This is a genomic window from Limnohabitans sp. INBF002 (assembly GCF_027924905.1).
Lineage (GTDB): Bacteria > Pseudomonadota > Gammaproteobacteria > Burkholderiales > Burkholderiaceae_C > Limnohabitans.
Genome location: NZ_AP027055.1, coordinates 395,494 through 450,989, shown reverse-complemented (window position 1 = coordinate 450,989; position 55,496 = coordinate 395,494). Strand labels below are relative to the sequence as shown.

The following is a 55,496-nucleotide window of genomic DNA, read 5'->3' as shown; positions in this document are numbered from 1 at the left end:
ACAGCAGAAGCATCACCCACCTTAAGCGAGAGCGTCATCGCTTTACCACCATTCAACAGCGCAGAGGCAGAGGCCAAACCGCCGCTTACCGTACGTTGCGCCTTAGCAAGACGCAACACTTCAACCTCATGATTGCCTGTAACAGCGGCCTCGCTAGTGGTTACCCCAAATGCGCTTGAATTGGAGTTTGAAGTAGCCAATGCATTGAAATTGTTTCGGTCTTTCAGGGCTGTGAAAGATGTCTTCAACTCCGTCATCATGAACATCACGGCAGAGTAGCCCGAAACACGGGCATCATTTTTCGAGATCTTTGTATTGAGCTCTGTTTCTTTGGGCAACTTCTCAGCATTCACCAAACTTTGCGCCAGCGAGGTGACATCGACACCTGACCCTGCCCCTAAAGATGTCATGATCTTTTGAGCATTCGCTTTGTTCGTTGCCGCAGTAGTTGCAGCTGTTGTACTGGTCGAACTTACTGCAGTGGTTGCCATTAGAAATTTTCCTTACCGAATCTACTCAATCGGTTGTTCCTCAAAAAACTTGAGTCATTAATTCAAAAATTTAAACAAACTCATTTGCGAAATTTTCGAAAAGCTACTTTGAGCAGCCTCCAAAGCCAGTTGGTCTTTGTTCATCCGCGTGATGGCCTCGGTGTAATCCAAGTCTTCAATGTCTGAACGTGTGGTTTGCAAGCGCAACACCACTTGGTCCAGCACATTGGTTTGCATGTCAGCAACTGACAAATCTGCACCAATTTGACCTAAGCCTTCGCTGATGCCATTTTGTAAAGTGTCAACTTCAGAAATGCCACGTTGAATACTGGTGCGATCTGCGCTCTTGACTGCTTGCGTGAGGTCATCCAAAGCTTGAAAGAAGTCAACGCCCACCTTGTTGCCTTTGCCGTCGTCGCGCACCACGCGCGTGAAGACATCAGAACCCGGCAGGTTCAAGTTCATGCGGCGGTTGTCGCCCACGTTCACCTTCATGCGCGAATGGTCGCCTTGGTACACCACACGACCATCGCTGTTTTGGCTGAATGCGGGCTCGCCTGCACGGCTACCCGAGAACAAATAGTTGCCATTGCTGTCTTGGCTGTTGGCCATGCTCAAAATTTGATCGCGCAGCGTGCCAAGTTCCAGTGCGATGCTTTGACGGTCTTGCGCACCCAAGGTGTCGTTGGCGGCTTGCACCGCCAACTCTTTGACGCGGTACATCACGTCACTGGTGTTTTTGAGGGCGGTTTCTTCAGCACTCAAGCGCACGTTGACAGATTTCAGCGTGTCTTGGTAACCCGATTGGCGTGCCAGTTCAGACTCAAGGCGTGTCACTAACGAGGCTTTGTCGGGTGCATCGCTGGGTTTGACAATTTGCAAACCCGTGGACAACTGCTCTTGCACTTTGGTGAGCTTGGCTTGCACGTTGCCCAGTTGTTGCGTGGAGCGATCGAAGTAAAGGCTAGTAGAAATTTTCATAATGATTTACCTTGATCAACGGATTTGAACGATGGAGTCAAACAACTCACCCGACACTTGCAGGGCTTTGGCGCACGCCTGATACGCCTGCTGGTAACGAATGAGCGCTGCGGCTTCATCGTCTAAGTTAACGCCCGACACTTTGTCGCGTGAAGCAACGGCCTGTTCATTAACCACCGTCAACGCTTCTTGCGTGATGATGGCTTGCTGAGCCAGGTTACCCACGCTATTGATTTGGTCGATGTAGGTGTTGGCAATAGTTTTGCCATTGGCGGTGGGCTTTTTGTTCAAGTCCACCATGTCCAGCATGTTGACGTTGTTGCCCAGGCCATCAAAGTTGCCATCAATCTTGTAGCTGTCGCCCACAGCAGGTGCGTGGCTGAGCTTGATTTGCAAACCTTGAAACTCAACCACAGGCTCGAGCACAGAGGGGTCGTAATGGCGATCCGCCAATTCGGTCCCTGTGGCTGCGTCCACGATGGTGTAACGGTCTGCGGCTGTGAACTTGATGGTGAGTGATTGGGCACGCAAGCTGTCGCGCACGTTGTCGGGTTGACCTTCAAATCCAACCGCCACGTTGGCGGAGCCCTTGCCTGTCAAGAACAACAGCAAATCATCCGGGCAACCGGCTTCAAGGTAAGCGCCCGTGCGCAAACCCATCTTGGAGAGGTCGGCTGGGTCACCAAACTCCGCAGGGTCACCGTAGCTGCCGAATGACACACGAATGTCTGTATTGAAGTCTGGGTCTAACAATTTACGCTTCAGACGCTCTGTGACATCAAAGTCCATCGGGTCAAGACCCAAAGCGTTTGGCGTTTGGTTGCCTGCCGCATCTTTGCCTGGGCCCACAGAAATGCTGCGCGTGCCTTTTTCATCTGTGGTGCTGAGTTTCAAATCACCGTACAAGTCAATTTCAGCAACAACGCCGGTACTGGCGCTCTTAGAGTTGATGCGATCGACAAATGCGCTGAGTGTTTTGATTTCCGTTTGGGGCGACAAAAATTCGCTGTCTGACTTAACTGAAAACGTGTTGTCTAAATCAGCATCGCTGACCTCGCCTTTTTGAGGCGTGATGACCAAACGCTGACCTGTGACCTTGGCTTGGTACGAGGCAGCAAAAGCGGTGTTGGCATTGAGCGCTGTTTCTAAAGCTGCAGGAGTTGCTGCCGATACAGATTGCAGCGGAGAGCCGAACTTGATTTCGTAGTCAGTCAAATGAGTGACTGGCAGGTCGTAGGCCACTTCGCCAATGTTCACACCGTTGAGCTGCAGCGGCTTTTTAAAGTCAACGTCAGTTGCCGCAATGCGCATATCGCGCACGACTTGCACCATGCGCACTTGTGCGTTGTAAGTCGTGGGCTGGATGTTCAGTGCATTGCCATCTGCTGTGGCGTTGATACGAATCGGGCTGCCCAAGGGGTCAGACAAAACAAATTCACCGTTGGTTTCAATCGAAGCGGTGACACCAGCACTGGATGCGTTGATCTTGTCCACCAACTCATTGACGGTCTTGTAATCTGTGATGGCTTGACCATTGATGGTCAACGGCTTCTTCAAATTCAATTGCCCCACAGGCACACGCACCTCTGAGAACACCTCAGCTCGCACGTTGGTTTGGGAGACATTGCTGTTGGCAATTTCAACTTGACCACCCGAAGCGAGCGATGCTGGATCTGCCGGGGTAAGCGCAAAGTTTTTAAATGAACGCCCTTGACTATCCGTGATCTTCAAGTGTGTGCCATCCACCACAACGCTGATGTCTGTGCTTTTGTCTTTGTCTCTGAACTGTTGCTGCAGTGCCGCAGCAAGGCTATTGAGGTCGGTGGCCGTCGTCGGTGTCAATTCAAACGACACACCGCCCAATGTGGCTTGGAATTTGGAGAATCCAGGGTTGTTACCCGCCCCAAACATCGGGTTGAGCACCGTGGCCTGAGAGCTGCCATTGATCCAATTGGCCACCTGAACGGCCGCCGAATAGACCTGCACATGACCAGCGGAGGCACCTGCAGTGGTGGATGTCGGTTTCAATGAAACGCCACTGATGTCACGCCCCCGGCCATCCGTGATGCGGATGTCAGAGTTGTTGTTGATCACCGTGGCAAAGAGTCCTTGCGATTGCAAGTTGGTATTCAATGCAGCGGCCAACTGGCTCAGGCTAGCTGTATTGGCAGATGAGACGGTGGTCGAAATGAGTTCACCACCCACCACTGCTTGAAAGCTGAAAGGCGTTGCGGTCGTCCCGACCTTGGCGCCAGAAATGATGATTTCCGAATCTGTGTTGGCATTGAAGGCTGACAGCGCCAAGCCATTCACGGTGATCGCACCAGCGGCAATCTTGGCATCGCTCGACGAGATGCGTGATGTTTCCATCGACGCAGCCAAAGGCAAGGCTGTGCCCGCGGCACCGTATTGGTCAAAGTTCTGACCATAAAGAACTTCAGCTTTCGCGCCATAGAACATGTCTAAGCCACGGTAAGCCTCTGCCCCTGTTTTGTTGAGGTACGCATCGCTGTAGTTGGCGTTTGCGGAAAATCCATTTTCAGGCGTGAAGAGTTGAAACTTTTCAGTTTCAGTCAAAGCCTGTCCTAGCAGCTGACGGCCATCGCGCGTCATGACCTGTAGCTGTTGACCTGGTTCGGCTTCATCCAAATAGAACGCAGCTTTGACACCGGCAGACAAGGATGTGACGGGCGTGTACACACGTGCGCCGTCAACCTTAAAGGTCACACCGGCAGACGCGTTGGGGTTGTTGACCAACTGTGCATTGCTCAGCTGCGTTGCAGGTGTTGTGCCGGTGAACTTGACCGTGGCACGTGTGGTGGTGATGTTGGTACTGCCCTCACCCACACGGAACTGCGCAGCAGTGGCAACACGCATGCCGTCATTCACAGCCAAACGAATGGCTGCAGCAGGCATGCTCACATCAGGAGCAAACGCAAACAAGTCCGCACCCATTTGGCCGTAGCCATCGATGCCGTTGCGTTGAATGGTGTTAGTTTCGGCCACAAAAGTTTGCGCCAAAGCCGACAAGTTTTTCTGTGCGGGCTCCAGCACTTGGCTGATGAAGCTTTGGTAGCCGCCGAGCTGGCCGCCGCTTGCGCTGGCCAATGATTCGGTGTTGCCATAGGGGTCGAGCACCAGTTCAATTTTTCCCTGAACAGAGCTATCGATACCAATGGGACGGGCTTTGTTGCCGTTAACCACCAAGCCTTGTGTCATGGTGGTGCCCAAACTGACATTCACCGTACCGTTGGCTGTGAAGGTCGTTTTAATGCGCACCAAATCTGACAGCTGACGCAAAGTCAAATCACGACGGTCTAACAGCTCAGCAGGCTGACCTTCTACCGTGGGTGATTTCGCCAAGCTTTGGTTGACCAATGCCAACTGACTGGTCAGTGTGTTGATCTGCGCGGCCACACTTTCAACACCTTGACGGGTTTCAGTGGCAATCAAATCGAGCTGCGTATTCAGTTCACCAAAGCGGGAAGCCACACCGTCGGCGCTGCGCAAGAAACTGGTGCGCTGCACTGTTGATGCGGGATCGGCCGACAGCGCACCGGCAGCGGCAAAGAAATCATCGAAGGCAGAACTCAAACCAATGCTCTTGTCACCCATGATGTCCATCACGCGTTTGGCGTAATCGACCATGGGTTTTTGGCTAGCCAAGTCGCTGGTGCTGTTGCGCAAATTCGATTCAGCAAACGCGTCGTATTGGCGCTTGATGTTTTGCAACATGACGCCCGTACCCACATACATGCTGGCCAATTTCTTGGGCGCAGAGTCTTTGAGCACCACGTCTTGGCGTGAATAGCCTTCGGTGTTGACGTTCGAGATGTTGTTGGCAACCGTGCTCAGGGCACGTTGGTACGCACCAATCGCATTGCTGCTGATGCCGAGCATGTCACTCATTTACGGCCTCCAGAGAAAGGGGCCTTGAACTCTTGCAAGCTCTTGAGAGGCAATGCTTTTTCCAAAGCAAAGCCTTTGCTCAACTCTGCTGCAGTGGGCAGCGGAATTGGCTGTTGTTTGGGGTTCAGCGCCATGCCCTTGCTGCGTGATTTCAGCAGCGCATCGGTGCTGGGGGCTGGTGCTTGTTGTTGCTTGACGGCGCGTTCCATGAAGTCGGCCACGCCCAAGGCGCCGCGCTTAGACATTTGCAAAGAGACTTCTTTGTCAAACATGCCTTCAAAGGTTTCGAGGGCGTGAGATTTGTTTTCTTCGTCCTTCATGGGCTCGTTGGCCTCACGCATGGACTTCAACATCATTTGGATGAAAAGGCCTTCAAACTGCTGTGAAGATTCTTTCAGCGCGCTGTTTTGGTCTTGCTGCGCTTTGCCGCGCAACTCGCCCAGGCCTGTGAAGTCCGTGTAGGACCTAGGCGTTGAGGTGTCGACGGGGCTGCTCATGTCTGTGCTCGCTTTAGATGATGACCAGCTCGGCGCGCAGGCTGCCAGAGCTTTTCAAGGCTTCAAGAATGGCGATCAAAGCAGAGGGCGTCGCGCCCACTTGGTTGACCGCATCCACAATTTGACGCAGCTCCACACCGGGCTGGAACAAGAACATCGGCTTGTTCGGCTCAGCCACTTTGATGTCGGCGTTTTGCACTTCGGTGGTTTGACCACCGGCGAGCATGTTGGGTTGTGACACTTCGTTGGTCGCCGTGATGGCCACCGAGATGGTGCCGTGCGACACCGCTGCCGCCGTGACGCGCACCGAGCGGTTAATCACCACCGTGCCTGTGCGTGAGTTGATGACCACGCGTGCAGGCGGCTCACCGGGCGTGACCTCTAGGGCCTCGATCATGCTCATGAATGCGACACGTTGGTTCAAGTTTTGGGGGGCTCGTACCGATACCGACACACCATCAATGGCTTGTGCCACATCGCCACCAAATTTTTTATTGATCGCGTTGACGATGGCCGTCGTGGTGGAGAAATCGTTTTCACGGATGTTGTAGATCACGTTTTCAGCAGACTCGAACGGCGTGTCCACAATGCGCTCCACAATCGCGCCGCCAGGAATACGGGCTGAGGTAGGCACACCAATTTGCACCTTAGAGCCAGCGGCACTGACATCAATGCCTGTGGCCGTCAAAGCGCCTTGTGCCAAAGCGTAAATTTCGCCGTCCACACCGCGCATGGCCGTCATGATGAGGCTACCGCCACGCAAGCTAGAGGCTTTACCAATCGCAGACACGTTGATGTCAATGCGTTGACCAGGTTTGGAAAAACCAGGCAAGTCAGCCGTCACCAACACGGCGGCGGTGTTTTTGATGTCCACACGCGCGGCAGTGGCGGCTGTTTCAAAGTCGGTCAAAGGACCGTCAATGCGCACACCCATTTGCGAGAGCATCGCTTTCATGCTTTGCGTGGTGAACGGCACCGAGGCGTCATCGCCTGTGCCTTGCAAGCCGACCACCAAACCGTAACCAATCAATTGGTTGGGGCGTTGGGCAGCCAGCGTGGCCAAGTCTTTGACGCGGTCAGCTTGTGCAGCACCGGTGGCCAAGACGCACAGGCTGGTCACGCAAACGCGCAAGAAAGAGGAAAAGTTTTTCATACTTAGAAAGGCCAGTACTTGTGCATCAAGCTGGTACCCCAGCCTGCTTTGGTGGCATTGGCCAAGTCACCTGAACCGCGGTAGGCGATTTGTGCATTGGCCAAACGGCGTGATTGCACGGTGCTGTTGGGGCCCACGTCTTCAGGGCGAATCACGCCTGAGACTTGAATGACTTCGGTGCCTTCAGAGAGGCCTAGTTTTTTCTCGCCACGGACCATCAAGTTGCCGTTGGCCAAAATTTCAACCACGGTCACAGCCACTGAGCCGGACAACGAGGCTTGTTGGTCGGCTTTGCCTGCGCCTTTGCTGCTGTTGTTGTTGGCGTTGACGTCAATGCCGCTCAAGAAAGGCGACATGTTGCCAATCTTGGTGTTGAAGCCAGAGGGCAATGAGTTTTTAGACTCACGGCTCACGTCTGTGTTTTGTGTGCGTGCGGCTTGTGTGGATTCGTTCAACAACACGGTGATGATGTCGCCCACCTGGTAATTGCGGCCACGGCCGAACCAGGCATCACTTTGCCGGTTGCTGTAAATGCCGCCGGTGGCAACTTTTTGCCGGTCGCTGGCCAACGGGTACACCGGTTGGAATTCAGGCGAAGGTCGCAACACCATGTCGACGGGCTCGGTGGCGCAGCCTTGCAAGGCAACCACGAGACCGATGACGGATAAAGCACGCAATGTTGTCATGATGAACCTCAATCAGATGTTTTGGTTCAAGAACTTGAGCATGCCGTCCACGGCAGAGATGGACTTGGAGTTCATCTCGTAAGCGCGCTGGGTTTCGATCATGTTGACCATCTCTTCCACCACGTTCACGTTAGAGGCTTCGAGCGAGCCTTGCTTCAAAGCGCCCGCGCCATTGAGGCCAGGTGTGAGCACCTGGGCCACACCGCTGGCTTGTGAGGCTTCAAACAAGTTGTTGCCAATCGGCTTCAAGCCGCTTGGGTTCACAAAACGCGCAATTTGAATTTGGCCAATGTTCTGAGAGCCACCACCAGCCACGATTTCGGCGGACACGGTGCCGTCTTGACCAAAGGTCACGCTGGCTGCGTTCTCGGGGATGGTGATGTTGGGAATCAGCGGAAAGCCAGACGCTGTCACGATCTGGCCGGTGTTGCTGATCTTGAAGTTACCGTCACGGCTGTACGACGTGGTGCCGTCCGGCATTTGAATCTGGAACATGCCACCACCCATGATCGCCAAGTCCAAAGGCGATTGGGTGTTGATCAAGTTGCCCTGCAAGTGCAGTTTTTCAGTGGCATTGATCTTCACACCGGTACCGAGCATCAAGCCCGTGGGTGACAAGGTGTTGTTGGTGGTTTGACCACCGGGTTGCTTGACGTTTTGATAGAGCAAGTCTTCAAAAACGGCACGGTCGCGTTTAAAGCCAGTCGTGCTCACGTTGGCCAAGTTGTTCGAAATGACGTTCATGCGCGTCTGCTGCGCGTCAAGACCGGTTTTGGCTACCCACAATGATGCATCCATGGCTTTAAGCCCCCTTTAATCTGTCAAATTCAGGACACCTTCATCATGGAGGCGCCCGACTCATCGTTGGATTTGCTTTCTTTGATCAACCGAACCTGGTGCTCAAACGAGCGGCTCTGTTCAATCAGCTTCACCATCGATGCCATTGGATTGACACTGCTGCCTTCTAAAGCCTGCGGTGTCAAAGAAACTGGCTCAGGACCAGTTGCAAAGTCCGTGCCAAGTGGTTTTTCGTCAACCCGAAACAAACCGTCTTCGCGTTTGATCAAGTTCGTGGTGCTGGCATCGCGCAGCATCAGGCTGCCCACCAGCTGTTCCTGTGGAATGCCTTGCTGGGTGGGGTCTGAGGCGAAGATTTCGCCTGTTTTGGTGATGTTGATGCGTGAGCCCACGGGAATGGTGATGGGGCCGCCATCTTGGCTTTGCACCATGTGGCCCGAACCGGTTTCCAACACGCCGTTGGGGTTGACGCGCAGGTCACCGCGGCGAGTAAATGCCAGTTTTCCGTCATTGCCGGTCACGCCAAGGACGGTTTTGTTGTTCAAAGAGACATCCAGGTCACGGCCTGTGACCATCAAAGGACCGGCATCCAAGCGCACGCGGTCTGTGGTGTACAGACGGGGCTGCAAGCGTGAATCAAAGCCCTCACCCACCGCTTGGTGCGGTTGGATGGTGGCTTCGAAGGTTTGCTTGAAACCGACGGTGGTGACGTTGGCGATGTCGTTGGACAACTGCTGCCGGATCAAACGGTCTTCGTTGATCGCGGCCATCGCGTTGAAAGATAAACGGTCCATGTCAGTCTCTTAATCAGGCAGATTAGTTACGGATCTGAATGATGGTTTGCGTCATCGAGGTGCTGGTTTCCATGGCCTTGGCGTTGGCTTGGAAGTTACGCTGCTCGGTGATCAAGTCCACCAATTCTTGGGTCAAGTCCACGTTGGCACGTTCGGTCGCGCCTGAGCGCACCGTACCGAAACCAGCCGAACCGGCTTCACCGTATTTCGGTGTGCCTGAGTCAGACGTCTTGTAGTAGTTGGTGTCACCGATCTGACGCAAGCCAGACGGGTTAGAGAAGTTGACCAACACCACTTTGCCCAAAGACTTTTGTGCGCCGTTGGAGAAGCTGGCAGAAACCAAGCCGTCATCGGCAATCGCCAAACCGACCAAGTCACCTTCGGGTGCGCCGTCTTGCGACTGCGACAGCACCGAGAACGGTGACGCAAACTGCGTGGATTTGGAGTAGTCGATGTTGATGGTCAAAGCGCCCTTACCGTTTGGCAAGTACACCGTGTCCAACTGCGCGCCTTGCTTGGGTGACACCAAGTTACCCGCGGTGTCAAATGTCAGCTCGCCTTTGTCAAAGTAAACAGGAGACCAGGCTGGCAAGGTGTCAAAGCCAGTAGCGGTCGATGACTCGGCACCGAAGCCGTCGATGTAGACCGTGGCGCCTTTTTCGTCTTTGAACGCGGTGGGCTTGATCCACGTGGTGGTCGTGCCGAACTGAGCGTCCAAACCGTCCAAGCCCCAACGTGCATCGCCGGTGACTTTGATGTACGAGTCAGTGGAGGCCGTGCCGGTGGTGAACTCTAAAGAGCTAGAGGCGCTGTTGTAGCTGACCTTGACGCCGTTGACAGACTCAGCCGTCAGGCCGTTTTTAGACTGGCTCTGCAAGTTGTTGATACCGTTTTGCAGCGCTTCCATGAAGGTGCCCAAGGTGTAGGTATCTTTAGGCGGAACCACCACCGTGCCGGTGATGCCATTGACCGACACCACGAACTGGTTGTTGGTGCTGTCCACAGAGAAGTTGTTGTCCACGTTCACAGCCAAGGGGTTGCCTGTCAACACGGCTGGCTTGGAGGTGATACCGCGCAAAGCATCAATGGTCGAAGGTGCCACGGTGTAGTTGGCAGGGTCACCGGTCATGCCCAAGCCTTTGGAGGTTTGGGTTGCCAAACTACCAGGACGAATGTTGGTGATCGCAATGCCAGAGTTGTCACCCGTGGTGCCAGACTTAAACACAAAGGTTTGTTTGACCGAGTCGTACTCGACTTTCATGCCGTAGCGCTGCTCGTTCAACGCACGGTAAGGCGACGTGGACACAGAAGGCGACAAGGTCAAGCCCACAGAAGAATCGTTGACACCTTGCACCAAGGGGTCGCTCAAGTCCATGGCGGACTGCTCGCTGGACACCGTGACCTTGGCGTTGTCGGTGGGTGTGAACACCAGTTTTTGGGCTTGCGTGTCGTAAGTCACATCGACCAAACCGCTGTACTGCGAGTTACCGTCAATTTGAGACTGCACTTCGCGCACCAAATCTTCGCTGCGCATGTCTTTAGAACCAGACAAGTCGATCGGCAAATCTGGCAACACCGTTTTGTTGGATTTGGTCAGTGACAACTTAAACGTTGGCGTGCCGACGGTGGAGAAGTTGAATGGTTTTTCATCGCCATACGCACGGCTGATGACGTTGGTCAATTCATCCGCAATTTGAGCACCGGAGAGCTTTTTGCTCTGCGATGTAGACAAATGGCTCATGGACTCCAACAGGTGATCGAGGCCGACGATCACAGGGTCAATCGCGTTGTCGATGTTCACCGAAAAGAGGTTCTTCAGATCGTCAACGCTTTTCTTGGTGGTGTCCAAAATGGATGCCACGCCGTTGGCCAAGACAGGGTTGTTGGTTCCTGCTGTGGTTCCGGGATTGTTAATCTCAGTGAACGTGGTGGGCGCCGCTGCGGTGTTTGAGTACAGCTTCACTGCACCCGAAATAGAGGATGCGTTGGCGTTGCTGGGGTCTTTGGCTGTCAAGGTCAGCGCAGTTCCCGAGTAGCTGGCCACGTAGTCGGCAGAGAAGGTGGCGTTCTTGTTCAAGTTATCGGCCAAGTCCGTACCGCTGGTACCTTCCACTGTGATGGGTGCCGAGGTGGGGCCAAAGCTGGCTTTGAAAACGGTGGGCGCACCTGCAAAGGTGTAGCTCACCTTGGCGCGTGTGTACGGTGTGGCTTGGTTGGAGCCTGTGAGGGTGACCGAGTTTTGTTGAACCACCACACCCGTGCTGGTGTCGTTGATTTCAGCGGCCGTCACATTGGGATCAAGCGCGGTGATGCGGAGCACTGTGTTGCCATAAACAGGCTCTGAACCCACCGACACGTCGGTCGCTGCTGTGGAGATTTTGGTCAGTTCCATGCCGGTGATGTTGCGCTTTGCAGCGTCTGTCACGACCAAGGAGCCAGAGGCCAAGCTCACAGAAATATCAGAGCGGCCACCATCTGCCGCACGCAATTTGGTTTGCAATTCAGCGGCAAACGTGGAAGAGGTCAGTGTGCTGGTCAAGCCCGTCAAATCAAACTGCTGACCACCCACATTCACGCCAAAGCTTGCGAATGGGTTGGTAGGTGTCGAGGCGGCGCCAAAGTTCACGCTGCTGATCGTTCCCGTGGGTGACGCAGCTTGCGCCACGTAGGTGGAGGCAAAGCTAGAGTTGTTGTTCAAGGCCGTGACCACTTCAGCCAGCGTGGGCGCAGTGGTGCCGTTTGCAGGAATGTTGACCGTCACACGTGCAGCCGCAGGGCCGAAGGTGATGTCGCGTGCACCGACCGTGGTTGAGTCCACGGGGTAAGTCACCGCACTGCTGCCCTGTTGGCGCAAGAGGTCAGACTTGCTGACATTCAAATAGTTGGCAAAGTCAACGCCATCGTTAGAGCCGGTGCCCAAATCAGTGGCAATGCCAGCTGTCACAGCAGCGGGTTGCGAGGTGCGAATGTCGGTCAAGTTGTCCAACGAGAACTTGATGGTTTTCTTAGAGAAGCTGCTGTTCAATTCAGCAATTTCTTCTGGCGTCTTAAAGTCGCTCTTGGCCTTGAGTTCGCCGTATTTGTTGACATACATGTCTTCACCCAAGGTGTTGGTGGCTTGCTGCAACGAGGCGTTGACCAGCTTGTCACCGACATACACATAGGTTTGCCATTTGTTGTTGGGGGTTTCTTGGCTCGCGTTTTGTGTCTTCACGTAGTAGACGGAGGCCAAGTAAGAGTTACCACCCGCGTCATACACGGTCAGCGCGGTGCTCTTGTTGTAGGTGTCGGGGTCGTTGCGGTTGAAGTCCTTGGTAATCACCTCGGCATCTGCAGGAAAGTTCAAGCCCAAAGACACCTTGCTGGTTTGTTTGGCCATGCCGGTGGTTTTTTGCGGGATGGTCAACACGTTCATGTCATCCAAGTTCGCTTTGCCGGACGAGTCAACTGACGCCGCCATCAAACGCTGACCTGCTGAGTTCACCACGTTGTATTGGTCGTTCATCATGAACACACCGTTACGCGTGAAGATGTCTTGGAAACCGTCTTGCGACTTGAGCGGGAAGAAACCGTCACCACTGATCGCCAAGTCCAAGGTGTTGGACGAGAACATCATGTTGCCCTGACCAAACTCTTGCACCACGCGCTTCAACGACACACCTTGACCAATCGTGGCCGATGCTTTTTGCAAAGGGGATGTCGCAAAAATGTCGCCAAAGTCTGTACGGCTGCGCTTAAAGCCTGTCGTGCTCACGTTGGCAATGTTGTTGGACGTCACGCCCAGCTGTGCGGTGGCGGCGTTCAAACCAGTGAGAGAGGTATAAAAAGACATGGTGCTTTAGCTCCTGAGAGAAATTCTTGAATTCTTGAAATTAGTAGCTGATGCGTTTCACATCAGTCAAATTGACCGTCTTGCCACCGGCGACTTCGAGCAACATGGTGCCGTCGGCGGTGCCTGCGCTGGTCACACCGGTCACTTGCGCGTAGGTGTTGACCGTGGGTTTGGTGACGGTGCCGTTGCTGTTGACCGAGGCCACATAGCGGTAGTTGCCATTGGGCACTGCGGTGCCGCCGTCGTTCATCCCGTCCCACGCAATGGTGACGTCGCCCACAGGCTGTGGGCCCAAGATTTGGGTGCGCACCAAGATGCCTTTGTCGTTGAAGATTTCAACCTTGATACCGTCTGCGCCCGTGGGTGCATTGACCACGCCTTGCGACACGGTGGTGTCCGTGACGGCCACAGGACCATCGGGCACGCCAACGGTTTTGCCAATCAAAGATGTGGCACCGAGCAAGCGGTCATTGGCCAAGCTAGAGACCAAGTTCTGCATGCTGGTTTTCATGGCCGTGGTAGCTTCAAGTTGTGAGAACTGCGCGAGCTGGGCCACGAAGGCTTCGTTCTTGACAGGGTCCAACGGGTTTTGGTTCTTCAACTGTGTGGTGAAGAGTGTCAAAAATTCCGTCTGACCCATGTTGGTGTTCGTGGGCGTGGCTTTTTGTTGCGCTTGGTAGTCTTCGTACTTGACGATGCCACTAGGCAGGGTGGAGGTTGCTGTAGTTGCCATGATGATTAGCTCTTGGTGATTTCAAGGGTGCGCATCATCAATTGACGTGCGGTGTTCACCACTTCGACGTTGTTTTGGTAAGACCGCGAAGCGGCCATCATGTCGACCATCTCAGACATTTCGTTCACGTTGGAGTGAAAGACATAGCCTTCTTTGTCGGCGAGTGGGTTGCCTGGCTCCCACGTCTTGCGAATGGGTGCGGGGTCGTTGACGATGCGGTCCACCTTGACGCCACCGACGAACTGAGCGCCTGCGTGTGTCATTTCTTGGTCCATCAAAGCTTTGAACAAGGGACGACGGCCGCGGTAGGCCTCTTCCTCTGAGCCTGCGACCGAGTTGGCGTTGGCCAAGTTGGAAGCCGTGGTGTTCATGCGAATGGACTGCGCGTTCAGCGCGGTGCCTGCAATACCAAAAACGTTGTCGAGTTGCATGGTCTATTACTCCCCGCGCATGGCTTTACGAAGACCGCTGATGCGGTTTTCTAGGAATTGCAAAGTCGCTTGGTATTCACCAGCGGCTTTACCGTATTGGGCTTGTTCCACGTTCATCTCCACGGTGTTGCCGTCGAATGAGCTGTTGAACGGTGTGCGAAAACGCATGCCGTTGTCTTGCGCTTCTTGCAGACCGGCGTAGTGCTTGTCGTTGGTGGCCGTCAGATATTCAGTCTTGGCTTCTTTGAGCATCGCCTTGAAATCAACGTCTTGTGCTTTGTAGTTAGGCGTGTCGGCGTTGGCGATGTTGCGCGCCAGCACTTCCATGCGTTGGCTTCTCACGCCAAGCGCACGCTCGTGAATTCCAAAGGCTGATTTAAAAACGTCCATAACAAGACTCCTGTTTATTGACACATGGCCTCAAGTTGTGAGACCTCGTGTCGATTAATGCAAGAGCCGTGCCACGGTGGTTTTGACGCTAGAAGCGGCAAATGTTTGCCGCTAAACCCTATGCAACTCACCCTGCGCCATCAACACAGAGCGCGTTACGCACTCAAAAATGCAACGACGCAGCGCGAGTGGCTGGGTGTGTGGTCCCGACGATTTCTGCTCGCAGCATGAGGAGGGCCACACACCCAGCCACTCGCGCGAGCTCAGAAAAACAAGAAGCAAAAACTTAACGAACTTCCGACACAGCAGCCTGCGCGGCATAGGCACTCAAGCGAGCCGCCTGCATGGAGGGGCGTTGCGCCACGTCCGTGCCCAAACGTTCATTGGCGTTTTGATGCAAACCCGCCAAGATGGAGTTGCGTGTGATGGGCGCACGCATGTCGCGGTTCACATGCAAATAAGCGGCTTGCTGACCCGGAATGTTCAAAGCTGCGTTGGGTCGCGTTTCGTTACGCGCGGCTGGGGTGAGCACGGTTAAGTACAGATCATCCAAACCCACGGGGCCAAAGTTCTTCAAGCCCGTGTCATCAAAATACTTGCCCACCATGTCGAGCTGCTGCAACACGCTGTGGCCCAGAATGGCTTTGGGGTTGGCACCAAAACCAGCGCTGGCTGCGCCGCGGTCAGGGCCATCACAAAACTGGATGATGCCGTGACAACGGCTGTTGGAAGCTTTGGGGTTCATGCCATCGCTCTCCATCAAGGTGAGGCGCGCAAAGTCATCGGGCGCGAAACGGTGTTCTTGCGAGAGCTGAACAATCTTGTTCATCACGGCTTGTTTGTCTTGCGCGGGGATGAAGCCCTTTTCAATCGCGCGGTCGATGGTTTTTTCCAGCACCACATTGCCACTGCGGTCTGAGCGCGTGAGCAACTGCACTTGCGCTGTGCCTGCCAAGGCAGCGCTGCCCAAGGCCGTGTTGGTGTTCAAGGTGTTGACGTTGGCGGCAGGCGTGACCGCGGGGGCTGCCGCCGAAGCTGCGGCGGCTTTGTTGGCTGCAATGGCTTGGTTCACCGCTTGCGCTTGTTGCAAAGAAAAATTCAAACTGTCCAGGTTCAGCTGCTGACCTGGATGAATCATGTTGGGGTTGGCAATGTTGTTCGAACGCGCCACGGTTTGCGCCAAGCGCATGGCCTCGTTGTTCGAAATGTTCACGCCGCGCGCAGCCATTTGCTCGCGCACGATGCCTGTCAACGTTTGGCCTGAGCGAACCGAGGTGCCCCACGCTGCCGTGCTGCCCTCGGGGGCCAATGAACCAGATAGGCTGGCGCTGGCCATCGCGCGCGTGAAAGCGGGCGCGGTACGGGCATACGCCAACTGACTCCGCGGCAGCTTGGGCATGCCGGAGGCGTCGGTGGTGTTCACCTGAGGGTTGTAGGACGGGTCGAGTCGCATGGAGGGCTCCGGTTAATCGGTCCGTTTTAAAAGTTGGCTTCGTTCTTGCATGAAGGGTTGGGTCTGAACAAATGTCAAAACATCAACACCGACCCGAATGACTATGCAAATGCTGTGCCTAAAAAATGCCGACACCCCACGCGTCAAGCGCTGGGGCATGTGGCTGGCCGCATGCGTTCTAAGCCACGCCCAGATTGGGTTTGCAGCGGATTCGCCTTTGCCAGACAGCGCCTTTGAGGCTTTGCAAAAGCAAGCCCAACAATGGGCTGCAAACCACCCTTCTTTCCAGGGTAAACAGGTACAAGTGGTGCCTGTGGACCCACGCATCACGGTGCAAAACTGTCAACAAAACCTGCAGTTTGAACAGCCGTTTCCCAATCAACCCGCCCTTCGCGTGCGCTGTGCGCAGCCCGCTTGGCAGCTTTTCGTCAACGTGAACACGGGTCAAGCCACAGCGCCGCTTAACCGCGCCAGCCCATCTGCGCCTGTGTTGCACAAAGTGTTGGTGTCCAAAGAGTTGCTCAAGCGCGGCACGGTCATCAGGCCAGACATGTTCAGTTATGCCGACATGCCTGCTGCGGGCATGGAAAACCAAATCATTTCTGATACCAAATTACTCAAAAACATGGAGTTGGTGCGTGACCTCACGCCCAACACCCCTCTGCGTTCGTACGACGTGAAGACCGCTGTGTTGGTCAAGCGCGGACAAGAGGTTCAGCTCACAGCAGGCGAAGGACAAGGCTTTTCCATCACAATGCGCGCGGAAGCGTTGCAAGATGGTGGTCTAGGTGAACAAATTCGCTTAAAAAATGTCGAGTCGGGTCGATCAATATATGGCGTGATCACCGGACCGAATGCCGCAAAACTGAGGTGAAAAGTGGTATTTAAAAAATATTTCAAGAAAACACTCAAGTTCTAGAATTTGAGGTCGATTGAAGTGTTGTGAAAAAGTTTTGACCTGGGTTACAGGTTAGAGAAAGTGAAAACATCATGAATGACGCAATTTCAAATTACGGTCGGATGACGCAATCGAACGCTGCGATTCGCAGTGCCATCGACAAAGTCGAAAAACGAAGCCCTTCTGCCGCGCAAGCCAAGGAAGACTTGGCTCCGTCTATGGAGAAAGCATCTTCCGCAGGAGCAGATAAAGTGAGCTTGAGCAACGTCGCCCAAAAAGTCATGGCGCAACCAGACTTCGACCGCTCCAAAGTAGAAGCCATCAAGCAGGCGATCAAGGAAGGCAACTACCCTGTGAACCCACGCCGAATTGCTGAAAACTTTGTGGCCCTCGAAAAGATGATCGGCAACTGATCGTTCATTCATCTTTGATTGATCGTCTTTTGTCCGATATGACAACACCCGCCACCGACACACAAGCCTCCTCGCTCGAGCAGGCTTTGGCCTTGGCGAAAACACTGGAAGACATGCTTGAACAAGAGTTCGAGCAGTTGAAGGTGCAAGATTTAGACGCCTTTGAAGCGTCGCAAAGCACCAAAAATGAGCTGCTTCAGCAGCTCGCGCAGCTGGCGGGCATCCAAGGCCCAGATTCAGCAGATGCGCTCGGCCCAGAATGGGACGGTTTCAAAGCGCACATGGCCCATTGCCGCGACATGCATCGCCGCAACGAGGTGCTGATTGGCCGAAAGATTGACGCCATCCGTGGCGCACTGCAAAGCCTTCAAGTACAAGACCCCACGAGTTCGGTCGAGATTTATGACCGCCTGGGCAAAGTCTCGCGCGGTCGACGCGGTGGCCGCGGCTACGCTGAAGCATAAAAATTATTTAGGCTTTTCATCCCCGGGCTGCATGCCCTTGAGCCAGTACACCCACGCCAAAATCACGGCGACAGCGGTGAACATATCTTCCGGAATTTCTTGCCCCACATCGAGTCGGCTCAACATGGCCAACAGGCGTGGGTCTTCGGCCACGTACACGCCCTGCTTCTTAGCCTCAGCCACGATGCGGCGCGCCAGTTCGTCGTCGCCCTTGGCGGTGACCGTGGGTGCCTTGTTGCGGCCATATTCCAGAGCCACGGCTTGCATGTAGTGTTTGTCGGTCATGCGCGGGTGTCCACCAAGCTGCCGTGTTCGGTCGGGGGATGGTCTTCTAGGGCCTCTGGGCGTGGCGCGTTGTAGACCTGAAAACTTCCCATGCGCAGGCCCGCGCTTTCGAGTTCATCGGTCAGCTCGCTGGCGTTGAATTTGGCCAAATCAGCCACTTCTTTGTTCAACGCCCACATGGTCAAGTCCACCTGCGCGTTGTGGCTGATGGTGGTTTTGAGCCACACCTCACCCAGCACGCGGCTTTGGGTGTGCATGTTGACCACCAGCGGGTTCTTGGGTTGGCCCGGCTTGTTGCCTTTTTGCTCGAAATGCAGCGCCACCGGGTCGGCATCGCGAAACGGAATGACCAAGGCGAAGTTCAGCTCGCCTTTGTGCAAATTTTGGGCAGACTGAACTTGCGCCGCTTCGACTTCATCAAGGGCGTGATGCAGGCTTTCTTGGGTGTCGCCACTGTCTTCTTCCACACGCGCACGTTCAGCCATGAGCAAACGCAGCAGCACCTTGGTGTTGTCGGCCACGGGCTCGCCCTCAGCCAAGCTGGCTTCAGAGGTTTTGCTGTGGCCCAACACAAAGCGTTTCAAGGTTTGCGCTTGCAAACTGCCCATGCTCAGCCGTTGCGCGGTGATGCGTTTTTTCAATTCGCCCGCGTCTTGCACCGGCGGCACCAAGCCCTCTAACACGCCGGGACGCAGCAGGGTCAGCAAACTGGCAAAGCCGCCGGGCTGAAACAGCAAGGTGTTCAAGCGCGTGGGAATGGCCGCCTGCGGTGCCTCGGGCCCCGCAAAATTGCCCGTGTGCAGCAACTGCAACGCCCACTTGCCAGCAGGCAAGAGTTGCGCGCGCAGCTGCACCAGATCGCCCTCTTTGATGTAGGGCTGCAAGGGCAAATTAAAAATGTGCTCGTTGAGCGCCAGCTTGAGCTGTTGGTTCACCACAGTCGCAGTGGCTTGCACCACTTGGCCATCGTGCAAACCGAGTTGTCGTGCCACGGGCGCTTCTACATACGCGGTGCGCATTTCCAAATGAATAGGCGCCACACGCGAAATCGCGTTGACGCCTTCTGGACCTAGGATGGCCATGACAACCCTTTACGGGAAGCGCACCCAGTTTTTGCGCTCGCTCATGTTCATGTCTGCGGTCGAGTAGCCACCGCCGCGGCTCATGCCACTGTTGCCAGGGGCTTGGCCTGGCACTGTGTAGCTGCGCAGCAAGTCGTCGTGGTTGGGCACGTTCAACACAGCGCCGGCCATCAAGGCACGGGGGGGTGATTTGGTGAAGGCTTGAGGGTTTTGCTGCACAAACGCATTGCGCAAAATTTCCACGCGCAACGGACTGTCGGGCATGGTTTTGCGAATGACTTTGTCCAGCGTGTCACCCGACACCACTTGGTAGGTGCTGCGTAGCGCAGGGCCCGCAGCCAATGCCCACATGGGCATCGCCACAGCAATGCAGCACAACAAGGCGCGAAGAGAGTTAGTAGGCGTGTTCATGGTCGGTTCTCCCGTCGATCTTTTAATACGTGTAAGGCCAAGCAACCCAAGCCCCATTGAATTTTTGTTTGCGTCCAGCCACTTGCTTGAGCTCGGCCTGATAAGGCGTGACTGATTTGACTTCGGCCAACACGGCGGCGTCAAGCGCGCCGGGCTCCAATGTGTGACGGGGCAGCACAGAGGGGTCTGCAATCATCAGTTGGTCGCCCACGCGCAAGCCAGAATGGCTTCCCGCGTTGAGGGCCAATCGGCCCTCATTTTGCTGAACTGCAAAAGTTTGTGGTTCACACGCGAGCTGCTTTTCAAGTTTGACCACCATGGCCGCCACAGCACGCGCAATGGCGGTGTGGGTGTCGTTGTCCATTTTTGGCGTGCCATGGGCTTGGGTGGGCAAGCTTGGCACCACCACTTCTTCAGCTGTGAACCACCCTTGGCGCTGGCCGGGTCCACTCACCATCAAACTCAAACCAAACGCGGCGTAGTCGTCAGAAACGCCCGCAAAAGGCACAGGTGTCACCGTGAGTTGGGCATGCCATTGCACATGTTCTTCGCCATGGCCATGAATCAAGCGGTCATAGGTACGGGCTGGCGATTGGCTTTGAATCAAACGCCAACGCTCGGCGCGTGCGCCCGCTTGCACCAGGCGCGTCCGCGCCGCGAAACCGACTTGTTGTGCTTGGTAGCGCTGGGCTGGTGCCAGGCCTGTGGACAGATCCATGCCCACCGTCATCACGTGACGCAAAGGGGCTTTGGCTTGTGGGGCTTCACAGCGTCCTGGTTGAACGCTTTCCACCTGCGCAACAGCCAGCTCTGCTTGAGGCTGTTGCCCCGCGTCACGCACGTATTGGGCAAGCTGCAAATCACGCAGTTTGATTTCAGACGAAAAGCGGTTGAGTTCGCGCAACTTACCATCGCTTTCCATCCAGCTCGTGGCGCTCACGCGGGTGTTGGACTTCATGGCCGCTTCCACCATCGCGCTGCGAATGGCGTTGAGGCGCTCTTGCGCACTCAGGTCTGCTGCACCGACGGAAAAATTGACACCCATCAAACCCACCAAAGTGGCGATACACAGGCGTCGGCGCGAAGAAGTCCACATGGCCATGTTTTCTAAACGCCTGTACTTAGCGCTTGTTGCTCAAACTGGCGATGTACAACGCACGCAAGTCGTTGACCACGTGGCGGTCCAGCGACATGGTGGTTTCATAGGTGTCGTCACCCACGGGGGTGATGCTGACCAGCACTGCGCCATAAATGACACCTTCCACACGGGCGCGGAAGGTATCGCTCATCACGGTCATGTCAGCCACGGTGGTGCTGGCATCGAGTTGCTGGCCGTAGACCTGTTCGGTCAAAGCACGGTAAGCGTCAAGTTTGGAGGCACGGATGGCTAGCAAACGTTGCTGAGCGGCGTTGCGGTGATTTTGAATACTAATGACCGCATAACCCGTCGCCACCAAGGTTTCGCGTTTTTGGGTCATCGGCGTGATCATGTTGGCGCTGTCGTCCACGCGCGCTTGTGCAGGCATGGGCGGTGGCGTGCTGGCGCAAGCGGTCAACAAAAGAGCGGAGGCTGCAACAGCCCAATGTGTGATGCGGTTCATGTCTGTGTCCTTGAGAGGTCTCCCCCTAGATTCGGCACCGATCAAGGCATCTTTAACATTTTCAAAGACGAATACTTTTTCTGTCTTGTGAAATGTTTGTTGTCACCGACAATGATGTGTAGGAATTTTTGACATGAAACCCACGACAAACTTTATTGGCTCCAGCGAGTCAGCAGCCACGCTGCGCCAATTGGTCGCGACGATGGCTAACTCCAACGCCACCGTGATGATCACGGGCGAGAGTGGCACAGGCAAAGAGCTATTGGCTCGGCTGCTGCATGAGCAATCGGACCGATGCGGTGCCAACTTTGTGCCGATCAACTGCGCGGCCATTCCCAAAGACTTGTTAGAAAGCGAACTGTTTGGCCACCGCAAAGGCGCATTCACGGGCGCTGTGGCCGACCGCATTGGTCGCTTTGAGCTGGCCCATGGCGGCACCATCTTCTTGGATGAAATTGGCGACATGTCGCTGGACATGCAGGTCAAGCTGCTGCGCGTGTTGCAAGAGCGCACCGTTGATCCCATTGGCGGCACCCGCCAGGTTCAGGTGGATGTGCGCGTGGTGGCCGCGACCCACCGAGATTTAGAAACCGAAATTGCGGCCGGTCGGTTCCGTGAAGACTTGTATTACCGCCTCAATGTGCTGCCCATGGTGACCCCGCCGTTGCGTGAACGCAACGATGACGTGGCCGAGTTGTTGGGATTCTTTGCCAAGAAATGTGTCAACTTTGGCAAGCAACCCATCCGCTTCAAGGCCGACTTCATGACGGCCCTGCAAAAGTACCCTTGGCCTGGCAACGTGCGCGAGTTGTCCAACTTGGTCGATCGTTTCAGCACCCTGTACGCGGGCCAAGAGCTGGACTTGCGCGCCATCCCCCCTACCCTGTTGCCCAAGGGTTTGGTGTCGGCCCAAGCCGAGCTTCAAGCCCAAGCACCGCTGCTGGCCAAACTGGAAATGACACCGCCCCCCGAGGTGCTGGCCGAAATGAACGAGCAGCCAGAGGAAGAGGAAAACGAGATCGAGGGCATCATCATGTTGGCCCAAGGCATGCCTCATTTGCCACCCGAAGGCTTGTCGCTCAAAGAGCGCATGGCACAGATTGAGCGCAGCATCATTGAGCAGGCGCTGAGCCGCAACTCGGGCAATGTGTCACGCACAGCCAAGTTGCTCAATTTGCAGCGCACCACCTTGATTGAGAAGATCAACAAGTACGACCTGCGCTCAGCGGCTTAACGTCTCTGACGGCACCCAAGAAAAAAGGCAGCTCAATGAGCTGCCTTTTTTACGTCTAAGCCTTGCTTAGTCTTGGTCGTTGTAGAGCACCGTGATACTCATGCGACGGTTACGCGGATCGCGTGGGTCTTTGGGGTTGAACGGATCGGTGTCGGCCACGCCCTCGATGCGGGCGAATCGGCTTTCTTTGATGCCGCTTTTCTCTAACAAAGCACGCGTCACTTCAGCACGCTCAGCGGAGAGCGACCAGTTGTTGCGGCCTTCTTTGTTGTTGAAGGGCACGCTGTCGGTGTGGCCGCGAATGGCGATCTTGTTGGGCATTTCTGCCAATGAAGCTGCAATTTCGCTGATCAGGTTGGACGCTTTGCCCTGCATGCTCATGCCACCGCTGGGGAACATGGCAAAGTCGGCTTTGTCGATGATCTCAATGCGAAGGCCTTGTTTGTCACGCGTGACAGACACTTGGTCTTTCAAACCACCCAGCTTTTTGTTTTCAGACAGCTTTTGCTCAATCTCTTTTTCGAGTTTGTCAAAGTCGGCTTTTTCTTGCGCAGCGGCAATTTCTTTCTTCTGCTCAGGCGTCAGCTTGTCTGGGTCTGAGTAGGGGTTGTTGTTTTCTTGACCGGGGTCGGTGCTGGGGTTGGGGCCACCTTCTGAGCGAGGTGTCAAACGTTCGAGCAACGCCGTTTGCTTGGCCGCAAACGGAAAGCCATCGGGGTCAATGATGGAGCGGCCACCCAACACACCGTTGGAGCCAGCCAATTGGCCAATGGCCACCAAGCTTTGTGAGGTGGGTTTGAAGTAGTCGGCAATGCTTTTGCGCTGGTCTTCATTGGACGCGCCCAACAGCCACATCAACAAGAAGAACGCCATCATCGCCGTCATCATGTCGGCCAACGCGATCTTCCAAGCACCACCGTGAGCGCCACCGTGGCCCTCGTCGATGATTTTCTTGATGATGATGACGGGCGCAGGCGCCTCGTCCTTCTCTTCTTCTGCTGCTTTTTTTGCAGCTTCAGCCGCGGCCGCAGCGGCGGCAGCGGCTTCTTGGGCTGCTTTTTCGGCGTCTTCCGGCGTGGCTGCCGCGTCTTTTTCGTCAGCCATTATTTCCTCAACGCGTCAAAGAGTTCGCCAAAGGTGGGCTGTGCGTGGTGGTTGATACACACGCGTGCAGCTTCAATGATCAAGGGAACGGGGTAGCCATGCATGTTGCCAATGATGACTTGCTGCGCCACTTTGAGGGCTTCGCCGTCTTCGTCAATGATTTGCTTCAAGCGGCTACCGAAGGGCTCGAAAATACCGTAAGCCAAGAACACGCCCAAGAACGTACCCACCAGCGCGCCACCAATCAAGGCACCCAGCACAGGAGGAGGTTGGTCAATCGCGCCCATGGTCTTCACCACACCCAACACGCAAGCCACGATACCCAGCGCGGGCAAAGCGCCAGCGAGGGTGGCAATGGCATCGGCGTTTTGCATTTCGCTGTGGTGGTGGTGTTTGATGGACGTGGTCATCACGTCTTCCACCGCATAAGGGCTCAAGGTGCCTGAGGACACCACCATCAAACGGATGGTGTCGCAAATCAAGCCGACCAAACCGTGGTCGTGCAGCATCTTGGGGCATTCGCCAAAAATGGCACTGGCCTCGGGGTTCTCGACGTGCGATTCCATCGCCACGGCACCCTCGGCCTTGAGTGTTTTCATCAACTTGGAGATCACGGCGATGATGCCGATGTAGTCTTCCTTGTGGTACTTGGGGCCTTTGATCACGCGACCCATACCGCCCCAAGCGCCTTTGAAAATCGCGCCAGAGTTACCGGTGATCATGCCGCCAACACCAGCACCACCAATAATGAACATTTCGAATGGGGTGGCTTTGATAATGGGCGCCAAGCTACCGCCGGCGATCACGAAACCGCCGAACACGCAAATGAACAGAACGACCAAACCAATAATTGCTGACATCTAACACTCTCCCCAAGCAGGTTGGCGTATCCAAGTCGAAAACTTGGATACGCCTAAAAATTGTCCCGAACAACCTGCAAGATTAACTGATAAATAACGAAAAACTTCTAAAAAGAAGAAATCCGCGATCAGTTCATCATGCCAGCAGGTCGGTTGGTCGCGGGCACCAAGGAAGGCACGCCTTCCCAAGCATCGCGAATCTCGCGCATCAAACCGTGAATCTCATCCAACACGGCCACATCGTTGTGGGCGTTGGCGTGGAACAAACGACGGGTCACATAGCTGTACAACTCATTGAGGTTGTTGGCCAGATCGCCGCCTTTTTCAAAATCCAAGGCACCTTGCAGGCCAATCACAATGCGGCTGGCGCGTGCAATGGCTTTGGATTTTTCATTGATATTTTTGTGCTGAATGTGGCCACGTGCCGTGGACAAACTCTCCAACAAGCCGTCAAACAACATTTGAATCAATTGCACATTGTTGGCCGTGGCAACGCCGCTGCTGACTTTGACATCGCCGTAACTTTGAATGGCTCGTGAATTGGCTCGCATTTGATTAACTCCTGTGTATTTCTTCGCTTACACAGGCAGTATCGGAAGGGGTTGGGCAAACTTGAGTGACATGTGTAGAAACAGCCGATCAAACAGGCTTGGCCTCAAGCGGTGCGGCATCTGAATGCGTCAACGCATCGGGATGCATCACCGCGTCGACTGTCTCAGCGGCAACTTCTTGCCGCTGTTGGTCTTCATAGGCCTGCACATGCTCCAGTCCTTGTGCCAACTCTTCTGGCGTAGGTTCACGCGTGTCGCTGTTTTCTAGCAAGCCATCGCCCAACACCTCAGACGAACCCGACTCATCTGTCAGTGCCAACATGGCGTCGTCACTGGCATCGTCAGGCTGAGCCACAGACACTTCTTCAAACAAGAATTCTGAGAACGGCACTTCATTGGTGATGCCCACACGTTGGTAAAGCATGTCCACCACGCTGTCCACGGTTTGCTTCAGACGCAACAGCACTTCGGGGTCTGGGTTTTCGCAGTAGCTTCCTGCAAACTCCAAGGCCGAGCGGTACACGCTGCCCAAATGCTGCGGAGGCAACCACGATTGGATGTGGCCGCGCGCCGTTGAAATTTTGCGGGTCGAGCTGGGCATGTGGTTTTCGGTGCCACCCAACGCGTCTTCAATGCCGTCTTTGAAACTGGCCGTGATGTGTTCACGCAGAATCGGTTCGTAATGCGGGCGCAGGGCCTCGATCAAGGTGGCATCAAAGCCCTCGACTTGTTTGCCATTCATGGCATCCCAGAGTTTCTTGCCCTCCAAACCGGAGAACAACAAATCGCCAGGAATCTCTGCGCCGAAATCGGGCAGCGAAGGCTCTGTTTCTGGTTTGGGCGCTTCGTACATCTTGGCCAAGTGGTTGATCTTGTCGATGAGGTACAGCGTCAAGATGACCAGAAGCAACAAGATCCACGAGATCATGTTCATCATGAAGTTACTCATGCGCGTCTCCTTGTCTCGGCCTTCTCAGTCTCAGACGCCGTTTCTACTTTCAAGGTGCCGCGTAATTTTTTGACCACAGAGGACAAGATCTGGCTCACGCGAGACTCGCTCACGCCCAAGGTTTCGCCAATCTCTTTGAGGTTGAACTCTTCCACGTAGTAGAGCTGCATGACCAGCTGCTCGCGCTCAGGCAGCTGAGCGATGGCATCGGTCACGGCGTCCATGAATTGGGCTTCTTCAACGATCACATCTGGCTGCTGAGAGCTGTCGTCTGCAATCGTCATCACTTCTTCAGTGACCACTTCCATGGAATAGGTTTCAAAGCGTTTGGCTTTGCCGCGTTCTTTGTGAAACTCTTCCAGGTCTTTGCCCATGTACTCGGCAATTTCAGCTTGCGTGGGCGTGCGGCCCAACTCAGCGGCCAAAGCGTGCACCGTGGTGTTGTGTTCTTTGTTGAACGCCACCGCCGAACGGGGCAAGAACGACAAGCGTCGCACTTCGTCGAGCATGGCACCGCGCACACGGCTGTGCGCGAAGTTTTCAAACTCAATGCCCTTGACGGGATCAAACGCACGTGAGGCTTCGAGCAGGCCAATCATGCCCACTTGAATCAGCTCATCGAGCTCCATGAATGCGGGGATACGCGCCTTCAAGTGCAAGGCAACGCGTTTGACCAGACCCAAATGGGCCATGACCAAATCTTCGCCTTTGGGCTTGCAGGAGTCGTACATCTGTACGGGGGATAGTGCTCTCATGTGTCAGACGAACCGTTTTGCATCAGTCGCTCCATGAAAAATTGCAGACCGCCCGAGGGGTGGTCAATCGGACGCAAGTGCGTGCATGCCTCTGCCAAACGCATGTAGTCACGCGCGGCAGCTGTGCCAGGGGCAAGTTCCATCACCGACTGGTATTTTTTGAGTGCGCGCAACACCATCTCGTCTTCTTCGATCGAGGTGAGGTAGTGCACCGATTCGCCCAAGAAACGCACACAGACGTCGTTGAGCTTTTTGTAGAGTTTCCAGCCTTCCGACTGGCTCTTGACCATGTTGGGCAAGAGATAGATTTCGTCCAAGCCCATCTCTTTGCTCAAGATCTTGATGGTGCCGTAGGCATCGGCAATCGACGATGGATCGTCTTTCACCACGATGAAGCGGCGTTGGCAAGCAGCCAAGAACGACAACACAGAAGGTGAAATACCGGCTGCTACGTCGACAATCAAATAGTCGACATCGTCCGCCAACACACCAAACGACTGCACGATGCTGGCCGCTTGAATGTCGCTCAGGCCTGCCAGCTCTTGCATGCCCGAGGCACCTGGGATGAGCTTCACGCCTTGACGGGTGGTGATGAGAATTTCTTGCAGCGTTTTTTGACCGGCCAAAAAGTGACCCAAGTTGTATTCAGCGCGCGCACCAAGTGCAATTTGTGCGTTGGCCAAACCGAGGTCAGCATCAAACAACATGACGCTGTGACCCAGCTGCGTGAGTGCCACCGCCAAGTTGATGGAGGTCGTGGTTTTACCAACGCCACCCTTGCCGCTGGCTACGCCGATGACTTCTGTTTTGCGTGGATTACTCATGGGTCAAGCCTGTGGTTTCGGTTTTGAATTTAGCCGCGATTTGCGACAGTTTGGACACAGCCAGTTCGTTGACGGCTGCATCGCGTGCATTTTGCTGTGCTTGTTCTTCGGTTTCTGGCAAGGGCAAGTTGTCGAGGGCACATTGCACCAAACCAACCAATGACACGTCTTGCACCAAATCGACAGTGCGCTCGCCATGGCTGGCCACCGACACGCTCAGCGACTTGTCGGTCAAGAACTGCAACAAGGCCCACGGTTGGTTGGACTCGTCGAGCTTGCTCAGCATCAAGGAGGCCCACACGTTGTCGGTGTTGTCAAACACACGGCGGATGTTGGCAGCCGATGCATCTGCTGGAATCACGGCGTGGCACTGCACATTCAGGTTCATGGCGCGAATCTCGGCCAAGCGCTCGTTCATTTGCACGCCGGGGGTGTCAATCAAGATGAGTTGACGGTCGGTGTGCTCGTCGAGCAAGAGTTTCAAAGTGGCGGCATTGGTAGCGCGGAATGAATCCACGCCTGACTGCGCGCACAGCAATTGGGTTTGGTTCCAAGCGCCAGCACGCTGGTCTTGGAAGCTGATGACCATGATTTTTTCGCTGCCGTGTTGTTGCGCGGCGTGTTGCGCCAAACGGGCCACCATCATCGACTTGCCCGCACCGGACGGGCCAGCCAAGGCATGGATGCCTGACACAGGTGTTTGGCCTTGCGCTTGTTCGACCGAGTGGCTGAGCTGGCGGCTCAAAGCGCCCATGGCATCGGCCATGTTGTCGTGGTCTTTGATGCTGTCAATCAACAAAGCACGCAAGGCCACGGGAATGGGCGCGTCGTTCAAGGCGTCGCGCAAAGGCGCGATGGCAGCGGGCAAAGGCATGCCGCCTTGTTGCCACGCGGCCATTTGTTGGCCGAGTTTGAATTCACGGCGCAGGGAGTTGAGTTCTTCACGCACCAGCGCCACGATTTCGCGGCCACGCAAGGTGTCGTGTTCTTCAGCGGCGCGCTTGGCCGATTCATCCACCGGTTGGGCGGCTACTTTGGCTGCGGGCTTGGCCTTGGGTGCGGCAGGCTTTGCAGCCATTTCCACGATGGGCTTGGCCACTTTGGTGGCTTGGCGCTCGCGGGCATCGCGTTTGTTTTGGTCCAGTGTCTGTCCCAGCAACACATCAAACTTGCCTGTGGGCTTGGCTGACGAAGCGAACTGTGTTTTCAAAAACGGATCAGCTTCCTCTGTGGTCATCGGGGCCAAATCAACCGCCACGATCAGCTCGGTCAAACCATTGACTTGGCTGCTCGAAATGACGAGCACGTCGGAGCCGTATTGGGCCACGGCCTTTTCGTTGGCAGCGCGGATGTCGCGGGCAAGGATGCGTTTGAGTTCCATAGGGTCAGCTCACTCTGTCTTTGTTATAGGTTTTCGGTTTATCGGGCTTTGGCATCCACGGTGTGGATCACTTTGACGGCCTGATCGTCCGGAATTTCGCTGTAAGACAGCACAGTCAAATCGTTCACGCGGAATCGTGCGGCTTTGGACAACCAACCACGAATCACAGGGGACACCACCAACACGGCGGGGTGGCCCATTTCTTCTACGGTGCGCGCGCCTTCGCGCAGACCGGCAAATAAGTTTTCTGACAAGCCCGGCTCCATCACCACGGCTTGGCCGGGTTGGCTTTGTTGCAGCACGTTGTGCAACAACTGCTCCAACGATGGCTCCAGCGTCATGACTTGCAAACCGTTGTCGCCATCAATCAGACTTTGCATGATCATGCGACCGAGCTTGGGGCGAACCATAGCGGTGAGTTGTTCTGGGTCTTGCGTGCGGGTGCTGGCTTCGGTCAACGCTTCAGCAATCGTGCGCATGTCGCGGATGGACACCGACTCGGCCAACAAGTTTTGCAACGTGCGGGTCAAGATGCCGAGTGACAACTTGCCGGGCACCAAGTCTTCCACGATCTTGGGTGACTTGGCCGCCAATTTGTCGAGCAACTGTTGGGTTTCGTCGTGGCTCAACATGTCGGAGGCGTTTTCGCGCAGCACTTTGTTGAGGTGGGTCGAAATAGCGGTGGCAGCATCGACCACGGTGTAGCCGAGGGTACGGGCTTGGTCGCGTTGGGAAGGTTCGATCCACACGGCTTCCAGACCGAAGGCGGGTTCACGGGTGGCAATGCCTTCCAACTGACCATACACATGGCCGGGGTTGATGGCCAATTCGCGACCGACTTTGACTTCGCCTTTGCCACGCACCACGCCTTTGAGCACGATGTTGTAAGCGTCTGGGTCGATGTTCAAGTCATCACGGATACGCACGGGCTGGACCAAGAAGCCCAACTCGGCAGACAATTTTTTGCGCACGCCTTTGACGCGTGTCATCAGCTCGCCGCCGGTTTCGGCGTTGACCAACGGGATCAAGCCATAGCCAATTTCCAAACCAATGAGGTCGACTTGGTCCACATCGTCCCAGTCGAGTTCTTTCGGTGCATCAGTAGGCGTGGCATCTTTGACGGCTTGTTCGGCTTGTTCGTCTTGCACTTCGCGGGTGATGATCATGAGCCCTAAGCCCGCCGAGGCCAAAGCCAAGGTGATGAACATCAAGTGCGGCATACCGGGCACCATGCCCAAGATGATCAAGATCACAGCCGAGATGAACAAGGCGGTGGGGTTGGCCAACTGAACAGACGCCTGCTCAGAAATAGATTCAGCGGTCGTGACGCGGGTCACGATGATGGCGGTGGCCAGCGACAACAGCAAAGAAGGAATTTGAGCGACCAAGCCGTCACCAATGGTGAGCAAGGTGTAAATCTTGCCGGCTTCAGCCACGGGCAAGTCATGTTGGGCCACGCCGATGATCAAGCCGCCGATCAAGTTGATCAACAGAATCAACAAACCGGCCATGGCGTCACCGCTCACGAATTTAGAGGCACCGTCCATGGAACCGAAGAAGTCAGATTCTTGGGCCAGCTCGGCACGGCGTGTTTTGGCAGTTTCTTGGTCGATCACGCCAGCGTTCAAGTCAGCGTCAATCGACATTTGTTTGCCGGGCATGGCGTCCAAGGTGAAACGCGCGTTCACTTCAGACACGCGGCCTGCACCTTTGGTCACCACCACGAAGTTGATGATCATCAAGATCGCGAAGATGATGAAACCCACCACATAGTTACCGGCGATCACGAACTCACCGAAAGCCTGCACCACCTTGCCGGCAGCGTGGGCACCTTCGTGGCCATTGACCAAGACCACACGGGTGGACGCCACGTTCAGCGCCAAGCGCAACATGGTGGCAAACAACAAGACGGTGGGGAAGGATGAAAACTCGAGCGGCTTACGGGTGCCGATGGCGATCATGATCACCACCAAGCTGCAAAGAATGTTGAAAGTAAACAAAAAGTCCAACAACAACGGAGGCAATGGCAACACCAGCATCGCCATGATGACGAGCACCACCACCGGAATACTTAGTCCGGAGAGGTCAAATTTCGACAAGTTGTGTCGAATCGTTGACAGAGTGAGAGTGCTCATTGAGGGAATCCAGTTGAAAGTGGAACGTTTAGGTTTCTTTTTGCCTTGAAAAAACTTTCGGGGCATGTTCATTAAGCAATCGATGTGCCAAGTCAAACTGACACTGATGCGCCTCTCAGCCGAAAGCGGCAAGAACTGACCTGTCACGGTTCTTGCTTAACTCGTTGGCAAACTCGTTTAAAGACCACCATGAACCTGTCCAGTTATCTCCAAATGCCACCGGCCCCGTCGGTGCCAACCAACCCCAGCAATGCGGTGCCACAAGGCACGCGCACTGGGGTGGGCCCGTCTGCGGGTGCTCATTTGGGGTTCGACTTTGCACAAGTCATGGCACGCCAGATGGCGCGGTTGGTGCCGCAAGAGCGGCAAACTTTTGCCGCTGATGTGCCCCAAGCCCCTGCACAAGACGCGGCAAACACATCAGATGCACGCCCTGTAGAAGACAGGCACAGCACCGATCGCCCTGAGCGAGCCACACGTGAAACGCGCGCTGACAACGAGGCGTCACAAGCAGACGACGACACAGATCCGTCAACAGCCCACGCACGCACGCGCAACAAAACAACCAAAACCAAGCCGACCGACACAGACGCTTTGTTAGAGAGCTTGATGCAGGGCGCGCCCGTGGTGCCTGCGGCTGTCGTACCGACCGCTGTGACCCCAGTCACCCCCGTCTCAGTCACGCCCGTGCCTGAGGCGCAAGCAGCAGCACCACTTGCCGCCCCAGTCTCATTGCAAACCATTGAGCTGAGCCCGCAGATGCGCATCATCACCGACCCTCAAAAAGCACCCAGCCCTGAGAGCTTGGCTGCCTTTGCCAAGTCCATGGGCTTGGATGAGTCAGAGATTCAAAACTTATTGAGCCAACAGCCTGCCACACCCGCCACCGTGCTGAGCGGCGCACACAGCACAGCATCGGCTGGCGTGCCCAATGCCTTGCAAGCAGCCATGAACACCATGCTCAATGGCGCACCAACCACTGACACGGCAGTAGCCACACAGCTGGCCGCCATGACCGACGTTGCCGCACAAACCCCGGTTGTCGCATCGGGTGCAGGCTTGGCCGCCGCAGCCACCACATTGGCTGCGCCCGCAATGCCAGGATTGACGCCCACTGACATGGCGGCGATCGAACAATTACAAATCACCGTCTTGCCTGCCGCAGTGTTGCCCGTCAACACCGCCGTAACCAACACGCCTATGCCCAGCACGATCGACATGTTGTCGCTCTTGGGCACAGGCGTGGATGAGCAAGATGTCAGCGCCCTCTTGTCTCGTTTCTCAGAAGACGCGGGCAGCGAAGGCAACCCTGACCAACACCCCTCGCAAGGCGAAGGCAACCACTTCAGCAGTTTTTCACAAGCCCTGAACAACACCCAAAACGCCGCCAACACAGCGCCTGCAAACGCCGCACAAGCCACAAGCGCCAACATGGGCGAGGTCTACGACCAGCTCAGCGACAAGATGGCCACCGAAATGGCCGCACGCATGCACAAGCAGCTCAGCGACGGCGAGTGGAAGATGAAATTTGGTCTGCGCCCCTCCAACTTGGGTGGCGTTGAAATTCAACTCGAAATGAAAGACGGCAAGCTCGATGCCGTGTTCCGTGCCGACAACCCACTCACACGCGACTTGCTACAAAACAGCAGCCAGCGTCTGCGCGAAGCACTTGGTAACTTTGGCATTAATGCCGGTCAAGTGCAGGTGGGTCAAGGCGGCGGCAACGCCCAACACAACAACTCTGGCAATGCGGCTAAGCATTCCCAAGTTAGAGACAATTCCTCTTCGCAAGTCAAAGGCTCGGGTGACGCTTCTAGCGCGACCTCGGCCCGCAGCAAGGCCAATGCGTCCTTGCTTGACCTCTATGCATAAATTACGCATGACAATCTGAACATTAGGAGAACGATATGGCAGAAGCAGCAGCAGAACCGACTGAAGAAGTAGTCGAAGGCGAACCGAAGAAAAAGAAACCTATTCTTTTGATTTTGGTCATCGTGTTGTCCGTGATCATTTTGGTCATGTCAGTGATGTTCGGCACCTTGTATTTCTCTGGCTTCTTCGAGCACAAGAGCGAAGCAGCCGCCCACGAAAAAGTGGACGAGCTAGAGAAGGCTGCCGAAAACGCGCATGGCGCAACACCAGACGGCCCATCGAAGGTCAAAAAGGAAGCCGAAGCCACGCGCTTTGAAAACACCTATTTGGAAATCGACAAAGAGTTCATGACCAACATCACGAGCTCGAAAAAAATCATGGTCGTGAAAGTGGCTGTGATGACCCACTACGACTCACGCGTGTTTGACAACGTGAAGAAGCATGAATTTGCCATTCGCTCTGCAGTGCTCGACGTGATGCGTCAAAGCACTGAAGCCGATGTGGCCAAACCAGACTTCCGCGTCGAATTGGCGACCAAGATCAAGGTGGTGATGAACGAAATGCTCATGAAGTACGAAGACTTCGGCGGCATTGAAGACGTGTTCTTCACCTCTTTTGTGATGCAGTAACTTTTGAGCCCACATGAAATCTAACCTGCTCTCGGACGAAGAACTGGCCGCGCTGTCGGAAGGCGTGCGCGACGGTTCGATCGAAACCGACACCGGCTTTAACAGCAGCGTGCGGGTGCGCAAGCACGACCTCGCCAGCGAAGACAGCAGCCTGGGTGTGAACGTCTCGTCGATCGACATGATCAACGAGCGCTTCATCCGACTGTTCCGTCTTGGCTTGCTCGAAGTGCTCCGAACCAGCCCGCGTGTGAACCCCACGCGCGTGCAAATCTTAAAGTTCGGTGATTACCTCAAAGGCCTGCGTGCGCCCTTGTCGGTGAACATGGTTCGCATGAACCCACTGCGTGGCAACTCGGTGATCATCATCGACCCCAATGTGGTGTTCAGCTCGCTCGACAGTTTCTTTGGTGGCTTTGGCAAAGGCGTGGGCGAACTCCCCCCCAGCCGTTTGTTCACCCCCACCGAAACACGCATCATCAAGATCATTCTTGAAGTGTTCTTCCGCTCGTTGACCGAAGCGTGGGGACCGCTGATGCCCATCGAATGCGAACACGTGAGCTCTGAGATCAACCCTCAGTTCGCACAAATCGCCGACGAAAACGACTTGGTGGTCTTGAGCCGCTTTGAAGCCGACGCCACCGCCAGCGGTGGCAAAGGCTTCATTGACTTGGTCTACCCCTACGCCACCTTGAAGCCCGTGCGCGAACTGCTCAGCAGCCGCGTACAAAGTGGCGAAGGCAACGAAGAGTCAGACAAAAAATGGCGCAAAGACCTCGCTGCGGCGGTGGGTGATGCCAAGCTGGAATTGCAAGTCACCATGGGTGAAATCAAAACCACGCTGCACCACTTGAACCATTTGCAAGAAGGCGATTTGTTGTTCTTCAAGAAAGACGACACCGCGCTGATGAGCACTGATGGCGTTCCCGCCTTCCACGTCAATGTGGGCACACGCGGCTCGCAAGTGGCTGTGCAAATTGACCACGAACACGTTCACGGCAAACTCTGAGACAGGAATACATCATGACCGACGAAAAAGAAAACCCAACCCCAGAACACGACGAAGCCGAAGTGGCTGCCGCTGAAGCCGAAACACACGACGAAGTGGCTGTGCAAGCCGAAGATGTCGAACCAAGCTTGGAAGACTTCAAGCCGACGATGCCCGGCAACATCAATCCCGAGGTGTTGCAAAACATCGTCGTGAACTTGTCCATCGAAGTGGGCCGTGCACAAATCAAGATCAAAGACTTGATGCGCCTCACCCAAGGCAGCGTGGTCGAGCTCGACCGCATTGCGGGCGAACCGCTCGACCTGTTGGTGAACAACTCGGTGGTGGCCCAAGGTGAAATCGTGTTGGTGAACGACCGCTACGGTGTTCGCCTGACACGTGTGGTGCCCTCTTCAGAGCGCCTCAAGCTGATCTAAACCTTGATTCAGCGCTGCGTCATGTCGCCTTTGACCTGACCGCCGCGCTCAATTTCGATTTCGCCATACGTCACAGCGCCGCGCACGCGGCCTGTGCTGCGCACGATGAGCAACTCGCGGCTGGTCACGGTGTCATTCAACTCGCCTTTGACATCCACATATTCGGCCGTCGTTTTACCCGTCACGACCCCTGACGTACCAATCAGCACATCGCGTGCATCTAGCTCGCCATCGAATTGGCCAGAAATGATGGCCTGATTCGGCGCTTTGATAGACCCTGTGAACACCACACCTTCACCGATGAAGATGCTGTTTTCTTTGGACATGTCGTTTTTATCGTTCATTTAGTTCTTTCAATCATTAAGTTCAAGGACGTGCGAATCGCCGCCAAGCAGTCGCTGGCACTCCCTTTTCCCAAAGCAGCTGTACGCAAGCCTCGGGTGTAGAGCGCCCAAATGGTTTGGCAGCGCGCATCAATGTGGTCAAAACCGTGCGCGTGCAATGCGAGGTAAATCGGCGTCATCAGCTTCATGGTTTGGTTGACGAAGCGCTCTTCGTCCACCACCGACCAAGTCCATGCGTATGACTGGATCGCCGTCTTGAATGGCAGCTGACGCAAATCGTGGTGGTACATCTGCAGCAAATACGCTTCCACTTGCGCGATGAGGGTTGTGCCCAAGGTGGTGATGTCTTGCGCCATCAAGCTTCGAATCATGGCCTCGTTGCTCGCCACCACGGCATGACACACCAGATTGGCTTTGGTGAACCCAAACTCCATCAGCTGCGGGATGGTCATGCGGTTGTCTTTGGCAATGTTGGCCAAGCTCAGCGCGTCAAACTCGGAGGCTTCAATTTTTTGTTGGATGTAAGCCACCAAACTGACAAGGCGATTCTTCAGTAACAGCGGCAACTCAACTTCGTCGCTTTCTTTGATTTTTTGGAAATTCATCGAAAATTTAAAATTAAAAGTTGCTAGCCAATTGAGAAATCTGACAAGATTGTCATAAGAAAGAACCGCTAGGTCTATACGCTCACGGGCGTACGAAAACAAGTCAAACCGATAAGAACCAAACCCTCCAACCGCACATGACCGCAGACCTCATCGACCCACAAGCCATCCTTCGCCTGCGCGCCATGTGCAAGCTCGACCACGCCCGTGTGGCGCATTTGTGTGGACTGACAGAAGCGCAGGTGCGTGAACTGGAAGACGGTGGCTCCAGCCAATTCGCGTCGCGGGACATCAAGGTGCAAGCCGCGCTGAAAGTGGCCACCACGTTAAGCGGCACACAGGCCAACGGCATGCCTGTGGTGAATGTGTTTCGATCGCGTGCGGCTGGCGATGGCTTAGGGGTTCAACTGCCCCCCATCCATGTGGAAGAAACGCCACCGCCCAAGCCAAAGTTCCCCGACTCACCCGAGTTCTTCAAGCTGCTGTTGATTTTTGTGGTGGTGGTGTTTCTGTTGGTGGCCGTGGCCATGCCGTTGCTCTACACCTTGCCCTCACCACCGCCCAAGCTTTCTTAATAAAAAAACGCCTGCCCTGTGACACAGAGCAGGCGTTCTTCAAAGAGTTGACGCGTCTTGAAAATTAATTCGCGTTGATCTTGCGGCCATTCAAAGGCTGCACAGGACGTGCATTGCGCTTGAAGGGGAAGTCCACCACTTGTTTTTTGCCGATGTCCACCGGTGTCTTCAAGATGTAGAAGTTGACGCCTTCGGTGCAAGGCGGTGTAGTCAACGAGCCTTCGTAGCTGTAGTGTGTCAAAGCGGCGGGCACCAAGCTGCTGGGATCAAACTTGACTTTGTCGACCACCACCTCTGGGCCTTCGGCCTTGGGTGCGTTGTTCCACAAAGTTTGGATGGCGGCATTGTCTTTGCCGTCGTTGAGCAACACGCCCAACACAGCCAACTTGCCATCGGCGTTTTTGTGCACAAAGTGCGCCACCATGGCCATGGGCTTGCCGTCAATTTGCTCTTCGCTGGGACGGTGGAAGTGGAATTGCAACAAGTTGTACACATCCTTGTTGATCTTCAAGGTGCTGCCTGGCTCGACATTCACTTGGATGGTGTGGCCGTTGTTCAAGATTTTCAGCGGGCCTTCTTTGTAGTTGACCACCAACACGTCTTTCGATTTCTCAAAAGGACCGGTGATGTTCAAAGGCGATTGCTTAGTGCCTTTGCCGCACGTGGGGAACTCATCGCCCCAGTTCTCTGGGCCCATCTCGCCCGCGTAGTCCCAATGGACAGCGTGGCCTTTTTTGTGGCCCTTGGCTTCTTTCTCGGCAGCGCAGTCAGCCAACACTTTGACTTTTTGACCGGCCGCAGCCAAGGCATTTTGAGCCGCACAAATCGACTTCAAGCGTGACGACCACTCGGCCATTTCCAACGCCTTTTGGAAAGCGCTGACGGTCTCTGGGTCTTCAGCGCCTTTGGTCAACAAGCGCAAAGCGCCCAAGCCCAATTGGCGTTCGCTGGTCACTGGGCCCTTTTGAGCCTTGATGAACGCTTCGTAGTCTTGCAAAACCACGCCGTTGCTGAAGGATTCTTTGACCGCCATCATTTGTTGGGCGGCAGGCTCAGCTTCTTCGAGCTTCTCTTTGGCTTCTTCCAATTCCTTGGTCAGCTTTTCGAGTTCTTGTTGGGCTTCGGTCGCGCCTTCGCTGGCTTCCGTCAGCTCGCTCATGATGTGGTTTTTACCGGTGTAGCTCCAGTAACCAAAAGCCAAAGCGCCTGCGAGCAGCAGACCCATGACGATTTCAATGATCAGTCGTAAATATTTTTTCATGGCCATTCACTTGAGTGGGTGCATTTGATAAAGCCAAACAGCAACGCGCAGTGCACGCCCCTGTTTGGGCAAGTCAGTGGGTATCGGCTTGATATGACACAAGCTTTAATTCCAACAAAAGACGGCAAATTATTGCCGCAACTGATAAAAGCAATAAACGTGCGCAAGATAAGCCGACACTACAATCGTGAGCTTCTTCCACAGCCTCTGGATCAACACCATGAACCGCTGCTTTTATCCCCACGGGGAGGCTCAGCCATGAGCCGCAAAGTCTTTATCAAAACCTTCGGTTGCCAAATGAACGAGTACGACTCGGACAAGATGGTCGACGTGCTGGGCGAAGCACAGGGTTACGAAAAAACCAACGATGTCGAGGAAGCCGATCTGATCGTCTTCAACACCTGCTCGGTGCGCGAGAAAGCCCAAGAAAAGGTGTTCTCCGACCTGGGCCGCATCCAGCATTTGAAAGCCAAGGGCGTCAAGATTGCCGTGGGCGGCTGCGTGGCCAGCCAAGAAGGCGACACCATCATTGCCCGCGCGCCCTATGTGGACGTGGTGTTTGGCCCGCAAACCCTGCACCGTTTGCCTGAGTTGCTCAACCAACGCGAAAGCTTGGCCAAGCCACAGGTGGACATCAGCTTTCCCGAAATCGAAAAGTTCGACCACCTGCCCCCTGCCCGTGTCGAAGGCGGCAGCGCCTATGTGAGCATCATGGAAGGTTGCAGCAAATATTGCAGCTACTGCGTGGTGCCCTACACCCGCGGCGAAGAGGTGAGCCGTCCGTTTGACGACGTGTTGGTCGAAGTGGCGGGCTTGGCCGCGCAAGGCGTAAAAGAAGTCACGCTCTTGGGCCAAAACGTCAACGCTTACCGTGGCGCCATGGGCGGCACCTCTGAGATTGCCGATTTTGCGCTGCTCATCGAGTACGTGGCCGAGATTCCCGGTATCGAGCGCATCCGCTACACCACCAGCCACCCCAACGAGTTCACGCAACGTCTGATTGATGTGTACGCCAAGGTGCCCCAACTGGTCAGCCACTTGCACTTGCCCGTGCAGCACGGCAGCGACCGCATCTTGATGGCCATGAAGCGCGGCTATACCGCCATGGAATACAAAAGCACGGTCAAAAAACTGCGCGCCATTCGCCCCGACATGGCCATGAGCTCAGACTTCATCGTGGGCTTCCCCGGCGAGACCGAAGAGGACCACCAAAAGCTCATCAAGCTCATGCACGATGTGTACTTTGACAACTCGTTCAGCTTCATCTTCAGCCCCCGCCCCGGCACGCCTGCGGCCAACCTGCACGATGACACCCCACACGAAGTGAAACTGCGCCGCTTGCAAGAGGTGCAAAAAATCATCGAAGACAACATGCGCGACATCAACGTGCAACGCGTGGGCACCGTGCAACGCGTGTTGGTGGACGGTTACTCGAAGAAAGACGCCACTGAGCTGCGCGCCCGCACCGAGTGCAACCGCATCGTCAACTTCAAAGGCGGCCCCAACCCTGAGCGCCTGATGAACCAACTGATTGACGTGAAAATCACCGAAGCCAATCCGCACTCGCTGCGTGGCGAGGTGTTTGTGAAAGAGTCGGCTTAAAGCTCGCTGTCGTCAAACATTGAAAAAGCCCTGAGACCGCGAGGTTTCAGGGCTTTTTGTTTTAAGCGCGAGAGGTTCAGCGCATGCCGGGAAAGCCGCCACCGCCGCCCATCATGCCTTTCATACCACCCAGCTTTTTCATCATCTTCATCATGCCGCCGCCGCTCATCTTCTTCATCATGGTTTGCATTTGCTCAAACTCTTTGAGCAAGCGGTTCACGTCTTGCACTTGCACGCCCGCACCTGCGGCAATGCGGCGCTTGCGCGTGGCTTTGATGAGCTCGGGCTTGCGGCGCTCCAGCGGCGTCATGCTGTGGATGATGCCTTGCTTGCGGCCAATGTCTTTCTCGGCTTTGTCCATGTCCACTTGACCCGCCTTGGCCGCCATTTGCGAAGGCAATTTGTCCATGATGGTGGACAAACCGCCCATCGAGCGCATTTGCTGAATTTGCGCCAAGAAATCATTCAAGTCAAAGGCATCGCCGCGTTTGACCTTCTCGGCCAGCTTTTGCGCCGCCGCCATGTCCACACCGGCGGTGACTTGCTCGACCAAGGTCAGGATGTCGCCCATGCCCAGCACGCGGCCGGCATGGCGATTGGCATCGAACAGCTCCAAGCCGTCCAGCTTCTCGCTGGTGCCCGCAAACTTGATGGGCGCACCGGTGATCTGGCGCACCGACAAAGCGGCACCGCCGCGTGAATCGCCATCGAGCTTGGTCAGCACAATGCCCGTCAGAGGCAGCGCATCGCTGAAAGCTTTGGCCGTGTTGATGGCATCTTGACCTTGCATGGCATCGACCACAAACAAGGTTTCAACGGGGTTCAAGACGCTGTGCAGTTGTTTGATTTCAGCCATCAAGGCTTCATCAATCGCCAAGCGACCGGCCGTGTCGACCAACAACACATCAAAGTAGTGCTTGCGTGCGTAATCCAACGCAGCACGCGCGATGTCGGCTGGCTTTTGGTCGGGCGTACTGGGGAACCATTCGGCCCCCGCTTGAGCGGTGACGGTTTTGAGCTGCTCAATGGCAGCCGGGCGATACACGTCGCCTGAAACCGTCAACACTTTTTTCTTGCGTTGGTTGATGAGCCAACGCGCCAGCTTGGCAGTGGTGGTGGTTTTACCTGCGCCTTGCAAACCGGCCATCAAAATCACGGCGGGCGGCTGGGCGGCGAGGTTCAAGTCGCTCACACCTTCGCCCATGGTGGCGGCCAACTCTTGGTTGACGATGGCGACCAAGGCTTGGCCTGGCTGCAACGAGCCAATCACTTCTTGACCGAGGGCTTTTTCTTTGACGCGGGCAATGAAGTCGCGCACCACGGGCAGCGCCACGTCGGCTTCGAGCAAGGCCATGCGCACCTCGCGCAACATGTCGGCCACGTTGCTTTCGGTGATGCGGGCCTGTCCGCTGATGTGTTTGACGAGGCGCGAGAGTTTGTCGGTAAGGGCTGAGGCCATATAAACCCCTTTGAAGGGCTGGTTTTCTGTGTGTAGCGAAACGCTAAACTGTTGCCATGATTTTAGCCAGCGACATCCCGCTCAACCTTTGGCTCGCAGTGCCCACGGCAGCCGCTTACGCATTGACGGCACTCATCGGCCCACGCGTGGCCGCCAACATGGGTCACCGCCTCTTGAGCGTGCCTTGGGCTTTGCATGGTCTGGGGCTGGTATTTGCCTTGTTTGCGCCGCAAGATGGCGGTTTGCGCTTTGGTTTTGCGCCAGCGCTGTCGGTCACAGCTTGGCTGATGCTCACGTTTTATGTGCTGGAACAGCATTGGTTTCCCCAACTGCGCACACGCTGGACGCTGTCGATCGTGGGGGCCGCCGTCGTGTTGCTGGCCGCAGCATTTCCTGGCACCGCGCTGCACACACAAACATCGCCTTGGCTGCCGCTGCACTTGGCTTTGGGCGTGGCCTCTTACGGCTTGTTTGCGGCCGCAGTGGTACATGCCTGGCTGATGACCCGTGCTGAAAAGCACATGCGCATGGGCGCAGACACCCATGTGGGCTTGCCTTTGCTCACGTTGGAACGCTTGACCTTTCGTTTTGTGACGGCGGGTTTTGTGTTGCTCACCGCCACCTTGGCCGCAGGCTGGCTGTTTGGCGATAGCCTGTATGGCGCACAAGCCGCTTGGCGCTGGGACCACAAAACGGTGTTCTCGATGCTGTCGTGGCTCACCTTTGCGGTACTGCTGGTGGGCCGCAGTCGCTTTGGTTGGCGTGGCCGCAAAGCGGTGCGTGTGCTCTACATCGGCACCGGCTTGCTACTGCTGGGCTATGCGGGCTCACGCTTTGTGCTGGAAGTGGTTTTGGGGCGCGTGGCATGAAGTACCTCGTGTTGCTGCTCATCGTCTTGGCTGGCATCTGGTGGATTCGCCAGCAGCGCAAGCCCGACCAACCGTCAAGCAAAAAGTCAGGCCCACAAGTGATGGTGCCTTGCGCCCACTGCGGCACCCATGTGCCAGAAGACGATGCCATTCGTGGCTCGCACGGCCTGTATTGCAGTGCAGCGCACCGCGACAGCCATGAAGGCTGAGCCCATGACCACCCTGTGGCGCGACGGCTGGTACCGCTTTGCCAAGCACACGCCCTCGCCCAACTTTGGCCCCCGTCCAGCGAATGCCTCGATTGATCTGGTGGTGGTGCACTCCATCAGCCTGCCGCCAGGCCAATACGGTGGCCCCGAAATAGAAGCGCTGTTCACCAACACGCTCGATTGGGACGCGCACCCTTACTTCCAACAGATTCGTGGCGCTGAGGTCTCCGCGCACTTTGTGATTCGCCGCGATGGCGCTCTCCTTCAGTTCGTCAGCTGCGACGACCGCGCATGGCACGCGGGCCGCTCTAGCTACCAAGGCCGCGACAACTGCAACGACTTCTCCATTGGCATCGAACTCGAAGGCTTAGAAGGCCACACCTTTGAAGCCCCGCAGTACGAAACCCTCAGCAGCGTGTGTGCCGCCATCGCACAACATTACACGTTGCATCACATCGCAGGCCATGAACACGTGGCACCGACGCGCAAACAAGACCCCGGCGCAGGGTTTGATTGGCAACTTTTGCAGCAGTCTTTGGGCTGGTCTGCGAACAGTTTCCCCACGAAAAATTAACTTTTCGTCATCTCTCAAAAAAAAGTTTTTTTGCACAGTGCTTGTGCATTTGAACGACGCGTCTAGACCCCATGCGCATTAGCGCGGGAAATAACTTGCAATGCAGCGCCAGTACTCGATTTTGATAACAAATTCCCGTCGATATTGATCTGCAACGGAGGTCCAAAAGCGTGCATGGCGCACCAAGCATTTGTGACATTTTCAAATGTAAGCATTTCCCATCAAAACACTACCTGTAGCGTATTGGCAACCCGCCAAACACCAGATATAGTGTCAACCTGAATTTCACAAAAGCGGTCGCGGCACCGCTTTTTGTACGCACTATCGAACCGCTCACCAGGAAGAAAAAAGACATGCAAACAGCTGAGACCTCTGTGCACGCAAGCCCTATGGGTAACCCGTCTGTCGCGCACGACCGCGCAGCCACCGAGAACCCAACCATGTTGGCGCATTACCAAATCATTCGCCGCAACGGCGCTGTGGTGCCATTCGAACCCGCCAAGATTGCCGTCGCCATGATGAAGGCCTTTTTGGCTGTGCACGGCACACAAGGCGCAGCATCGGCCAGCGTTCGCGAAATGGTTGAGGCGCTGACACAAGCGGTGGTCCGCGCGTTGATGCGCTCACGTCCAGGCGGCGGCACTTTCCACATCGAAGACGTGCAAGACCAAGTTGAATTGGGTCTGATGCGCGGCGGTCACCATGAAATTGCCCGTGCTTATGTGTTGTACCGCGAGCGTCGCAACCAAGAACGTGCGCATATCAAAGAAGAGCAAACGCCTGCAGCTCCTACATTGCACGTGATCGACAACGGTCAACGCGTGGCGTTGGACATGCACAACCTGCAGCGTCTGATCAACGACTCATGCGCTGGCTTGGGCGCTGACGTCAAACCCGATCCCATCATGGCGGAAACCATGCGCAACCTGTACGACGGCGTCCCCATGGACGAGGTCTACAAGGCAGCCATTTTGGCCACGCGCACATTGATCGAGAAAGACCCCGACTACACCTACGCCACCGCTCGCTTGTTGATGCACACCATCGCCAAAGAAGTGTTGGGCAAAGAAGTGCTGCACGCCGACATGGGCCAGCACTACGCTGAGTACTTCCCTCAGTTCATCCAAAAAGGCGTGGACAACGACTTGCTCGACCAAGCCATGTTGCAGTTCGACCTGCCACGCTTGGGCGCAGCCCTCAAGGCCGACCGCGACTTGAAGTTTGATTACCTCGGCCTGCAAACGCTGTATGACCGCTACTTCTTGCACGTGCGCAAGACCCGCATCGAATTGCCACAAGCGTTCTTCATGCGCGTGGCCATGGGCCTGTCGCTCAACGAAGTGGACCGCGAAGCCCGCGCGATTGAGTTCTACGAAGTGTTGTCGTCTTTCGACTTCATGTCGAGCACGCCCACCCTGTTCAACAGCGGCACCTTGCGTTCACAGCTCTCGAGCTGCTACTTGTCCACCGTGCCTGACCACTTGGACGGCATCTATGAGTTAATCAAAGAAAACGCCTTGTTGTCTAAATTTGCCGGCGGCTTGGGCAACGACTGGACCCGCGTGCGCGCTTTGGGTAGCCACATCAAGGGCACCAACGGCGAATCACAAGGCGTGGTGCCATTCTTGAAGGTCGTCAACGACACCGCCGTGGCAGTGAACCAAGGCGGCAAGCGCAAAGGCGCTGTCTGTACCTACCTCGAAACTTGGCACTTGGACATCGAAGAATTCCTCGAGTTGCGCAAGAACACCGGTGACGACCGCCGTCGTACCCACGACATGAACACCGCCAACTGGATCCCTGACTTGTTCATGCGTCGTGTCATGGAAAAAGGCGAGTGGACCTTGTTCTCGCCTTCTGATGTGCCTGATTTGCACGACTTGTTCGGCGCAGCCTTCGAAACAGCCTACGTGGCCTACGAAGCCAAAGCCAAGCGCGGTGAAATCAAGCCTTGCAAAACCGTGCAGGCGACCGACATGTGGCGCAAGATGCTCACCATGTTGTTTGAAACTGGCCACCCATGGATCACTTTCAAAGACCCATGCAACGTGCGTTCACCCCAACAACACGTGGGCGTGGTGCACTCGTCCAACCTGTGTACCGAGATCACCTTGAACACCAGCGACACCGAAACTGCGGTGTGCAACTTGGGCTCCGTCAACCTGTCTCAACACTTGAAAGACGGCCCCAACGGCAAAGAACTCGACCACGACAAGCTCAAGCGCACCATCAAAGTGGCCATGCGCATGCTCGACAACGTGATCGACATTAACTACTACGCGGTCAAAAAAGCGCGTGACTCTAACTTGCGTCACCGTCCTGTGGGCATGGGCATCATGGCCTTCCAAGACAGTTTGTACGAAATGCGCGTGCCTTACGCTTCACAAGCAGCGGTTGAGTTCGCTGACCGCTCCATGGAAGCCGTTTGCTACTACGCTTACTGGGCGTCGTCAGAGCTGGCCAAAGAGCGCGGCCAATACGCCAGCTACAAAGGCTCGCTGTGGGACAAGGGCATCTTGCCCATCGACTCACTCGACATGCTGGCCCAAGCACGCGGCGGCTACCTCGAAGTGGACCGCAGCAAGACCATGGATTGGGACGCTCTGCGCGCCAAGATCGCCAAAGACGGCATGCGCAACTCCAACTGCGTGGCCATCGCCCCAACAGCGACCATCTCCAACATCATTGGCGTGGATGCTTCGATCGAGCCTTGTTTTGGCAACTTGTCGGTCAAGTCCAACTTGTCCGGCGAATTCACGGTCATCAACCACTACTTGGTGCATGACTTGAAGCGCCTTGGCTTGTGGGACGACGTGATGGTGATGGACTTGAAACACTTTGACGGCTCCTTGCGCGCCATCGACCGTGTGCCACAAGAAATCAAAGCCTTGTATGCCACCGCATTTGAAGTGGAAGCCACTTGGTTGGTCGAAGCGGCATCGCGTCGCCAAAAGTGGATTGACCAAGCGCAGTCACTCAACATCTACATGGCGGGCGCGTCTGGCAAGAAGCTCGACGAAACCTACAAGCTCGCTTGGTTGCGCGGCTTGAAGACCACGTACTACCTCCGCACATCCAGCGCACAACAAGTTGAGAAATCAACCGTGCAAGCCGGTTCACACAACGCTGTGTCTTCGGGCCCAGCAGCAGGTGGCATGAGCGCGCTCGAAGCAGCCGCCGCTGCAGCGCAAGCGCAGATGAATGCCATCCCCGCCACCGACATTAAATTCTGCGGCGTGGATGACCCCACCTGCGAATCGTGTCAGTGATACAACAAAAACTTGCAACGAAGTTCACGAATGCTTTGCGTTTGTCTTCGTTGCATTCATAATTCACACATTGGATAATTTTTTATGCTGACCTGGGACGAAGAAGTCAAGCCCTCATCGCCATCACCTCTTGCAAGCGGTTTACCCAACCGCTCGATGGAACTCCCACCTCTTTCTGCGACACCTGCCATGCAGCCTGTTGCGGCTACCCGCACTTTGAATGATGGTGCAACTGCACCTGTTGCACCTGCGGCTTCAGCTGCAGCCAGTAGCACACGCCGTGTCACCGCAGCGGACAAGCGCATCATCAACGGTCAAACCGACGTCAACCAGTTGGTGCCTTTCAAATACAAATGGGCTTGGGAAAAATACCTCGCCACTTGCGCCAACCACTGGATGCCGCAAGAAGTGAACATGACACGCGACATCGCTTTGTGGAAAGACCCGAATGGTTTGACCGATGACGAGCGCCGCTTGATCATGCGCAACCTCGGCTTCTTTGTGACGGCCGATTCTTTGGCTGCCAACAACATCGTGTTGGGCACTTACCGCCACATCACCGCGCCTGAGTGCCGCCAGTTCTTGTTGCGCCAAGCGTTTGAAGAAGCGATTCACACACACGCCTACCAATACATCGTCGAGTCTTTGGGCTTGGACGAAGGCGAGATCTTCAACGCGTACCACGAAGTCAAATCTATCCGCGACAAAGACGAGTTCTTGATTCCGTTCATCGACGCGATCATGGACCCCAACTTCCACACCGGCACACTGCAAACCGACCAAACACTCTTGAAGTCGTTGATCGTGTTCGCTTGCTTGATGGAAGGCTTGTTCTTCTACGTTGGCTTCACACAAATCTTGGCCTTGGGTCGCCAAAACAAGATGACCGGCGCTGCAGAGCAGTACCAATACATCTTGCGTGACGAGTCCATGCACTGCAACTTTGGCATTGATTTGATCAACCAGATCAAACTCGAAAACCCACAACTGTGGACAGCCGAGTTCAAAGAAGAAATCAAAGCCTTGTTCATGCAAGCCGTTGAACTCGAATACCGCTATGCAGAAGACACCATGCCACGTGGCGTGTTGGGCTTGAACGCATCCATGTTCAAAGGTTACTTGCGCTACATCGCCAACCGCCGCGCCACGCAAATCGGTTTGGAAGCCCTGTTCCCCAATGAAGAAAACCCGTTCCCTTGGATGAGCGAGATGATCGACCTCAAGAAAGAACGTAACTTCTTTGAAACCCGTGTGATCGAGTACCAATCTGGTGGTGCTCTTTCCTGGGATTGATGGCTTAAACACACACATGTCACCCAATTTGTCCACCACAGCTACAAACACCCGCTCACGAGGTGTGGTGGTGGACGCACCCTGTTCATGGGGTTGGACCCGGGTCCAGCGCCATGAATCGCTTTGCACACAAAAAACCGTGCGAAGTGTTTTTCACCCAATGATCTAAATTCGATCTAGGAGAACAGAAAATGGCAACTGCAAAAAAATCGGCTGTTAAAAAAGCCCCTGCAAAGAAAGCTGTCGCGGCCAAAAAGCCAGCAGCTAAAAAAGTCGCGGCTAAAAAGCCAGCAGCTAAAAAAGTAGCGGCTAAGAAGCCTGCTGCCAAAAAAGTTGCAGCTAAAAAGCCAGCAGCTAAAAAAGTAGCAGCTAAGAAGCCTGCTGCCAAAAAAGTTGCGGCCAAAAAGCCAGCAGCGAAGAAAGTAGCAGCTAAGAAGCCAGCCGTTAAAAAAGCTGCCGCTAAAAAGCCTGCTGCCAAAAAAACAGCCGCTAAAAAAGTAGCAAAGAAAACAGCTGCTAAAAAGCCTGCTGCCAAAAAACCAGCTGCGAAAAAAGCCGCTAAAAAGCCTGCTGCAAAGAAAGCTGCGAAAGCACCCGCTGCCCACGCACAGACAACGTTAAACCCGCAAGCTGCTTGGCCTTTCCCAACAGCTAGCAAGCCTTAATCTGTATTGATCAAGGCAACGGTTGACCGTTAGCTCAAGCCCGATACCGCAAGGTTTCGGGCTTTTTCTTCATCCCTAGCCCATGACCCTACCGACCACCTCTTACCTTCGCTTGGAAAAAACAGGTGCGGTGATCGTGGACATCCACGTCATTCCCAACGCCTCGCGCACACAGGCTGACGGCTCTCACGATGGCGCCTTGCGTGTGCGTTTGCATGCGCCCCCCGTAGATGGCAAAGCCAATTTGGCGCTCATCGCCTGGCTCGCAGACGCATTGGGCGTTGCCAAGCGCGATGTCGAACTGGTCCGTGGGCAGACTTCCAAACGAAAACAGCTGCGGATCAACGCAGCTGCTTGTGTCAAAGCCGAATGGTCAGCCTTGGTCGGTTAAGGCGCACACAGCGCCTCACCTTTTACGCAATGGTCAAACCCTCGACAGAGTAGTTTTGGGGACCGCGTTGTGCAATTTTGAGTGCGCCCACTTGGTTACCCAAAGCAGCGCACTTGGCCAGCGACCAACCTTGCTCCAAGCCGAACAACAACGCACCGCGCCATGCATCGCCACAACCCGTGGGGTCCACCACCGCAGCGGCTTTGACAGGCGGCACAAGGGTTTTTTCGCCATCGACCCACACTTCACAGCCTTCGGCACCCAATGTGACGATCAGGCCTTGTACGCGGCGTGAAATGTCTGCATGGCTCAAGCCTGTGCGGTCACTCAGCATCTTGCCTTCGTAGTCGTTCACGGTGACCCAAGTGGCTTGGTCGATGAAGCGCGACAAATCAGCGCCATCAAACATGGGCAGGCCTTGGCCTGGATCGAACACAAAAGGAATGTCTGCGGCTTTGAGCTGCTCAGCGTGCTGCACCATGGCATCACGGCCATCGGGCGAAATGATGGCCAGCTTGATGTCGGAGCGCTTTTCAATCTGCGTGATGTGCGCTTGCATCATGGCGCCAGGGTGGAATGCCGTGATTTGGTTGTTGTCACGGTCGGTCATGATCATCGCTTGTGCGGTGTACGTGTCTGACACTTGGCGCACGAACTCGGTGGAAATGCCCAAAGTTTCCAAGCGCTGCAAGTAATCGCCAGCATCTGTGCCCAAAGTGGCCATGGGCAACGGTGTGCCGCCCAAAACTTTCAAACTGTAGGCAATGTTGCCCGCGCAGCCACCAAAGTCCCGGCGTAAGGCCGGCACCAAGAACGACACATTCAAGATGTGCAGTTGGTCAGGCAAGATTTGCTCAGCAAATCGGCCTTCAAAGCTCATGATGGAGTCGAACGCGAGCGAGCCGCAAATCAGCGATGCCATAAAAACTACTTTCGAAAATTAAAGAAGAAAACGTTAAGGATAAAAAACGAGAGCGCGGAAACCTGTGATGCGCTTGCTGACCTTGTCGTCCAAATCAAAGTTCAGGGTTGAACGCACATCGCGCAAAGCTTGCACGTGGTCTTTGGCCGACAGCTCGTCAGCCGTGAACACGCGACGCACCAAGACTTGGTCTTGCAGGTCGGTCAGGCTTAACTCCAAAGCAGGCATGGCCACAGCATGGTGTTGCGTGTTCTTCAAACGCAACTGAACGATATAGCCACCGTCTGGGTTTTCGGTGAAGCTGCTGCTTTCAATCAGCACGGCATCGGGCTCACGGGGCCAAGTGACTTCGCAGGCGCACATGGCTGACAACAGGGGGTGCAAAGCGGGTTCTTCGGCAGCCAGCCAATTGCGTTGTGCCACCAACAGCTGCATCAGCAACGCGAGCACCAACACGCCCGCGCTGACGACCCATTTCAAGGGCAGTGCAGCGTCTGTATCGTCAGCTTGTGCCGCTTGAACCGAAGGCTTCACATCGGTCGCAGCAACCGCAGGTGCCATCGCGGCACGGAACAACGCGGGCGCATCGACACTGGGCAAAGGCGCGGCTGGAATATTTGCTTGCGTCTCAAAATGCAACGCAGCCTCAAACACATGCGAACAACGACCACACCGCACCCACCCTTTGGCCAGCTCAAGCTGTTGGGGCGACACCTTGAAGGCGGTCTCGCATTGGGGGCAGTGGGTAATTTGCATCAGCAGTGGGCGGTCATCAAAATCCAGCCGTCTTCCGCGTCACTCACTTCAAGGGTGCAGTAAGGCGCATAAGCGTCTTTGAGTTCTTGGGCTTGTCGCTCAAGGATCCCCGCCAACACCAAGTTGCCGCCAGTAGCCACGTGGCTGCGCAGCAGCGGTGCCAACACTTTGAGCGGCGTGGCCAAGATGTTGGCCAGCACGGTTTGGTAATGGCCTGTGGCTTTGTCGGGCAAGCCCGCATTCAAGCGCACGTTGTTGGCGTCGGCATTGAGCACGGTGGCTGTGACAGCTGCGTCATCAATGTCAACCGCATCGATGGTGTTCGCACCATACAAAGCGGCACCAATGGCCAAAATGCCAGAGCCGCAACCGTAGTCAAGCACGCGTTGATTGGCCACATCGTGCGTGGCGATCCAACGCAAACACATGCGTGTGGTGGGGTGTGTGCCTGTGCCAAATGCCAGACCGGGGTCTAGGCGAATGACTTTTTTCGCTTGCTCAGGTGGCTCATGCCATGTGGGAACAATCCAAAACTCTGACGTGATTTCCACAGGCGCAAATTGCGACTGCGTCAAACGCACCCAGTCTTGGTCAGCCACGGGCTGAATGCCCAACACTTCGCTGCCAGCAAAGAAGTCTTGCAGGGCCAACAAGCGCGATGCGTCTTTGGCCACAGACTCCTCGGCAAACAAGGCCACGATGCGCGAGCGCTTCCAGCCTTCTTTGGGGGGCGGCATGCCGGGTTCGCCAAACAAGGCTTGCTCGGCATCGGTTTGGGCATCGGCGTCTTCAACGGACACACTCAAAGCGTCGAGTGCATCCAGTGCCTCGCAGACAGCTTCAACACTGTCTTCGGGGCACATCAGTCGCAGTTCAAACATCAGCGCTTGTGAGCAGCGAGCCACTCTTCCAAGTAGTGAATGTTGGTACCACCGGCCATGAACTTGGCGTCCACCATCAACTCGCGGTGCAGCGGGATGTTGGTGTTGATGCCTTCAACCAAAGTTTCGTTCAACGCTGTGCGCATGCGTGCCAACGCTTCGTCACGGGTATCGCCGTGAACAATGATCTTGCCGATCATCGAGTCGTAGTTTGGCGGCACGTAGTAGTTGGTGTAAATGTGCGAGTCCACGCGCACACCAGGACCACCAGGTGCATGCCACATGGTGATGCGGCCAGGTGATGGGATGAACTTGAACGGGTCTTCCGCGTTGATACGGCACTCGATCGAGTGGCCGCGCACTTGGACGTCGCGCTGCGTGAAAGGCAACTTCAAACCAGCCGCCACCATGATTTGGGTTTTCACGATGTCGATGCCAGTGATGTATTCGGTCACAGGGTGTTCCACCTGCACGCGGGTGTTCATTTCAATGAAGTAGAACTCGCCGTTTTCGTACAAGAACTCAAACGTGCCCGCACCGCGGTAGTTGATCTTTTTACAAGCCGCCGCACAACGCTCACCGATCTTCTCGATCAACTTGCGTGGGATACCTGGAGCCGGCGCTTCCTCGATCACTTTTTGGTGACGACGTTGCATCGAGCAATCGCGCTCGCCCAAGTACACCGCGTTCTTGTGCTTGTCAGCCAAGATTTGGATTTCGATGTGACGTGGGTTTTGGAGGTATTTCTCCATGTACACCGCGGGGTTGCCAAAGGCGGTGCCCGCTTCAGCTTTGGTCATCGCCACAGCGTTGATCAAAGCAGCTTCGGTGTGCACCACACGCATGCCACGACCACCACCACCGCCAGCGGCTTTGATGATGACGGGGTAGCCCACGCTCTTGGCAATGCGCTTGATGGCGGCAGGATCGTCAGGCAACTCGCCTTCAGAGCCTGGCACGCAAGGCACGCCCGCTTTGATCATGGCTTGCTTGGCCGACACTTTGTCGCCCATGATGCGGATAGATTCAGCGGTGGGGCCAATGAACTGGAAGCCGCTTTTTTCAACGCGCTCCGCAAAGTCAGCGTTTTCGCTCAAGAAACCGTAGCCAGGGTGAATGGCTTCAGAGTCCGTCACTTCAGCGGCTGCAATGATGGCGGGCATGTTCAGATAGCTCAGCGTCGAAGCCGCTGGGCCAATACACACGGCTTCGTCAGCCAACTTGACATACTTGGCGTCGCGGTCGGCTTCGGAATACACCATCACCGCTTTGACACCCAGCTCGCGACAAGCGCGTTGAATGCGCAGCGCGATTTCGCCACGGTTGGCGATCAGGATTTTTTTAAACATGGGAAGCCCGCCTGTTATTCAATGATGAACAGGGGTGCGCCGTATTCCACAGCTTGGCCGTTTTCAGCCAAGATTTTGGTGATGGTGCCGGACTTGTCAGCCTCGATCTCGTTCAAGATCTTCATCGCTTCAATGATGCAGATGGTGTCGCCTTCTTTGACTTGCTGACCCACTTCGGCAAATGACTTGGCGCCAGGGCTAGAAGAACGGTAGAACGTGCCCACCATGGGCGACTTGACCGTGTGACCAGCAGGTGCAGCTTCCACCACAGGTGCAGGCGCTGCAGCGGGTGCGGCCGCCACAGGCGCTGCAACGGCCACAGGCGCAGCCATTTGCGTCACCATCGCCACGGGGGCTGGCGCACTCTTGACGATACGGACCGTGCCTTCTGCTTCAGTGATTTCAAGTTCAGACACATTGGAATCGGAGACCAGGTCAATCAACGTCTTGAGTTTTCGCAAATCCATAACTACATCCTATTTGTTGTAAATAAGGTGCTAATTTACACCAATTTCAAAATCTTCGTCAGATAAAACTACTTAGACCACCCATTTTTTGATGTCATCTGGTGCCAATTTGCCAAGTTTTCTTTGGATCAATTCCCCATTTGCGTCTAAAACCACCGTAAATGGCAGGCCACCAACGTTATTTCCAAGCATCTTGCCAAGCTCAGTCCCATTCAATCCAGCCAAACCAATCTTGTAATTCACAGGAAATTGGCTCAAAAACTGGCGTACACGGCTTGGTTGATCAATCGCCAGCCCAAGAACTTGCCATCCTTTCGATTCATTTTGACGAAAAAAGGCATCAATTAAAGGCATTTCCTCAATACAGGGGGTACACCATGTGGCCCAGAAATTGATCACTAAGGGGCGTCCCTGCAAGGTCTTCATCGGCAAGGACTCCCCATTGGGTGTGTCAAATTCAGCAGCCCAAAGCGTACCCAGGGCGTCAGAGCTCATTGCGTCTGCGGTATGACGTCTCCACGCTACACCCGCCCCTGCGATGGCAGCCAACGCCGCAACACCTGCATACATTGCTACCCGCCTATTTGCACTCAACGTCATGCAATTCCCTTCATCAATCGCGTTAACGCAAGCAAGTCACCTCGGTAGGTTCGCCCTTGCCCGTCCGGCTTCAAAGCTCCACGCAAATCGTCCAAGTCGTAAATCATCAGGTGCACCAGCACTTTTTGGGAAAGCCCTGGACAGCTGCTCAAGATGCTCAGCGCATCCACCGCTTCACCTTGAAAGCCTTGAACTGTGCTGACCTCGTAGCGCACATTGTGGTCAATAAGGCTAATCTCGGCTGATTTTGAGTCATCACAAAACAACTGCAGATAAATATCAGACAAACCAGTGGCCGTGCCCCGCCACACTGCACCACCTAAATGTGGTCTGAAAGCAGCCATACGCGCCATCCACACAGCAGCCAGCTCGCGCAAAGCGGCGAGCTCGGCAGGTTGGGTATCGGCGCAAAACACATCAAGGTATTCGCGAACAGCATCTTCCAGTTGGTCATTGTTGGGGAGCTGCGCACGCGCGTTCAGGCCCAGTTGCTTCACCGCTCGGCGTTTGGCAGGACCGTACTCAAGCCCTTCTTCCACCACCATGCGGGCGGCCGTGGCTGCTATTTCTTCTTGAACCGTATTCATATAGACGTGATTGTGGGGCCAGCCAGATTCGCACGCTGAAGCGTCTCCGAAACACCCATCCTAAAATAGATGGATGCATATACATATTTTGGGAATTTGCGGCACGTTCATGGGTGGACTGGCTGCGTTGGCGCGTGAAGCGGGCCACAAGGTGACAGGTTGCGATGCGGGCGTCTACCCGCCCATGAGCGACCAACTCCGAGCCTTGGGCATTGAGCTGATTGAAGGTTTTGATGCCGACCAAATGCGCCTCAGCCCCGATGTGTACGTGATTGGCAACGTGGTCTCACGTGCCCGCTTGGCCGATGGCAGCCCGAAATTCCCACTTATGGAAGCCATTTTGGAAAGCGGCGCCACCTACACCAGTGGCCCGCAATGGCTGGCCGAACATGTGTTGCACCACCCCAGCCAGCCTCGCCACGTGTTGGCAGTCGCAGGCACACACGGCAAAACCACCACCACCTCCATGCTGGCTTGGATTCTTCAAGCGGCAGGCTTGGAGCCCGGCTTTTTGGTCGGCGGCGTGCCCATGAACTTTGGCGTGTCTGCACGTTTGGGACGCTTGAGCTCAGAAGCCGACGTGGCAGCCCACAAACGCACGCCCTTCGTGATTGAAGCCGACGAGTACGACACCGCGTTCTTCGACAAGCGCAGCAAATTTGTGCACTACCACCCGCGCACAGCGATTCTGAACAACCTCGAATTCGACCACGCCGACATCTTCGACAACCTTGCCGCCATCGAACGCCAGTTCCACCACTTGGTGCGCACCGTGCCCAGCAGTGGCCGCGTGGTGGTCAATGCGGATGAAAACAGCTTGCAACGCGTGCTAGACCAAGGCTGCTGGAGCGGCGTGGCCAAATTTGGCGTGAGCGCCAACGCAATGGGCCAAGATGGTTGGTCCGTACAAGGCGAGCCCGATAACTTTGCAGTGTTGCACCATGGCCAAGAAGTCGGCCGCGTGCAATGGGACATCACCGGCGTGCACAACCAACTCAACGCTTTGGCCGCCATTGCCGCTGCGGAGCACTTGGGCGTCCCGCCCGCGCAGGCCGCTGCCTCGCTGACTGAATTTCAAAACGTGCGTCGCCGCATGGAAGTGCGTGGCACTGTTGCGCGTGCCGGTGGAAACATTACCGTGTACGACGACTTTGCGCACCACCCCACCGCCATTCGCACCACCGTCGATGGTCTGCGCCGCAAAGTGGGCCCCAACGCGCGCATCTTGGCGGTGTTTGAACCACGCAGCAACACGATGAAACTGGGCACGATGAAATCACAACTGCCTTGGAGCTTGGAAGACGCGGATCTCGCGTTTTGCCACTCGGGCGGCTTAGATTGGGATGCCGTAGAAGCTTTGGCACCCATGGGCGCGCGCGCTTGTGTCGCAGGCTCGGTCGATGCGGTCATTGCCCAAGTGGTCGCCGCTGCGCAAGCGGGCGACCATGTGCTGTGCATGAGCAATGGCGGGTTTGGTGGCATTCACGCCAAACTGCTCGCTGCCTTGGCTGGCTAAGCTCACTGGCAACCTACTTGGCGAGGCCACGGATGACCTCGCCCAAGCCCCTTAAGCGCGCTTGCGACGCGCCGCCACAGCTTCAGACAACACGTCCAACGAAGCGACCGAGTCGTTCCAATCCAAGCACGCGTCGGTGATGCTCTTGCCGTATTCCAGTTGAGACACATCGTCTTTGCCTGGCGTGAACTTTTGAGCACCACCCAAAATGTGGCTTTCAATCATCACGCCAAACACTTGGTTTGAACCACCGCTGATTTGGTCGGCAATGTCTTTGGCCACCA

The 55,496-nt window shown here is 55.4% G+C and carries 56 protein-coding genes (2 of these 56 only partly in view); 18 read left to right on the top strand and 38 right to left on the bottom strand.

Annotated features, from left to right (window positions below; all coding sequences use genetic code 11):
* From fliD to QMG15_RS02240, 13 genes are all read right to left on the bottom strand, one after another.
* A protein-coding gene (gene fliD / locus QMG15_RS02300) for a flagellar filament capping protein FliD (RefSeq protein ID WP_281789293.1) crosses the window boundary here: on the bottom strand, window positions 1-491 show its 5' end (the start). The gene continues 1,642 nt to the left of window position 1, outside the view; the window shows 491 of its 2,133 coding nt (coding positions 1-491); its start codon is at window positions 489-491; its stop codon lies off the left edge, out of view.
* Window positions 492-548: 57 nt separating this feature from the next.
* The gene (gene flgL / locus QMG15_RS02295; RefSeq protein ID WP_281789292.1) at window positions 549-1,472 is read right to left on the bottom strand and encodes a flagellar hook-associated protein FlgL; all 924 of its coding nucleotides are present in this window, start codon (window positions 1,470-1,472) and stop codon (window positions 549-551) included.
* 15 nt (window positions 1,473-1,487) lie between these two features.
* On the bottom strand, window positions 1,488-5,381 hold the full coding sequence (gene flgK / locus QMG15_RS02290) for a flagellar hook-associated protein FlgK (RefSeq protein ID WP_281789291.1): 3,894 nt from the start codon (window positions 5,379-5,381) through the stop codon (window positions 1,488-1,490).
* Window positions 5,378-5,878, bottom strand: coding sequence for a rod-binding protein (locus tag QMG15_RS02285; protein WP_108359705.1), 501 nt, complete (start codon window positions 5,876-5,878; stop codon window positions 5,378-5,380). The genes flgK and QMG15_RS02285 overlap by 4 nt, the downstream gene beginning before the upstream one ends.
* Before the next feature lie 13 nt (window positions 5,879-5,891).
* The gene (locus QMG15_RS02280; RefSeq protein WP_108359706.1) at window positions 5,892-7,031 is read right to left on the bottom strand and encodes a flagellar basal body P-ring protein FlgI; all 1,140 of its coding nucleotides are present in this window, start codon (window positions 7,029-7,031) and stop codon (window positions 5,892-5,894) included.
* 2 nt (window positions 7,032-7,033) lie between these two features.
* Window positions 7,034-7,717 carry a flagellar basal body L-ring protein FlgH gene (locus tag QMG15_RS02275; RefSeq protein ID WP_281789289.1) on the bottom strand — a complete coding sequence of 228 codons (684 nt, stop codon included), beginning with the start codon at window positions 7,715-7,717 and terminating at the stop codon, window positions 7,034-7,036.
* A gap of 12 nt (window positions 7,718-7,729) precedes the next feature.
* A complete protein-coding gene (flgG, locus tag QMG15_RS02270) occupies window positions 7,730-8,515 on the bottom strand; it encodes a flagellar basal-body rod protein FlgG (RefSeq protein ID WP_108359708.1) in 786 nt (261 codons plus the stop codon).
* Between the two features lie 29 nt (window positions 8,516-8,544).
* Window positions 8,545-9,309 (bottom strand): flagellar basal body rod C-terminal domain-containing protein, encoded by a 765-nt coding sequence (locus QMG15_RS02265; RefSeq protein WP_108359709.1) that lies wholly within the window; start codon window positions 9,307-9,309, stop codon window positions 8,545-8,547.
* 22 nt (window positions 9,310-9,331) lie between these two features.
* Window positions 9,332-13,141, bottom strand: a complete 3,810-nt coding sequence (locus QMG15_RS02260; protein WP_281789288.1) for a flagellar hook-basal body complex protein — start codon at window positions 13,139-13,141, stop codon at window positions 9,332-9,334.
* Between the two features lie 40 nt (window positions 13,142-13,181).
* Entirely contained in the window at window positions 13,182-13,874 is a 693-nt protein-coding gene (locus tag QMG15_RS02255) for a flagellar hook capping FlgD N-terminal domain-containing protein (protein WP_108359711.1), read from the bottom strand.
* Window positions 13,875-13,879: 5 nt separating this feature from the next.
* Window positions 13,880-14,305: a flagellar basal body rod protein FlgC gene (gene flgC, locus QMG15_RS02250; RefSeq protein ID WP_108359712.1), complete on the bottom strand. Its 426-nt coding sequence runs from the start codon at window positions 14,303-14,305 to the stop codon at window positions 13,880-13,882.
* Window positions 14,306-14,311: 6 nt separating this feature from the next.
* Window positions 14,312-14,695: a flagellar basal body rod protein FlgB gene (gene flgB / locus QMG15_RS02245; protein WP_108402307.1), complete on the bottom strand. Its 384-nt coding sequence runs from the start codon at window positions 14,693-14,695 to the stop codon at window positions 14,312-14,314.
* Between the two features lie 286 nt (window positions 14,696-14,981).
* Window positions 14,982-16,148 carry a LysM domain-containing protein gene (locus QMG15_RS02240; protein WP_281789287.1) on the bottom strand — a complete coding sequence of 389 codons (1,167 nt, stop codon included), beginning with the start codon at window positions 16,146-16,148 and terminating at the stop codon, window positions 14,982-14,984.
* 97 nt (window positions 16,149-16,245) lie between these two features.
* On the opposite strand from QMG15_RS02240, the gene flgA reads away from it, so the two are divergent.
* The 3 genes from flgA (at window position 16,246) to QMG15_RS02225 (ending at window position 17,923) form a co-directional block, all read left to right on the top strand.
* Window positions 16,246-17,022, top strand: coding sequence for a flagellar basal body P-ring formation chaperone FlgA (gene flgA / locus QMG15_RS02235; RefSeq protein ID WP_281789286.1), 777 nt, complete (start codon window positions 16,246-16,248; stop codon window positions 17,020-17,022).
* Window positions 17,023-17,138: 116 nt separating this feature from the next.
* A complete protein-coding gene (flgM, locus tag QMG15_RS02230; RefSeq protein WP_233246927.1) occupies window positions 17,139-17,459 on the top strand; it encodes a flagellar biosynthesis anti-sigma factor FlgM in 321 nt (106 codons plus the stop codon).
* Between the two features lie 38 nt (window positions 17,460-17,497).
* Entirely contained in the window at window positions 17,498-17,923 is a 426-nt protein-coding gene (locus QMG15_RS02225; RefSeq protein WP_281789285.1) for a flagellar protein FlgN, read from the top strand.
* A gap of 3 nt (window positions 17,924-17,926) precedes the next feature.
* Here QMG15_RS02225 and QMG15_RS02220 read toward each other — a convergent pair whose 3' ends face one another.
* The 5 genes from QMG15_RS02220 to QMG15_RS02200 are packed head-to-tail and all read right to left on the bottom strand — an operon-like array spanning window position 17,927 to window position 21,302.
* Window positions 17,927-18,208: an EscU/YscU/HrcU family type III secretion system export apparatus switch protein gene (locus tag QMG15_RS02220; protein ID WP_108359717.1), complete on the bottom strand. Its 282-nt coding sequence runs from the start codon at window positions 18,206-18,208 to the stop codon at window positions 17,927-17,929.
* Entirely contained in the window at window positions 18,205-19,290 is a 1,086-nt protein-coding gene (locus QMG15_RS02215; RefSeq protein ID WP_281789284.1) for a hypothetical protein, read from the bottom strand. Before QMG15_RS02215 ends, QMG15_RS02220 begins: the two co-directional genes overlap by 4 nt.
* Before the next feature lie 9 nt (window positions 19,291-19,299).
* On the bottom strand, window positions 19,300-19,701 hold the full coding sequence (locus tag QMG15_RS02210) for a hypothetical protein (protein ID WP_281789283.1): 402 nt from the start codon (window positions 19,699-19,701) through the stop codon (window positions 19,300-19,302).
* A gap of 22 nt (window positions 19,702-19,723) precedes the next feature.
* A complete protein-coding gene (locus QMG15_RS02205) occupies window positions 19,724-20,797 on the bottom strand; it encodes a hypothetical protein (protein ID WP_281789282.1) in 1,074 nt (357 codons plus the stop codon).
* Between the two features lie 25 nt (window positions 20,798-20,822).
* Window positions 20,823-21,302 carry an LPP20 family lipoprotein gene (locus tag QMG15_RS02200; RefSeq protein ID WP_281789281.1) on the bottom strand — a complete coding sequence of 160 codons (480 nt, stop codon included), beginning with the start codon at window positions 21,300-21,302 and terminating at the stop codon, window positions 20,823-20,825.
* Window positions 21,303-21,435: 133 nt separating this feature from the next.
* On the opposite strand from QMG15_RS02200, the gene QMG15_RS02195 reads away from it, so the two are divergent.
* On the top strand, window positions 21,436-22,536 hold the full coding sequence (locus QMG15_RS02195; RefSeq protein ID WP_281789280.1) for a sigma-54 dependent transcriptional regulator: 1,101 nt from the start codon (window positions 21,436-21,438) through the stop codon (window positions 22,534-22,536).
* Between the two features lie 66 nt (window positions 22,537-22,602).
* Here QMG15_RS02195 and QMG15_RS02190 read toward each other — a convergent pair whose 3' ends face one another.
* The 8 genes from QMG15_RS02190 to flhA all read right to left on the bottom strand — a co-directional run bounded on the left by QMG15_RS02190 (window position 22,603) and on the right by flhA (window position 31,095).
* Complete coding sequence (locus tag QMG15_RS02190; RefSeq protein ID WP_281789279.1) at window positions 22,603-23,640, bottom strand: flagellar motor protein MotB; 1,038 nt, start codon at window positions 23,638-23,640, stop codon at window positions 22,603-22,605.
* Window positions 23,640-24,500 carry a flagellar motor stator protein MotA gene (gene motA / locus QMG15_RS02185; RefSeq protein ID WP_108359724.1) on the bottom strand — a complete coding sequence of 287 codons (861 nt, stop codon included), beginning with the start codon at window positions 24,498-24,500 and terminating at the stop codon, window positions 23,640-23,642. Before motA ends, QMG15_RS02190 begins: the two co-directional genes overlap by 1 nt.
* 128 nt (window positions 24,501-24,628) lie before the next feature.
* Window positions 24,629-25,051 carry a flagellar export chaperone FliS gene (gene fliS, locus QMG15_RS02180; RefSeq protein ID WP_108359725.1) on the bottom strand — a complete coding sequence of 141 codons (423 nt, stop codon included), beginning with the start codon at window positions 25,049-25,051 and terminating at the stop codon, window positions 24,629-24,631.
* An 88-nt stretch (window positions 25,052-25,139) separates the two neighbouring features.
* Window positions 25,140-26,000 (bottom strand): hypothetical protein, encoded by an 861-nt coding sequence (locus QMG15_RS02175; protein ID WP_281789278.1) that lies wholly within the window; start codon window positions 25,998-26,000, stop codon window positions 25,140-25,142.
* A complete protein-coding gene (gene fliA / locus QMG15_RS02170) occupies window positions 25,997-26,755 on the bottom strand; it encodes an RNA polymerase sigma factor FliA (RefSeq protein ID WP_108359727.1) in 759 nt (252 codons plus the stop codon). The genes QMG15_RS02175 and fliA overlap by 4 nt, the downstream gene beginning before the upstream one ends.
* Window positions 26,752-27,579, bottom strand: a complete 828-nt coding sequence (locus tag QMG15_RS02165) for a MinD/ParA family protein (protein ID WP_281789277.1) — start codon at window positions 27,577-27,579, stop codon at window positions 26,752-26,754. The genes fliA and QMG15_RS02165 overlap by 4 nt, the downstream gene beginning before the upstream one ends.
* On the bottom strand, window positions 27,572-28,960 hold the full coding sequence (locus QMG15_RS02160; RefSeq protein ID WP_281789276.1) for a hypothetical protein: 1,389 nt from the start codon (window positions 28,958-28,960) through the stop codon (window positions 27,572-27,574). The genes QMG15_RS02165 and QMG15_RS02160 overlap by 8 nt, the downstream gene beginning before the upstream one ends.
* A gap of 38 nt (window positions 28,961-28,998) precedes the next feature.
* Window positions 28,999-31,095, bottom strand: a complete 2,097-nt coding sequence (gene flhA / locus QMG15_RS02155) for a flagellar biosynthesis protein FlhA (protein WP_281789275.1) — start codon at window positions 31,093-31,095, stop codon at window positions 28,999-29,001.
* Between the two features lie 189 nt (window positions 31,096-31,284).
* Here flhA and QMG15_RS02150 point away from each other — a divergent pair, with 189 nt between their 5' ends.
* From QMG15_RS02150 to fliN, 4 genes are read left to right on the top strand one after another with little or no spacing between them, the layout of a single operon-like run.
* Window positions 31,285-32,967, top strand: coding sequence for a flagellar hook-length control protein FliK (locus tag QMG15_RS02150; RefSeq protein WP_281789274.1), 1,683 nt, complete (start codon window positions 31,285-31,287; stop codon window positions 32,965-32,967).
* A 35-nt stretch (window positions 32,968-33,002) separates the two neighbouring features.
* Complete coding sequence (locus QMG15_RS02145) at window positions 33,003-33,596, top strand: flagellar basal body-associated FliL family protein (protein ID WP_281789273.1); 594 nt, start codon at window positions 33,003-33,005, stop codon at window positions 33,594-33,596.
* 13 nt (window positions 33,597-33,609) lie between these two features.
* Window positions 33,610-34,602 carry a flagellar motor switch protein FliM gene (gene fliM, locus QMG15_RS02140; RefSeq protein WP_108359732.1) on the top strand — a complete coding sequence of 331 codons (993 nt, stop codon included), beginning with the start codon at window positions 33,610-33,612 and terminating at the stop codon, window positions 34,600-34,602.
* Window positions 34,603-34,616: 14 nt separating this feature from the next.
* Window positions 34,617-35,018 (top strand): flagellar motor switch protein FliN, encoded by a 402-nt coding sequence (gene fliN, locus QMG15_RS02135; protein ID WP_281789272.1) that lies wholly within the window; start codon window positions 34,617-34,619, stop codon window positions 35,016-35,018.
* An 8-nt stretch (window positions 35,019-35,026) separates the two neighbouring features.
* Here fliN and QMG15_RS02130 read toward each other — a convergent pair whose 3' ends face one another.
* Together QMG15_RS02130 and QMG15_RS02125 are read right to left on the bottom strand one after the other, a co-directional pair.
* Entirely contained in the window at window positions 35,027-35,362 is a 336-nt protein-coding gene (locus QMG15_RS02130; protein WP_281789271.1) for a polymer-forming cytoskeletal protein, read from the bottom strand.
* Entirely contained in the window at window positions 35,359-35,967 is a 609-nt protein-coding gene (locus QMG15_RS02125) for a hypothetical protein (protein ID WP_281789270.1), read from the bottom strand. Before QMG15_RS02125 ends, QMG15_RS02130 begins: the two co-directional genes overlap by 4 nt.
* 137 nt (window positions 35,968-36,104) lie before the next feature.
* Between QMG15_RS02125 and QMG15_RS02120 the strand changes: the two genes are divergently transcribed.
* Window positions 36,105-36,542, top strand: coding sequence for a hypothetical protein (locus QMG15_RS02120; RefSeq protein ID WP_281789269.1), 438 nt, complete (start codon window positions 36,105-36,107; stop codon window positions 36,540-36,542).
* A 64-nt stretch (window positions 36,543-36,606) separates the two neighbouring features.
* Here the strand turns inward: QMG15_RS02120 and QMG15_RS02115 are convergent, their stop codons facing one another.
* Window positions 36,607-37,803: a carbonic anhydrase family protein gene (locus QMG15_RS02115; protein WP_281789268.1), complete on the bottom strand. Its 1,197-nt coding sequence runs from the start codon at window positions 37,801-37,803 to the stop codon at window positions 36,607-36,609.
* Between the two features lie 258 nt (window positions 37,804-38,061).
* On the opposite strand from QMG15_RS02115, the gene miaB reads away from it, so the two are divergent.
* Entirely contained in the window at window positions 38,062-39,405 is a 1,344-nt protein-coding gene (gene miaB, locus QMG15_RS02110) for a tRNA (N6-isopentenyl adenosine(37)-C2)-methylthiotransferase MiaB (RefSeq protein ID WP_281789267.1), read from the top strand.
* A 76-nt stretch (window positions 39,406-39,481) separates the two neighbouring features.
* On the opposite strand, the gene ffh is transcribed toward miaB, so the two are convergent.
* Window positions 39,482-40,864, bottom strand: coding sequence for a signal recognition particle protein (ffh, locus tag QMG15_RS02105; protein WP_281789266.1), 1,383 nt, complete (start codon window positions 40,862-40,864; stop codon window positions 39,482-39,484).
* 56 nt (window positions 40,865-40,920) lie between these two features.
* Here ffh and ccsA point away from each other — a divergent pair, with 56 nt between their 5' ends.
* The 7 genes from ccsA to QMG15_RS02070 all read left to right on the top strand — a co-directional run bounded on the left by ccsA (window position 40,921) and on the right by QMG15_RS02070 (window position 48,134).
* Complete coding sequence (ccsA, locus tag QMG15_RS02100) at window positions 40,921-41,733, top strand: cytochrome c biogenesis protein CcsA (protein WP_281789265.1); 813 nt, start codon at window positions 40,921-40,923, stop codon at window positions 41,731-41,733.
* Entirely contained in the window at window positions 41,730-41,942 is a 213-nt protein-coding gene (locus tag QMG15_RS02095) for a PP0621 family protein (RefSeq protein WP_108402296.1), read from the top strand. Before ccsA ends, QMG15_RS02095 begins: the two co-directional genes overlap by 4 nt.
* Window positions 41,943-41,946: 4 nt before the next feature.
* Complete coding sequence (ampD, locus tag QMG15_RS02090) at window positions 41,947-42,516, top strand: 1,6-anhydro-N-acetylmuramyl-L-alanine amidase AmpD (protein ID WP_281789263.1); 570 nt, start codon at window positions 41,947-41,949, stop codon at window positions 42,514-42,516.
* Between the two features lie 389 nt (window positions 42,517-42,905).
* Window positions 42,906-45,785 (top strand): ribonucleoside-diphosphate reductase subunit alpha, encoded by a 2,880-nt coding sequence (locus QMG15_RS02085; protein WP_281790060.1) that lies wholly within the window; start codon window positions 42,906-42,908, stop codon window positions 45,783-45,785.
* A gap of 84 nt (window positions 45,786-45,869) precedes the next feature.
* Window positions 45,870-47,078, top strand: a complete 1,209-nt coding sequence (locus QMG15_RS02080) for a ribonucleotide-diphosphate reductase subunit beta (protein WP_108359742.1) — start codon at window positions 45,870-45,872, stop codon at window positions 47,076-47,078.
* Window positions 47,079-47,269: 191 nt separating this feature from the next.
* A complete protein-coding gene (locus QMG15_RS02075) occupies window positions 47,270-47,743 on the top strand; it encodes a histone H1-like DNA-binding protein (protein ID WP_108359743.1) in 474 nt (157 codons plus the stop codon).
* An 82-nt stretch (window positions 47,744-47,825) separates the two neighbouring features.
* Window positions 47,826-48,134, top strand: coding sequence for a DUF167 domain-containing protein (locus QMG15_RS02070; protein ID WP_281789262.1), 309 nt, complete (start codon window positions 47,826-47,828; stop codon window positions 48,132-48,134).
* A 22-nt stretch (window positions 48,135-48,156) separates the two neighbouring features.
* On the opposite strand, the gene QMG15_RS02065 is transcribed toward QMG15_RS02070, so the two are convergent.
* The 7 genes from QMG15_RS02065 to QMG15_RS02035 all read right to left on the bottom strand — a co-directional run bounded on the left by QMG15_RS02065 (window position 48,157) and on the right by QMG15_RS02035 (window position 53,696).
* Window positions 48,157-49,056 carry a carbohydrate kinase family protein gene (locus QMG15_RS02065; RefSeq protein WP_281789261.1) on the bottom strand — a complete coding sequence of 300 codons (900 nt, stop codon included), beginning with the start codon at window positions 49,054-49,056 and terminating at the stop codon, window positions 48,157-48,159.
* Window positions 49,057-49,089: 33 nt separating this feature from the next.
* Complete coding sequence (locus tag QMG15_RS02060) at window positions 49,090-49,812, bottom strand: zinc-ribbon and DUF3426 domain-containing protein (RefSeq protein WP_281789260.1); 723 nt, start codon at window positions 49,810-49,812, stop codon at window positions 49,090-49,092.
* Window positions 49,812-50,693: a 50S ribosomal protein L11 methyltransferase gene (prmA, locus tag QMG15_RS02055; RefSeq protein ID WP_281789259.1), complete on the bottom strand. Its 882-nt coding sequence runs from the start codon at window positions 50,691-50,693 to the stop codon at window positions 49,812-49,814. Before prmA ends, QMG15_RS02060 begins: the two co-directional genes overlap by 1 nt.
* Window positions 50,693-52,042 (bottom strand): acetyl-CoA carboxylase biotin carboxylase subunit, encoded by a 1,350-nt coding sequence (gene accC, locus QMG15_RS02050; protein WP_281789258.1) that lies wholly within the window; start codon window positions 52,040-52,042, stop codon window positions 50,693-50,695. The genes prmA and accC overlap by 1 nt, the downstream gene beginning before the upstream one ends.
* 14 nt (window positions 52,043-52,056) lie before the next feature.
* Entirely contained in the window at window positions 52,057-52,509 is a 453-nt protein-coding gene (gene accB / locus QMG15_RS02045) for an acetyl-CoA carboxylase biotin carboxyl carrier protein (protein ID WP_108359749.1), read from the bottom strand.
* A 72-nt stretch (window positions 52,510-52,581) separates the two neighbouring features.
* Complete coding sequence (locus QMG15_RS02040) at window positions 52,582-53,109, bottom strand: TlpA disulfide reductase family protein (protein ID WP_281789257.1); 528 nt, start codon at window positions 53,107-53,109, stop codon at window positions 52,582-52,584.
* Window positions 53,106-53,696 (bottom strand): hypothetical protein, encoded by a 591-nt coding sequence (locus QMG15_RS02035; RefSeq protein WP_281789256.1) that lies wholly within the window; start codon window positions 53,694-53,696, stop codon window positions 53,106-53,108. The genes QMG15_RS02040 and QMG15_RS02035 overlap by 4 nt, the downstream gene beginning before the upstream one ends.
* Window positions 53,697-53,769: 73 nt before the next feature.
* On the opposite strand from QMG15_RS02035, the gene mpl reads away from it, so the two are divergent.
* The gene (mpl, locus tag QMG15_RS02030) at window positions 53,770-55,212 is read left to right on the top strand and encodes a UDP-N-acetylmuramate:L-alanyl-gamma-D-glutamyl-meso-diaminopimelate ligase (protein WP_281789255.1); all 1,443 of its coding nucleotides are present in this window, start codon (window positions 53,770-53,772) and stop codon (window positions 55,210-55,212) included.
* 51 nt (window positions 55,213-55,263) lie between these two features.
* Here the strand turns inward: mpl and QMG15_RS02025 are convergent, their stop codons facing one another.
* Window positions 55,264-55,496 carry the final stretch of a 3-deoxy-7-phosphoheptulonate synthase gene (locus tag QMG15_RS02025; RefSeq protein ID WP_281789254.1) on the bottom strand. It continues 877 nt past the right edge of the window, so only the last 233 of its 1,110 coding nucleotides appear in the window; its start codon lies off the right edge, out of view — the gene reads right to left on this strand; the stop codon is at window positions 55,264-55,266.

What these genes read in the sequence shown, in the direction of transcription:
- motA (WP_108359724.1), bottom strand. Translation starts at nt 24,500, where the DNA reads ATGTCAGCAATTATTGGTTTGGTCGTTCTGTTCATTTGCGTGTTCGGC.
- prmA (WP_281789259.1), bottom strand. Translation starts at nt 50,693, where the DNA reads ATGTTTGAACTGCGACTGATGTGCCCCGAAGACAGTGTTGAAGCTGTC.
- QMG15_RS02115 (WP_281789268.1), bottom strand. Translation starts at nt 37,803, where the DNA reads ATGAAAAAATATTTACGACTGATCATTGAAATCGTCATGGGTCTGCTG.
- QMG15_RS02225 (WP_281789285.1), top strand. Translation starts at nt 17,498, where the DNA reads ATGACAACACCCGCCACCGACACACAAGCCTCCTCGCTCGAGCAGGCT.
- QMG15_RS02205 (WP_281789282.1), bottom strand. Translation starts at nt 20,797, where the DNA reads ATGTGGACTTCTTCGCGCCGACGCCTGTGTATCGCCACTTTGGTGGGT.
- flgB (WP_108402307.1), bottom strand. Translation starts at nt 14,695, where the DNA reads ATGGACGTTTTTAAATCAGCCTTTGGAATTCACGAGCGTGCGCTTGGC.
- QMG15_RS02285 (WP_108359705.1), bottom strand. Translation starts at nt 5,878, where the DNA reads ATGAGCAGCCCCGTCGACACCTCAACGCCTAGGTCCTACACGGACTTC.
- QMG15_RS02165 (WP_281789277.1), bottom strand. Translation starts at nt 27,579, where the DNA reads ATGAGTAATCCACGCAAAACAGAAGTCATCGGCGTAGCCAGCGGCAAG.
- QMG15_RS02085 (WP_281790060.1), top strand. Translation starts at nt 42,906, where the DNA reads ATGGGTAACCCGTCTGTCGCGCACGACCGCGCAGCCACCGAGAACCCA.
- QMG15_RS02070 (WP_281789262.1), top strand. Translation starts at nt 47,826, where the DNA reads ATGACCCTACCGACCACCTCTTACCTTCGCTTGGAAAAAACAGGTGCG.
- QMG15_RS02215 (WP_281789284.1), bottom strand. Translation starts at nt 19,290, where the DNA reads ATGGCCATCCTAGGTCCAGAAGGCGTCAACGCGATTTCGCGTGTGGCG.
- flgL (WP_281789292.1), bottom strand. Translation starts at nt 1,472, where the DNA reads ATGAAAATTTCTACTAGCCTTTACTTCGATCGCTCCACGCAACAACTG.
- QMG15_RS02175 (WP_281789278.1), bottom strand. Translation starts at nt 26,000, where the DNA reads ATGAGTAACTTCATGATGAACATGATCTCGTGGATCTTGTTGCTTCTG.
- flgA (WP_281789286.1), top strand. Translation starts at nt 16,246, where the DNA reads ATGACTATGCAAATGCTGTGCCTAAAAAATGCCGACACCCCACGCGTC.
- flgC (WP_108359712.1), bottom strand. Translation starts at nt 14,305, where the DNA reads ATGCAACTCGACAACGTTTTTGGTATTGCAGGCACCGCGCTGAACGCG.
- QMG15_RS02195 (WP_281789280.1), top strand. Translation starts at nt 21,436, where the DNA reads ATGAAACCCACGACAAACTTTATTGGCTCCAGCGAGTCAGCAGCCACG.
- fliA (WP_108359727.1), bottom strand. Translation starts at nt 26,755, where the DNA reads ATGAGAGCACTATCCCCCGTACAGATGTACGACTCCTGCAAGCCCAAA.
- QMG15_RS02145 (WP_281789273.1), top strand. Translation starts at nt 33,003, where the DNA reads ATGGCAGAAGCAGCAGCAGAACCGACTGAAGAAGTAGTCGAAGGCGAA.
- QMG15_RS02125 (WP_281789270.1), bottom strand. Translation starts at nt 35,967, where the DNA reads ATGAATTTCCAAAAAATCAAAGAAAGCGACGAAGTTGAGTTGCCGCTG.
- ampD (WP_281789263.1), top strand. Translation starts at nt 41,947, where the DNA reads ATGACCACCCTGTGGCGCGACGGCTGGTACCGCTTTGCCAAGCACACG.
- QMG15_RS02255 (WP_108359711.1), bottom strand. Translation starts at nt 13,874, where the DNA reads ATGGCAACTACAGCAACCTCCACCCTGCCTAGTGGCATCGTCAAGTAC.
- ccsA (WP_281789265.1), top strand. Translation starts at nt 40,921, where the DNA reads ATGATTTTAGCCAGCGACATCCCGCTCAACCTTTGGCTCGCAGTGCCC.
- QMG15_RS02190 (WP_281789279.1), bottom strand. Translation starts at nt 23,640, where the DNA reads ATGGCTGACGAAAAAGACGCGGCAGCCACGCCGGAAGACGCCGAAAAA.
- flgK (WP_281789291.1), bottom strand. Translation starts at nt 5,381, where the DNA reads ATGAGTGACATGCTCGGCATCAGCAGCAATGCGATTGGTGCGTACCAA.
- QMG15_RS02065 (WP_281789261.1), bottom strand. Translation starts at nt 49,056, where the DNA reads ATGGCATCGCTGATTTGCGGCTCGCTCGCGTTCGACTCCATCATGAGC.
- mpl (WP_281789255.1), top strand. Translation starts at nt 53,770, where the DNA reads ATGCATATACATATTTTGGGAATTTGCGGCACGTTCATGGGTGGACTG.
- QMG15_RS02200 (WP_281789281.1), bottom strand. Translation starts at nt 21,302, where the DNA reads ATGAACCGCATCACACATTGGGCTGTTGCAGCCTCCGCTCTTTTGTTG.
- QMG15_RS02120 (WP_281789269.1), top strand. Translation starts at nt 36,105, where the DNA reads ATGACCGCAGACCTCATCGACCCACAAGCCATCCTTCGCCTGCGCGCC.
- QMG15_RS02220 (WP_108359717.1), bottom strand. Translation starts at nt 18,208, where the DNA reads ATGACCGACAAACACTACATGCAAGCCGTGGCTCTGGAATATGGCCGC.
- flgG (WP_108359708.1), bottom strand. Translation starts at nt 8,515, where the DNA reads ATGGATGCATCATTGTGGGTAGCCAAAACCGGTCTTGACGCGCAGCAG.
- ffh (WP_281789266.1), bottom strand. Translation starts at nt 40,864, where the DNA reads ATGGCCTCAGCCCTTACCGACAAACTCTCGCGCCTCGTCAAACACATC.
- QMG15_RS02150 (WP_281789274.1), top strand. Translation starts at nt 31,285, where the DNA reads ATGAACCTGTCCAGTTATCTCCAAATGCCACCGGCCCCGTCGGTGCCA.
- QMG15_RS02130 (WP_281789271.1), bottom strand. Translation starts at nt 35,362, where the DNA reads ATGAACGATAAAAACGACATGTCCAAAGAAAACAGCATCTTCATCGGT.
- accC (WP_281789258.1), bottom strand. Translation starts at nt 52,042, where the DNA reads ATGTTTAAAAAAATCCTGATCGCCAACCGTGGCGAAATCGCGCTGCGC.
- QMG15_RS02035 (WP_281789256.1), bottom strand. Translation starts at nt 53,696, where the DNA reads ATGAATACGGTTCAAGAAGAAATAGCAGCCACGGCCGCCCGCATGGTG.
- QMG15_RS02080 (WP_108359742.1), top strand. Translation starts at nt 45,870, where the DNA reads ATGCTGACCTGGGACGAAGAAGTCAAGCCCTCATCGCCATCACCTCTT.
- fliN (WP_281789272.1), top strand. Translation starts at nt 34,617, where the DNA reads ATGACCGACGAAAAAGAAAACCCAACCCCAGAACACGACGAAGCCGAA.
- QMG15_RS02265 (WP_108359709.1), bottom strand. Translation starts at nt 9,309, where the DNA reads ATGGACCGTTTATCTTTCAACGCGATGGCCGCGATCAACGAAGACCGT.
- flhA (WP_281789275.1), bottom strand. Translation starts at nt 31,095, where the DNA reads ATGAGCACTCTCACTCTGTCAACGATTCGACACAACTTGTCGAAATTT.
- flgM (WP_233246927.1), top strand. Translation starts at nt 17,139, where the DNA reads ATGAATGACGCAATTTCAAATTACGGTCGGATGACGCAATCGAACGCT.
- QMG15_RS02280 (WP_108359706.1), bottom strand. Translation starts at nt 7,031, where the DNA reads ATGAAAAACTTTTCCTCTTTCTTGCGCGTTTGCGTGACCAGCCTGTGC.
- QMG15_RS02240 (WP_281789287.1), bottom strand. Translation starts at nt 16,148, where the DNA reads ATGCGACTCGACCCGTCCTACAACCCTCAGGTGAACACCACCGACGCC.
- QMG15_RS02210 (WP_281789283.1), bottom strand. Translation starts at nt 19,701, where the DNA reads ATGAACACGCCTACTAACTCTCTTCGCGCCTTGTTGTGCTGCATTGCT.
- fliM (WP_108359732.1), top strand. Translation starts at nt 33,610, where the DNA reads ATGAAATCTAACCTGCTCTCGGACGAAGAACTGGCCGCGCTGTCGGAA.
- fliS (WP_108359725.1), bottom strand. Translation starts at nt 25,051, where the DNA reads ATGCGAGCCAATTCACGAGCCATTCAAAGTTACGGCGATGTCAAAGTC.
- QMG15_RS02095 (WP_108402296.1), top strand. Translation starts at nt 41,730, where the DNA reads ATGAAGTACCTCGTGTTGCTGCTCATCGTCTTGGCTGGCATCTGGTGG.
- QMG15_RS02060 (WP_281789260.1), bottom strand. Translation starts at nt 49,812, where the DNA reads ATGCAAATTACCCACTGCCCCCAATGCGAGACCGCCTTCAAGGTGTCG.
- miaB (WP_281789267.1), top strand. Translation starts at nt 38,062, where the DNA reads ATGAGCCGCAAAGTCTTTATCAAAACCTTCGGTTGCCAAATGAACGAG.
- QMG15_RS02075 (WP_108359743.1), top strand. Translation starts at nt 47,270, where the DNA reads ATGGCAACTGCAAAAAAATCGGCTGTTAAAAAAGCCCCTGCAAAGAAA.
- accB (WP_108359749.1), bottom strand. Translation starts at nt 52,509, where the DNA reads ATGGATTTGCGAAAACTCAAGACGTTGATTGACCTGGTCTCCGATTCC.
- QMG15_RS02040 (WP_281789257.1), bottom strand. Translation starts at nt 53,109, where the DNA reads ATGACGTTGAGTGCAAATAGGCGGGTAGCAATGTATGCAGGTGTTGCG.
- QMG15_RS02160 (WP_281789276.1), bottom strand. Translation starts at nt 28,960, where the DNA reads ATGGAACTCAAACGCATCCTTGCCCGCGACATCCGCGCTGCCAACGAA.
- QMG15_RS02260 (WP_281789288.1), bottom strand. Translation starts at nt 13,141, where the DNA reads ATGTCTTTTTATACCTCTCTCACTGGTTTGAACGCCGCCACCGCACAG.
- QMG15_RS02275 (WP_281789289.1), bottom strand. Translation starts at nt 7,717, where the DNA reads ATGACAACATTGCGTGCTTTATCCGTCATCGGTCTCGTGGTTGCCTTG.